We start from the raw sequence: 57,671 nt of genomic DNA, 5'->3' as shown, positions 1-57,671 counted from the left end.
AATATCATTATGTTGAATCAATTTGTTGTGAATATTTATGCATCCTTCTGGTGGTTTTGCTAAATATCCTTTATCATGATTTCCTGGCACATAGTATAAAGGCTTATTTAGCATAGTTACAACAAAAGATAAATAACTAGCCTTCAAATCCCCACAAGAGATTATAAAATCTATATCCTTAAAATTATCTTTGTCAAAATAATCCCATAAAAATTTAGATTCTTCATCACCTAACAACAATATCTTCATAATACACCACCTTAATTTGTAGAACCAAATCCACCTATTCTTTTGTTATTAACCGCACTATCTTCATCTGCTAATAAATATTTGTGAAATATACCTTGCGCAATAGCCGACCCTTTTTCCAGATTAAATTCTTTTTCCCCTTCATTTTTAATTGCAATAAATATATGTCCCTCGTTGCTTTCATTATTGTAATAATCCGAATCTACTACTCCTACTTGATTCTTTAATCTAATATTATACTTAAATCCATGACCACTTCTTATTATTATTGCAAGCCACTCATCATTAAGCATATAAGATTTTATACCAGTAGGGATTATTTTTTCTTCTCCAGGTTTAAGATTAATTGAACATAAAGTGAAAATATCATACCCTGCAGAATTCGAAGTTGCTCTTTTAGGCAAAACAATACTATTATAAGTTTCATCAATATCTTTTAAGTTAATTGAACTAAAATCTTTTTTAAACTGCTTTAAAGTTACTACCTCAAAGCCTCTACTTTTTTTCATATAAACATCCTTTCAGTAACCATTCTTCTAGTTAATTCATATTTTATCATAATAAAAAGAATTTTGATATATTTCATGTATTTAAGATTCAACTATTTTTAAAATAAAAATAGTATTTTTGTTGAAATTAATTTTTACCATGCTATACTTAATAATATATTTTCAAAATTTTTATAGGAGGAACTTCCATGGGAAATCCTGAAACTGAAACTTACTATTTGAAAATTCAAAGAAAAGCAAAAAATATAGTTGCTGAAAGACTTGCTAATGATAAAATTGCATATTTGCAATCCTTAGACGAAATTTTGAATAGACAAAATATTGAAACAGAAATTTATCAAGGAATATTCGAAATACCTTTAGATAAAATTAAAGGTACTTATACAATATCACGTTCAAAAGCTTTTACTAATGATTTTTTACCTTTATTAGATATAGATTCTGAGTTTGGCCAAAAGTGGACTAGTTTATATGAAAGTCATTTAAATGAAGGAATTAGAGAACCTATTAAGGTTTATGAGTATTTGAATTGGTATTATGTTATAGAAGGTAATAAAAGAGTAAGTGTATTAAAATCTATAGATGCTTACTCAATCCACGCTTCCGTTACTAGATTAGTTCCGAAATTCGATATTAATGACCCTTTAATCGTTAACTACTACCACTATTTAAATTTTACAAAGATAACTGATTTAAGGTTTATTTGGTTCACAAAAGACACCGGATATAATGAACTTTTTTCTCTTTTAGAATCTTATACTCCAAAGCTGAATATTTATCCTAATAAATATAAACATTTTGAATTCTACGTTTATAATCCCTTTAAAGAAGCGTATAAAAAATACGGAGGAGATAATCTTTCAATAACTACTAGTGATGCTATACTAATTTATTTGAAATTATATGGAATTCCTCAAGAATTTGTTCTTGAAAACAGCAGTAGTTTTATGGAAGGTTTTATATCTGAATTGAATTCACTATACTATAGTGAAAATAAAGTTGTTTATTCTGAGCCTATTACCGAACCTAAGAAAAGTGTTTTTAGCAGCTTAACAAATTTTATGTCTTCTAAAAAGAAACATAAAATAGGCTTTTTGTATAAAGATAGAATTGATAATTCTGGTTGGACTTATGCTCATGATGCGGCAAGAAGATATGTATCAGAAGTTTATAAAGATAGAATAGAAACTACCTATGTTGAGAATGTTCCTTTGTCACCTTTAGCTTTTAATGATATAGAAAAGTTAGTTAATGAGAACTATGATATAATAATAACCACCCATCCTGGGTTTAAAAATGCCACTCTTAAAGCTGCACTTGAATTTCCTAGTGTAAAATTTTTAAATTGCTCTGATTCTCCTTCTTTTAAACATGTGATTATGTACTATGCTCGAATTTATGAAGCAAAGTTTTTGCTAGGTTTATTAGCCGGAATACTTTCAGAATCTAAAATTATAGGTTTTGTAGCAGATTATCCTATAAGAGAAATTATAACTGAGATAAATGCTTTTACTTTAGGTGTTCAATTATTAAACCCAACTGCAAAAGTAATTGTTAAATGGACCTTACAAGATAAAACCCTAGAAAAGAAAGAAGAACTTCGAGAACAATTAAAAGAAGAAGGTGCCGATTTAGTTTTTTATAACACTCTTCCTGTTTCCAATGCTGAAAATATGCAATTTGGACTATGCTCAATTAATCATTCCAAAAAAAGAAAAGAAAGTCATGCATTTTCACATTATGCTAATATGATTCTTAATTGGGAAATTTTTTATGATAAATTCTTAAAAGTATTACTAAGTTCTTCTTCAAATAGCATATTTGATACTTTTTCAAAGGATACAAGCATTGTTAACTATTGGTTAGGCATAGATTCTGGTATAGTTGATTTAGTTTATTCCTCAAAATATGTACCCGAAAGAACTAAAGTATTCTTAGAATTTTTCAGAAAAACACTAATCAAAAAAGATTTCCATGCATTTACAGGTCCTATATACAATCAAGCTGGAGAATTAAAAATTGCACCAGATGATACTCCAACATATGAACAATTTCAAGAAATGAATTGGTTTGTAAAAGGAATTGATGGAACTATACCTGATCTAAAAGAAGATAACTTAAGTCAGCTAGATCTTTAAATCACTTAAATAAATTATAAAAATACATTCAAAAAGATAGGATTATGCGCATAATCCTATCTTTTTATATTTAAAGAAATTTCTTCATCATAATGTATTATCTTCTCGATGTAAAATCCATTTTTATCAACTTTTTTCTTTATTGTGTTTCCACCTATTCTTCTATGTTTAACTATAATATCATTTTCTTCTTCATAAACCAAAAAATCATCGCATCTACCCTTAAAAAAAGTTTCACACATCAATTGCCCTTCTTGTGGTAAAACATATAAGTTGGCATCTTTTATTTCAAAGGTTTCTCCCAAATAAGAACCTAATAGAATTTTCTCATTTTCTTTTCCTTCTAGAAGCAAATAAATTTCAGTTAAAATTGTTTCACCATTATTTTTTACATTTACTTTATAATTTTTAAATTCCCATGAAATAAAAATATTTTCTTTTGTTGTAGATGATTTGCTAGCGTTATTCTCTACTAATTCATCTTTACTCTTGCCATAATATTCATGCATGTTATATAACATAAATTTTTCTGAACTTATTGTATATATAATTAAAAATATAGTAATTAATATTAATTTTCTTTTTATAAATATCACCCTCCCATCCATAGTTTATATATATTATTTATATTTAATTGATATTTTTCTTATGTCAAAAAAATATATCTTATTGGCAATCTTAATTTTCGCTTTACACCTTTGAAATTTATTATTTTGTTAAATTAAATTATTTCTTTAATAAAATAATAAATCACAATCTTTTTTTTGAAAATCACTTCCTATTTAAAGAACAATATATTTAATTTATTGCAATATTTTTGTATTTTCATTGGTGTATACACACTTTAGGTTTATATTGCTCACAATTTTTAATTAATTGAAATATATTGTTTTTGCATTTCACGACAATTGCTAAAGTAATACTTTATATATTAATAATTGTCAAATTATCAATATTGCTCATTTTAATTTAATGATTTTGTAATTTGTTCTTGCTAAATATGCAAGAATATATTATAATCTTTCATAACAAGCAAAAAGAATTTGTAAATTATTTTGGGGAGGTATATTATTATGTTAAGCAAAAAATTGTTAGCAAGTGTACTTAGCATTACATTATTAGGGGCTATATTCACAGGTTGTGGAGCAAAAACTACAACTGAAGAATCAAACGAAATTAAAATTGGAGCAATTTTACCTTTGACAGGAGATATTGCCACTTTCGGACAATCTGCTAAAAATGCTCTTGAAATTTTAGCTGAAGAGTATAACAAAGAAGGTATTTTAGATGGAAAGAAAATAACTTTTGTTTATGAAGACGATGAAAACAAACCTGCAAACTCAGCAACAGTTGCACAAAAATTAATCAACAATGACAAAGTTGTTGCCTTAGTTGGTTCAATTGCTAGTAGCTGTAGTTTATCAGTAGGACCAATTGCTGCAGATGCAAAAATTCCAATGATAACACCAACATCTACTAATCCTAAGGTTACAACTGAAGGTGGAGAATATGTATTCAGAGCATGTTTCATAGATCCATTCCAAGGAACAGTTCTTGCAAAATTCTCTTCTGAAGATTTAGGTGCTAAAAAAGCAGCAGTACTTTATGATGTAGCTAACGATTACTCTGTAGGACTTGCTGAATACTTTAAAAAGAGCTTTGAAGAAGCTGGCGGAGAAGTTGTTGCTTTTGAAACTTACAATACTGGTGATGCTGACTTCAATGCACAATTAACAAATATTAAAGCAACTAGTCCTGATGTTTTATTATTACCAGATTATTACAACACTGTTGGTTTAATAGCTAAACAAGCTAGATCTTTAGGTATTGATGCTGCATTATTAGGTGGAGATGGTTGGGATTCTCCAGATTTATTTGCAGTAGGTGGAGATGCAATCAATAATGGTTACTTCTCAAATCACTATTCACCTGATGATGATTCAAAAGAAGTTGTAGATTTCATAGCTGCTTATAACGCTGCTTATAATGAAACTCCTGATGCTCTTGCTGCTCTTTCATACGATGCAGGTAAAATTTTAATAGAAGCAATTATTTCTGCTGGTAGCACAGATGCAGATGCAATAAAGGATGCCTTAGCTGCTACAGATGGTACTTTTGTATCTGGTTCAATAACTTATGATGCTGACAGAAATCCTATAAAAGGTGCTGTTATCATAAAAACAGAAGACGGAAAACAAGTATTCGAGAAAAAAGTTAATCCTTAATTAATAAGTATTACTCACATTACCAAAGCATTATGATATTTAGTTAGATAAGATGCTTTAAGCATAAAACCTTAAAGCATCTCATTATTATTTTTATAAGTATAGGAGGTCAACGCATGGGTTTCTTACAGCAAATAATTAACGGTTTGGCTTTAGGTAGTGTTTATGCCTTAATTGCAATTGGTTATACAATGGTTTATGGAATTATTAAACTTATAAACTTTGCACATGGTGATATTTACATGGCCGGAGCTTACTTTGGATTTTTATGTATTACTAAATTAAATGTATCCTTTTTTCCAGCTTTATTAATTGCAATGTTAGGTAGTGCTTTGTTAGGGGTAATTATTGAGAAAGTTGCTTATAAACCCTTGAGAAATTCACCTAGAATTACTCTTTTAATAACAGCAATTGGAATGTCTCTTTTATTAGAAAATGGCTTCAGACTTATTTTTGGACCTAATCCAAAAGCTTTTCCTGAAGTTTTCAAAAATCAAATATATTATATAGGAAATATTCAAGTTCAAAGCATTCAAATACTTATGTTAGTAGTAACTATTATTCTTGCAATAATTTTAGAATATATTGTTTTAAAAACAAAAGTAGGAAAAGCTATGAGAGCTTGCTCTTTTGATAAAGATGCCGCTATGCTTATGGGTATTAATGTTAATAACATTATTTCTGTAACTTTTGCTATTGGTTCAGCTTTAGCTGGGGCAGCTGGTATACTTGTTGGGGTTGCTTACCCTAGAATTGAGCCATATATGGGTATTATGCCTGGTCTAAAAGCCTTTGTAGCCGCTGTTTTAGGTGGAATTGGAATTATTCCTGGTGCTATGATTGGTGGTCTTGTAATGGGCTTTACTGAGACTTTAACAAAAGCTTATATATCTACAAGACTATCTGATGCTATTTCTTTCGGTTTATTAATAGTTATTCTACTATTTAAACCTGATGGATTATTGGGCAAAAAAACTAGCGAGAAAGTATAGGTGATGATGATATGAATAGAATAATAAATAAAAAAAATATAACTAAGTGTTTATCATTAATCATTGTTTATGTAATTCTTTTTATATTAATTAATAGTGGAGCATTAAATCCTTATTATGCTCAAATTCTTATATTGTTTGGTATAAATATTATTTTAGCAGTTAGTTTAAACATGGTTATTGGATTTACTGGTCAATTAGCTTTAGGACATGCAGGCTTTATGTCTATTGGTGCTTATACAGCTGCTATATTAACAATGAAGGTTGGTTTACCTTTCCCAGTTGTTCTTATTGTAGGTGGTCTTGCCGCTGCATTGTTTGGTTATTTAATTGGAACTCCTATTTTAAGACTTAAAGGTGACTACTTAGCTATTACAACCTTAGGTTTTGGAGAAATAATTAGAGTCATAATAGTTAACTTAGACTACGTTGGTGGACCTAGAGGCCTTCCTGGTATTCCTAAGAAAACAACTTTCACTTGGGTATTTATAATAACAGTTTTATCAGTTGTTATAATGTCTAATATAATTAAATCCGCTCAAGGTAGAGCAATGGTTTCTATTAGAGAAGATGAAATTGCCGCTGAAGCTATGGGAATAAATACAACAAAGTATAAATTAAAATCTTTTGTTATAGCCGCTTTCTTTGCAGGTATTGCTGGTGGTTTATATGCTCACTACTTCATGTATTTAGATCCAAAATCTTTTAACTTCTTAAAATCTATTGAAATACTTACTTTTGTTGTTCTTGGTGGTATGGGTAGTATTTCAGGTAGTATAATAGGTTCTGGAACTCTTACTGCTTTACCTGAAGTTCTAAGATCTATGGGTGATTTCAGAATGATAATTTACCCTGCTTGTTTGATACTTCTAATGCTATTCAGACCTCAAGGTTTGCTAGGAACTAAAGAAATATCCTTAGATATGATTAAAGGTATTTTTAAAAGAAAAAAAACAAAGACAAAATAGAAAATTTATAAATAAGAAGAGGTGTGATGAATGGCGTTACTAAAGGCAAATAAACTTACTATGCAGTTCGGTGGTTTGACAGCTGTATCAGACTTTTCTATCGAAATAGGCGATAATGACCTTTTTGGATTAATTGGTCCTAATGGTGCCGGAAAAACAACTGTTTTTAATATGTTAACAGGGGTTTATGCTCCAACTAAAGGCGAAATCACATTTGATAATAAGAATATTACAGGTTTAAAACCTTATGAAATAACTCATGGAGGAGTAGCAAGAACTTTTCAAAATGTTAGACTTTTTAAAGAATTAAGTGTTATTGATAATGTTAAAATCTCATTCAATCATGAAAAAAGTGCTACTTTAGTTGAGTCAATAATAAGATTACCAAAGTTTTTTTCTTCTGAAGACGAAATCGAAAAAGAAGCTTATGAATTATTAAAAGTATTTAACCTGCATGAAAAAGCTAATGAACTTGCAAAAAATCTTCCTTATGGAGAACAAAGAAGATTAGAAATAGCTAGAGCTTTAGGAGCAAAACCTAAACTTTTATTACTTGATGAACCTGCTGCAGGTATGAATCCTCAGGAAACAACTGAGTTAATGGAGCTTATAACATGGGTTAGAAATCACTTTAAAATAGCTATTCTTTTAATAGAACATGATATGAAATTGGTTATGGGAATTTGCGAAAATATTGTAGTTCTAAACTATGGAGAAATATTAGCGGTTGGAACTCCTGATCAGGTTAAAAATAATCCTGAAGTTATTAAAGCTTATTTAGGCGAGGAGGCATAATATGCTAAAAATAGAGAACTTAAATGTATACTACGGTGCAATACATGCACTTAAAGGACTAGATATAAATGTAAATGAAGGTGAAATTGTTACCTTAATTGGAGCTAATGGTGCTGGTAAAACTTCTACATTGAGAGCTGTTTCTGGACTAATACCAATAAAATCTGGAACAGTAACTTATGACGGAAAACCAATAACTAATATGGCTGCTAATGAGATAGTTAAACTAGGTATGTCTCACGTTCCTGAAGGAAGAAGAGTATTCGCTAATTTAACAGTTATGGAAAATCTAGAATTAGGAGCATATCTAAGAAAAGATAAAAATGGAATTAAAAAAGATTTCGAAATGGTTTTTGAAAAATTCCCAAGATTAAAAGAAAGAGTTGCTCAAAGAGCTGGTACTTTAAGCGGTGGAGAACAACAAATGCTTGCAATGGGTAGAGCTTTAATGATAAGACCAAAATTAATTCTTATGGACGAACCTTCTATGGGTCTAGCTCCACTTATAGTTAAAGATATTTTTTCAATTATTAAGGAAGTAAATGACTCTGGTTTTTTTTATTCTAACTCATCTTACTTTTTTTATTTTACTTTCATTTTTTATAATATCCATTAATTCTAAAGGATCATCAATTATGAAATCCGGAGAATTCTTACTAAACTCTTCCATAGGAAAAAGTGTCCATGATACTAAAATAGTTTTAATACCTGCATTTATCCCACATCCAATATCATGAGGACTATCTCCTACAATAATTAATTCCTCTTTGGAAAATCCCTTTTCTTTCATAACCTTAAATACACACTCTGGGTGTGGTTTTTTCATTTCCACATCTTCAACACTAACTATATAATCAATATAAGAAGTCAAATTAAACTTATCTAATCCAAATTCTATACCTCTTCTTCCTTTATTAGAAGTTATGGCTATCACATACCCTTGATCTTTCAAATTTCTTAGCAAAATCTCAATATTATCATAAATATATGTGTTTGCATCTTCATTTATTCTATAACTTATCCTATAATACTCAGTCATTTCTTCACACTTTTCTTCCGAAAAAAATCTCATTTGATCTATAATAGGCTTTCCTAAAATAGGTATTAAATCTTTTAACTGTACTTCTTTATTCGTATACTTTTGAATAGAGTCTTTTAAACAATTCACCACTACTTTATTACTGTCTATTAGTGTACCATCAAAATCAAACAAAACACATTTAATCATAAAACCATCCCTTTGTATTTAAAATAACACTTTCAATAAATATAAGTCTCACTATCCCCGAATTGTAGAAACCTTTCATTTATTGCTGTAATTATATCATGAATTTCCCCTTCAATCCACCTTTTAAAACTTAAGACAGTTTAAACTGATTCCTTCTCACAAGCAAAAAATCGTAAGTCAGATACCTTACGATTTTTTAAAATCTTTTATTTCATTATAAAAATTTATACTAACATTCACTTCAAGTTCAAGTTCTGTAATCTTCATTATATCCTCAACCTGCTCATGAGGATACTTTCTATTAAATACTTCTCTCACATCAAATATATCTATGTTTTCATCCTTATAAACTTGAAAAAATCCTACACAAGCTTTTCTTATATTTTCTTCTGTATTTTCCTTTATTTTATTCAAATTAGCATCATTAATTTCAAGCTCCCCTTGTATTTCTCCTAAGGCCGTTTCTACATTAATAATTTTTTTGAAAATTATTTTTTCTTCCTTATATTCAATTTTTGTTTTGGTTTTACTGTTTAGAATTTCTAAAGTAACGTATTTTCCTTCTGCTTGTGGATTTAATGGTTCTAGGGTTCCGCTTTTAACATTATTCATCAAAAAACTATAAGCTTGCCCCTCCTGTCTTTCAATGGACCCAATCATTTTATCTTTATGAATAATAGCTCCTCCTACAATATTAATCTTCTCAGCGCCAATATCACCTTTCTTTAAATTAATAATTGGTATTACACTTGTTTTATCCCCAATAAGCCTTTCTTTCATGTACTCATTAAGAGATAATTTAACGGCTCTAGATGAGCTCCCCACCTTCTCTATCATTTGTATAATAAAGATTCCCATATATTTATTTTCTTCATATTCTGTTTCCATAAGTTTTACAGGATCTTCGTTAGTTGTACATACGTACGCTCTAATCAATAGTTCTTGGTCTCTATCAAGAAAATCCACAAAATTATCTAATCCATATTCAGCTGCCCTTTGTGTAAACATTATCACTCTGTTTTGAGTCCAATTTATTCTAAGGCTTGATGATAAAGTAGCAGTTCTTACTGCTTCAAATATAGTTTTCCCTGCACCTTTAAATATTAGCCTTGTTCCACTTTGTGAATTAGATGAGTCCCCTCCCATAGGCTTGAAACATTCTATATAAATTAAAATCTCATTGTTATCATCTATATCAACTATTAAAGCTGTAACATAAATAGCTTCATCAATATCATGATAGCTATAACAAGCTGTTAATAAAAATATATTTATTAATATCACTATTAAAATATATCTTTTTCTATTCATGCTCTTCATCCCCATCAAATATACTATTAGAAATATCTTTTAGATTTTTTCTTGTGAACAAATCTTTTATATTAAAACTACTTAAAGTTCCTACTGGAAAAAGATAAGGGTATCCACAGCTTTTTAGTGAAGCTAAATGTATGATATAAATATATAAACCAAAATAAAATCCTGGCAACCCCATCAAAGAAGAAAAAGCGACTAATATAATACCCCATATAGTAACTGGTATATATAAATCAGGTATTAAGAAGGTTGATATAGAAGATATTGACACTACTACAATAGTACTTTGTGACGCAATCCCAGCCCCTACAGCCGCATCCCCTAATATCAATGCCCCCACAATGCTTAAAGCCTGCCCTGTAGGCTGTGGTAGCCTCACACCTGCTTCTCTTAGCAATTGAAAAAAACCTAGCATCAGTATAACTTCTACAAAAGTTGGAAAAGGTACGCCTACTCTTGAAGAACTCAATCTAAAAACAAATTTAGTAGGTATCAAAGCAAAGTGATAAGTAGTCATTGCCACATATAATCCCGGTAGAAAAGTTGCAAAAAACATAGCTACAAATCTTTGAATTCTTGTTATGTTTGCCGTAATTTTATTAGAGTAATAATCATCTGAGACTTGGAAATTTTCTATAAAAAAGAATGGTGCGTATAAAACTCTCGTAGACCCATCTACTATTACAGCAACTCTTCCCTCTAAAACTTTACCAGCTATAACATCAGGTTTTTCACTTGAACCCAAAACATCAAAAGCTGTTCTACCTGAAAGAAATTCTTCCTCAATATAATTGATATCTAATATATACTTAATATCCAATTGTTCTATTTTTTTTCTTATTAAATCCACTAGTTTTTCAGGTGAAGTATTTTTTAAATAACATATAGTAACGCTTGTTCTTGAATCCTTTCCAACTATATAATTTTCAAACTTCAAATTTTCATTACGAATTCTTCTTCGAATTAAAGAAACTGCATCAATAAGAACCTCATTGAAACCTTCTTGAGAGCCTTTCAAACTGGCTTCTGTTACTGGCAAAGCAATACTTCTTTTTGAAAATCCCTTGGCATCTACAAATATACTTTCTGTACAATTTTCAATAGTTACAAGAACGTCCCCTGATAAAACATGGGAAATTGCATCTTTATTATCTATTATTGGTCCTGCTGTACATGCACTTAAAATTCTTTCTATTAAATCCTTTGTATCTTTTACATCCACACTTTTAATAATTGGTTGAATAATAAACTCACTAATAAATCTAGAGTCGCTTAAATCATCTATATAAATCAAATTTAATTTTTGATTTTCTATAATCAATTCTCTAAATTTTACATCAAAACTACCTTCTAAGGTTTTTTTGATGGATTCAAATAAATAGTCACTCATACACATCACCTAAACTTATTATTTCTCACTAATAAGGATATTATTCTATAAATAACACATACTACTTATTATAATAATTTCTAAATGAGGTGATTTATTGAAAAAAATAAATTCTGCACATTTTATATTTTTAATTTTTGGTGCTTCTATTGTTTCTTTAAAAACATATCCCAATCTTATAGTTGAATTTGCTGGAAGAGATGCTTGGATTTCTGTATCCTTTGCATCTGTATTATTTGTAGTTTATTTTCTTTATCTAATAAATATTTGTTTAAAATCAAATCAATTTAACTTGGTTCAAATATATACAAAAGCATTAGGCAAAATTTTAGGAACATTTATGATCATATTGCTTGGACTTAGTTTAGTATTTGCTTTAGTTGAATGTGGTTCTGTAGAAGGAAGTTCCGTTAAAAATCATTTGCTTATAAATACTCCTATTTGGTATAGCTTATTTTTCTTCTTTCTTGCTGCTTTTTATAGTTTAAAATTCAATTTGAATACTATAGTTATAGCTTGTATAGTTGGTTTATCCTTTACTTTTATAGCCGGTATCAACTTAGCTTTTTTAACTGTAAAGTATAAAGATTTAAAATATATGTTTCCAATGATGGCTAATGGTTTTGATAAAAATTTCCTAATGTCAATTGTTAAAGCACTAGCTCTCTACAGTACTATCTTCATAGCTTTCCCCTATGTAGATGAGGTAACAGATACAAAAAAACTAAAAAAGAACTCTTTTATTGCTATGCTTATTGTAGCTCAAATGGAGATTGTTGCCATGCATGGGTTAATCACTACTTTTGGTCCTGAGAGATCTTTGACTATTTTATATCCCAAAGTTATTCAAACTCAATTAGTTAGTTTATTTCATTTTTTAGAAAGCGGAGAATTTTTTGTTCTTCTACAGATTGTAGGTGGATGGTATATAAAATATATTGTAACTTCTTTTTCTATTATTTGTTTATTAAAAAATTACAATATAGATAAAAAAGTTCTTTATTTTGCTACCCCTATTATTTATTTTATTACTTATTACATAAGTCATGATAATAACCTGCTTTTTAATTTTATTGGCAATATTATAGTCTGGGTATACTTAATTAATTTTTGTTTAATTCCCTTAATTATTTTTACAATTTACTTTTTAAAATTTAAATATGATAAATTAACTTGAAAAAAATACCTTGGTTAATACGTATTTTTTTCAAGTTTTAACATCATTTAATCATTTCTCTTTATAATAATAATTAGTAACAATTGGTGTGGATTTTTGCTTTTCTTCCTCAGGTAACTGATTATAATTTGGTAAAATAGAATCTAATATTTTATCCAAAATTTTCTTCTTTTTTTTACTCATCTAAAAAAACCTCCTTTTTTTATTAGTATAATTATTATTGGAATTTTGTATTCAAAATATTTTTGTATGTTAATTTACTCATTCAATTGAATATTTCCCTGTATTTTGTCAATAATCTAAATAATAAACATGTAACTTTATATGTTACTAGAACTATAATAAAAAGGATGTGTTATATTTGATTTCATTAAAAATTACTGCAGCACTTTTAATATTACTGCTTATTATTAAATTAACAGATAAATCTCTTTCCTACTTTTGGCATAGTATAGATGAAAACTATGTTATATCAAGGTTAAAGCTTAATGCTGTATCTATTGATTTTCTATCTAGCATTTCAGAAAAATATTTCCACAATTATGTTATATCTTTTATAAAAGAAAAATTTAAAAATAATGAAGTTACCGATTTTTCCCAAAGCAAAGATAGCTCAGTCACTCATGTTCTAAATAGTAAAAGTGGAAATTATACTTACCTAGGAATTAAAAAAATAGTTCTTGAAAACCATGAACTTTCTACTTTTAATGATTCCAATAGTATAAATGAAGATTATATATATAAATTTATAGGTACTATGGCTCATGACAATGTAAAAAGAGGTATTATTATAACTAATGGAAACCTTAATCCCCACGCTAAAAAAATATTAAAATCATTAAGCCCCAAAATGAGAATAGTTTCGATAAACGGGTTGTCATTAACAAAATTGATTTGGAAAGAAGGTTGTAAGTAATGAATTTTTTTGATATATTCCTAGAAAGTTTATTTAAATTTATAAATTATATTCTATTTTTTATATTAGCTATTCTTTGTGTTAAATTAATATTAAAAATATATAAATTAATAAATTATTATCTTCAAAAGAAAAAACAAATATATACTTTTCAAGAATTCAATATGAATCTAAATTTAATCAATGAACTTTCTATTGAAGAATTCAAACTTTGGTGCATATTAACTTTAAATAAAAAAGGTTATTTAAACTTTACCAACGAGGATTCAAGTCCTTACTTAACCTGTAAAAAAAGTAACGATAATTTTTTAGTTCATTGTTCCAATGATAAAAATAAAGTAATTACTGAACACACATTACAATCAATTCTTGGCTTTATGATTAGTAAGAATATTTATAATTGCATTTTAGTATGTAATTCCACAGTTTCTGAATCCGCTATAAATTTTATAAAAACCCTACCTGATGCATATAAATTAGAAACCTTTAATTGCAAAGATTTGATGCCTAAACATTCACCCACAACTATGATTTTACAAAATTCCTAAGAAAATATACAGGTTTCTCTTGTATTTATTATAATTTAAACTTATAATAGTATAGTTGTATAAAATAAATATAACCAAATATGAAACATAGGATGGTAATTTAATGAATTTTAACGAACTAAATATTTCAGAAGAAATACTTTTAGCTATTGGGGAAATGGGGTTTACAGAAGCGACTCCTATTCAAGCGCAAACAATCCCGCTAATATTAGAAGGCAAGGATATTATTGGGCAATCACACACAGGTACTGGAAAAACTGCTGCATTTGCAATTCCTATTCTTGAACAAATTGATGTAAATAACAAGAATATACAGGCATTAATTTTATGCCCTACAAGAGAATTGGCAGTTCAAGTATCAAATGAATTCGATAAACTAGGAAAGCATATGAAAAATTTACGTTGCTTACCAGTTTACGGCGGGGAATCTATAAGAAATCAAATACTTTCCCTAAAAAAAGGGGTTCAAATAGTAATAGGTACACCCGGAAGAGTTATAGACCATATTAACAGAGGTACTATGATATTAAAAGACCTTAAGTACATGGTTCTTGATGAAGCAGACGAAATGTTAAACATGGGATTCAGAGAAGATATTGAATCCATATTAGAAAAAGCAAAAGGTGATAGACAAACTACATTGTTTTCTGCCACTATGCCAAAAAGTATTTTAGATATTACTCACAAATATCAGACTTCTCCTACTCTTGTTAAAGTTACTAAAAAAGAAGTAACTAACTCTGATATTGAACAATGCTATTTTGAAGTTAGAGAAAAATATAAGCTTGAAGCTTTAAACAGACTTATTCAAGTTTACAATCCTTCAAGAGCTTTAATTTTCTGTAATACAAAACTTAGAGTAGATAAAGCAGCACAATATTTGAAGGAAAAAGGATTTGTTTGTGATAAAATCCACGGTGACATTGTACAATCTTCAAGAATGGCTGTTTTAGAAAAATTCAATTCCGGAAAAATTAATATTTTAGTTGCAACTGACGTTGCTGCTCGTGGACTTGACATTAGTGAAGTTGATGTAGTATTTAATCATGACGTTCCTGAAAATGAAGAATACTACGTACACAGAGTTGGAAGAACCGGAAGAGCTGGAAAATCTGGAAAATCTTTCACTTTGGTATCAGAAATTGAAGGCAGACGTATAAGCAATATTATGGCTTATATCAATAAAAAAATCGAGAAAAGAGCTATACCTTCACTTGAGAAAGCTAATTTAATAAAGATAGACTCATATGTTAATGATTTAAAATTAATTTTAGAAAATGAAAATGTATCATTAACTAACCCTATCATAGATAAACTTCTTGAAGAAGGTTACTCTATACATCATGTAGCTGCAGCTTTAATTCACCCTACTCTTGATTTTGAAAATGAAGATGATATTGATTTTTCTTATCTAAAGAGAAATAATAGGGACAGAAATAGCAGAGACAGAAATGATAGAAGTGATAGATCTAGTAGAAGTCCTAGAAGAGATTCTGGAAATAGAGCTCCTGCTGGTGATGTAACTAGGTTCCACATAAATATTGGTAAAGACCAAGATGTAAGACCTGGAGATATTGTAGGCGCTATTGCTGGTGAATGTAATATTCCTGGAAGTGCTATAGGAAATATAGATTTGTATGACAAATTCTCTTTTGTTGAAGTTCCAACAAAATATGAAAATAAAATTTTACAAGTTATGAATAAAGAAACAATAAAAGGTAAAAAAGTTTTCTTCGAAAAAGCTAAAGCACGAAGAGAAAGATAATTTTACTCATAAAAAACCTTATTGATCTTAAAGATTAATAAGGTTTTTTATTTGTTTTTAATTATTTTATCCATAAATCAAACAAAATACCTACAAAAAGTGATTTCAATCACATTTTTATAAAACATAACGCTCTATAATAGCAATATAGTAACAAATAATTATTGTTAAAAAAGGTAACCATAAAATAAGAACTTATTAAATTTATTATAGGAGTGATAAAATTGAAAAAACAATGGAATGATTTTAAAGAAGGTAATTGGCAAGAATCAATAAACGTGAGAGATTTTATTCAAAAAAACTATACACCTTATACAGGAAATGAAGATTTCTTAGTTTCAACTTCAGAAAAAACAAAAAAAATATGGTCTCACATGGAAGAACTTTTGGTTGAAGAATTAAAAAAAGGTGTTTTATCAGTAGAAACAGAAACATTCGCAGGCATAAATAACTTCAAACCAGGATATATAGATAAAGATAATGAAGTTATTGTTGGACTTCAAACAGATGCTCCTTTGAAAAGAATAATTAATCCTTATGGTGGATATAGAATGGTGCAAGCTTCTTTAAAAGCTTACGATTGCGGAATAAATAAAGATATCGACAAATACTTTCAAATGTATAGAAAAACTCATAATCAAGGTGTTTTTGATGCTTATACCGAAGAAACACAAAAAGCAAGAACTGTTGGTTTATTAACTGGACTACCTGATGCTTATGGAAGAGGTAGAATAATCGGTGATTATAGAAGAATTGCTCTTTATGGTATTGATTTGTTAATTGAAGACAAAAAAAATGATCTTAAGAATGTTCTAAAAGGACATGCTTGTGAAGATTTAATTCGTTCAAGAGAAGAAGTTTCAGAACAAATAAGAGCTTTAAATGATATCAAAGCAATGGCTGCTTCTTATGGTATTGATATATCTGTTCCTGCTAAAAATGCTCAAGAAGCCGTTCAATTCTTGTATCTAGGTTATTTAGCTGGAATCAAAGAAAACAATGGCGCTGCAATGTCACTTGGTAGAAACACCACTTTCTTAGATATTTATATTGAAAGAGATTTAAAAAATAATGTTATAAATGAAATAGAAGCTCAAGAATTAATAGACCAATTAGTAATAAAATTGAGAATAGCTAGACACTTAAGAACACCAGAATACAATGAATTATTTGCTGGAGACCCTACTTGGGTAACTGAAGCTATAGGCGGAATGGGAATAAACGGCAAAACTCTTGTTACTAAAACTGCATTTAGATTCCTTCATACTTTAACCAATTTAGATCCAGCACCAGAACCAAATATGACTGTTTTATGGTCTGAAAATCTACCAGAAGCTTTCAAAAAATACTGTGCTGCTATGTCTATAAAAACAGATGCTATTCAATATGAAAATGATGATTTAATGAGACCTGTTTATGGAGATGATTATGCTATCGCTTGTTGCGTATCTGCAATGCAAGTTGGAAAGCAAATGCAATTCTTTGGTGCTAGAGTTAACCTGGCAAAATCTCTTCTATATGCTTTAAATATGGGTATAGATGAAAAGAAAAAAGATAGAGCTGGAAATTTAATTCAAGTTGTCCCAAATATACCTGTTATGAATGATGAAATTTTAGATTATAATAAAGTTAAAGAAAGTTTTGATAAAGTTGTTGAATATGTTGCTGGCCTTTATGTAAATACTATGAATACAATACACTATATGCATGATAAATATGCTTATGAAGCTGGACAAATGGCTTTACATGACACTGATGTTAAAAGAATAATGGCCTTTGGAGTAGCTGGATTGTCTTCAGTTGCAGATTCATTAAGTGCTATAAAATATGCTAAAGTAAAACCAATAAGAAATGAAGAAGGTATAACTGTAGATTTTGAAATCGATGGTGACTTCCCTAAATACGGAAATGACGATGATAGAGTAGATAATATTGCTGTAGAATTAGTTAAGCAATTTACCAATGAATTGAAAAAACACCCTACTTATAGAAATGCTGAGCATACATTATCTGTATTAACAATTACTTCAAATGTAGTTTATGGTAAAAAGACTGGTTCAACTCCTGATGGAAGAAAAGTTGGCGAACCTTTAGCTCCTGGAGCAAATCCAATGCACGGAAGAGATGAAAATGGAGCTCTTGCTTCACTTAACTCTGTAGCAAAAATTCCATATAGAGGTGTTTGCCAAGATGGTATCTCAAATACTTTTTCAATAACACCAACTGCACTTGGTAAAGAATTAAATAATAGAATTGATAATTTAGTATCCATATTTGATGGTTATTTTGGTCAAGGAGCTTTCCATTTAAATGTTAATGTTCTTAATCGTGAAATGTTGATGGATGCTATGGAAAATCCTGAAAAGTACCCTACCCTAACAATCAGAGTTTCTGGATATGCTGTAAACTTTGTTAGATTAAATCGTGAACAACAATTAGATGTTATCAACAGAACATTCCATAAATCAATTTAAACTTCAATGAAATCAGAGGGTGATATTATGATAAAAGGAAGAATTCATTCTATAGAAAGCATGGGCCTAGTTGATGGCCCTGGCATTAGAACTGTTATCTTCTTTCAAGGGTGTAATTTAAGATGTGCTTACTGCCATAATCCCGATACTTGGGCCATGCATGGTGGAAAAGAGTATTCTCCTGAAGAATTAGTTAATAAAATAATTAGATTTAAACCCTATTTTAACAAATCTGGTGGAGGGGTAACTTTTTCTGGCGGAGATCCTTTAATGCAACCTGATTTTTTAATAGAATGTTTGAAACTATGTAAAGCTAATGGTATTCATACAACAATAGATACTTCTGGCTTTGGATTCGGAAAATATAAAGATATTTTAAACTACACTGATTTAGTTATATTGGACATTAAGCATGTTGATGATAATGGATATATTTCTTTAACTGGAAAAAACAGAGACGAATTGATGAAATTTATTGAAGCTTTAAATAATTCTTCAACTCCTGTTTGGATTAGACATGTTGTTGTTCCTAACATAACCGATTCTGAAGAAAAAATACTTCAAATAGCTACATTTGTTAATGAGAATATAAAGAATGTTGAAAAAATAGAATTACTACCTTATCACACACTTGGTGTTCACAAATATGAAATGCTTAATATTCCATATGCTTTAGCTGATGTTAGTTCAATGGATAAAGATAGAACCGAAGAACTCCAAAACATTTTAATTAATGCAACTATTTACAAATATATTTAATATTGACTAAATTAAGGCTTTTAAAAATCATAAAAAAAGTATATAATTAATTCAATAGCAAACCACAAAGTTCGAAATAATACTATTTGTGGTTTGCTTTCTTTCTATTCTTGCAAAAGTAGGTGATTTATATAAAAAAGTGTAAACATACAAATGTTTTATGCAAAAATCAAAACACAGATTTTTGCATGCGTCAAATACCCTTGCTTTCTAATTTGACACCTGAACAATTAGCAAAAATATCTGAAGGCACCATAAAAACTCATTTCAAAAAAGGTGATAAATTATTTTCTCAAGGAGACAAAGCTAGAAAACTTTATATTGTATGTTGTGGAAAAGTTAAAGTTTTTAGATATACCGCTGATGGCAAAGAACAAATTTTATATATACTCTCCCCAACAGATTTTAGCTTTATTGGTGCTTTTAACTTATTAAAAGAAGATAGATTTGATTTTAGTGCCGAAGCATTAGAAGATAGTATTATTTGTTCCCTAGATAAAAAAGATTTTGATAATATTCTAGTAGATAACCCTAGGATAATGCTTCAAATACTTGAAGAAGCATACGACAGAATTGTAAAAGTGGAGAGTTTAGTAGATAGATTGAGTACAAATGACGTTTCAGCTAAAGTTGCTGGATTATTAATAAGTTTAATTACGGATTTTGGTATAGATACTGAAGAAGGCATAATTATAAACACCTCCCTCAATAGAGAAGAGATGGGTAGTTATGCTGGTATAACAAGAGAAACCATAACTCGTAGACTTAAGTCTTTAAGCGATGAAGGCATTATAGAAATGAGAGGAAATAAACAAATTCTTATAAAAGACATGGACAAACTTAAAAGTTTAGTTTAACAAAAGCAACTAACCTCATCGTTAGTTGCTTTTTATTCCTAATAATTTTTACCAGCTGCCTTTACAAATTGAGCATCATAAGCATGGCAAGGAGTCACACCAAAAACCATACCACAGATTGGGCATGAATCTTCATATTTAATCATAGTAAACTCATTTCCACATTCTTCACAATTAATTTGAAGAGAATTTGGCATATTTTGAACAGCATAACCCATCATTCTTATTTTATCTACCACTTGTTTTCCATTTTCAAAACTACCTGAACATCCTTCATGCGAATTTAACATATTCTTGCCTCCATTAATATAATAAATAACTGTTATATTTTAAAATAACAACTCTTTTAAGTCGGTAACATAAGTTACCACATATAAATATTTGCTTTTTACATATCTTTTGGGTAAAGTGTGTGTTTTATTGATTCTATTTCTGTTTTTCCTTCATCAGTCAAATCATATACTCCCCTTTTTACTCTAAAGAACCATTTATAATAATTATCTTGTAGAATATTAGAGGTTTTTTCTTTATTTGCTCCTAATTCTTTTAATTCCCTAATACTCAAAGGTCCTTTTTCATATAATAAAACTCCTATATAAGCTGCTTTTTCTTTATATGCAGTAAGTATTTTTTTTCTTACAGACCCTCCAATATTATAATCCCCGCTTCGCTCGTTAAATTCTTTAAATACTTCTTTTCTTTTTTTATAAGAAACCCTTCCCCCCTTCTCTTTAAACTTAAAACTAGGCATCAACACTTCCTGAACCAGTGATTCTTTTCCATTAATACTGACTAAAAATAAACCTATTCCAAGTCGTCTCAATAAATTAATAATATCATTCGTTCTTTTTCTTTTTACTGTTCTTTCTTTTCTAGGTACAGCTATATAAACCAAGTCACATATTTTCTGTCTTTCTGCTGCTTGTATTATTACATCTAAATTTAATACTTTCTTTAGTTCAACTATAATCATAGTATCATCTTTCAATGCAGTAATATCACAATTTTTGATTTCTGCTTTAACTTCAAAATCTTTATTAATTAAATACTTTTTTACAGGACCGTAAAGCTGCTCTTCATATAATATTTCTTTCACTGAAACCGCTCCTTTTTTCTTAATAAATCATTACTCATCGATTTATTAATTCTTTTAAATACAAAACACCATCCAATAATATAGATGATGTTTATACATATTATAATTTATTTAATGGATTAATAGGTTCGCCATTTTTTCTAATTTCAAAATGAAGATGTGGTCCAGTTGAATTTCCTGTATTCCCTGACAAAGATATTGTTTGACCTTTATACACCCTTTCCCCAGCTTTAACTTTTAAAATACTATTATGTCCATAGTAAGTTGAATATCCGTTTTCGTGGTCTATTATAACCAGGTATCCATATCCACCTTTCCAACCCGCAAAAGTAATCTTTCCTCCATCTGAAGCTTTTATAGGTGTTCCTGTGCTTACACCGAAATCAATACCATTATGATTTCTGCCCCACCTATATCCAAATTTAGATGTTATACTTCCACCTGAAGGCCACCCAAAAGATCCTGTAGCCATAGTTTTAGGTCTTTCTTTTGTACCTTTAACAACAACTTGAGAAACCGGTTCAGTTATAATACTTTCCTCTAAAATAGTTCTTTCTGCTTCTATTCCATTGATTTTAACAATTTCTGCTTTTATTTGATTACTACCGTTTTGTCCTTTTACTGTTACTTTATACTCTCCCTCATACATGTTGTTTGACTCTTCATATTCAACAATAAAAGGCTTTTCTTCAACATATTGATTTTCTTCAACTGTTTTCACACTTATCAAAGGTTTAGGAACTGTTAAGCTAATCTTTTGCCCTATTTTAATTTTATCAATATTTATTTCTGGATTTGCTTTTTCAATATCAGCAACTTTTAACTTATATTCCTCCGCAATACAAGAAATAACATCCCCTTCTTCAATTTCATATTTTTTTATTTCATTTGTTCCTGTTGATATTAAGCTAAAAGCATCCTCAACACTAGTTATCAAATTGGGACTTACATATTCTTGAATGACCTCTACTGTTTCTAAAAATCCTATTTCCTTAAATTGGGGTTCTAATTCTTTATCTATGTATTGAAATTTTAGATTTTCCAAAATTTTATTTGCACATTCCTCATCATCTACAATAGCTATTTTTTCTGAATTACACTTAATAATATAAGCTTCAACTTTAACCTCTATTTCTTTTTCTAATTCTAATTTAAGCTCATCAACTGAAACAATGTTTTTTCCCGTTGCAAATACCTTTTGGAATGATATGTTTTGAGGGATGTTCACTTCTTTTTTAAACTCTTCTTCACATTTTTTTGCTAACTCACTGGTTAATTGAATAACTTGTTCTTTATTTTTTACTATCCCAATTGTTTTTCCATCTATACTAACCAAATAAGCTACACTATTTACATAAATAAGCAGGGAAAGTATAATAAGCAAAATAACACTAGCTATTATATAAATTATTTTTTTATTATTTATTACAAATTTATTCAAAATTAATCCTCCTATATGAATTCTCATCAAAAATTTCACTATTTCTATTTAGAACAATTTCCATTATATCATTTTTCATATTTTTGTAAAAGAATTTATAATAAATTGACAAAAAACCTTCTACAGTATAGAATTATTAAGGATTCTTTTAAAAAAAGATTAACTTAAGGAGACAATAATGAAAGCAAATTTCGAAAATTTAGGAATAAATCCTGCAATTATTGAAGGATTAAATAAAGAGGCTATTACAATCCCTACCGCTATACAAGCTTTAACAATACCGTTGGCACTAGAAAACAAAGATATTATTGCAGAATCAGAGACTGGTAGTGGAAAGACTTTGGCTTACCTCTTACCCTTATTTCAGAAAATAGATATATCAAAAAATGAAACAAGTGTTATTATTTTAGCCCCAACTCACGAATTAGTTGTTCAAATTGATAAGGAAATTAAACTTCTCGCAAATAATTCTGGCATTAACATTACATCTACCACTATTATCGGTGATGTAAATATTAAGCGTCAAGTAGAAAAATTAAAGAAAAAACCTAATATAATTGTAGGTTCATCAGGTAGAATATTAGAATTAATAAAGATGAAGAAAATAAAATCTCATACAGTAAAAACTATTGTAGTTGATGAAGGCGATAGACTTTTGGATAAAAATAATATTTCTTCCATACAAAATGTCATTAAAACTACTTTAAGAGAAAGACAACTTTTAGTTTTTTCTGCAACTATTAAGCCTGAAACAATTAATGAAGCAAAAAAATTGATGAAAGAACCTGAGCTTATTAAGGTTACAAAAGATTCTACGAATTCTGAAAATATATCTCATAGCTGCATAGTTGCTGAGCAAAGAGATAAAATAATTTTCTTAAGAAAATTGATAGCTGCTTTAAACCCTAAAAAAGCAATAGTATTCCAAAATAAAAATGATGAAATTCAAATTACTGTTGATAAATTAAATCATCATAGTATAAAAGCCTGTGGTATATATGGAAACGCCTCAAAGGAAGAACGAAAAAAAGCAATCGATGGTTTTAAAAATGGTACCTATCCAATTCTTATTGCATCAGATATTGCTGCTAGGGGATTAGACATAAAAGATGTTACTCATATTTTTAATTTAGATTTACCTGAGGACTCTAAAGATTATCTACATAGAGTAGGAAGAACCGGTCGAGCTGGAAAAAGCGGTACTGCTGTTACTATAGTTACAGAGAATGAAGTTACACGAATTACTAGGTATGAAAAAGAATTAAAGATTAAAATCCAACATAAAATTATTCAAAATGGCAAATTATTAAATTCTAAATAGCTAAAAATATAGCCATTGAAAAGGAAGCACATCTCCCTTTTCAATGGCTATAAGTTTCACAATGGTATTCCTATATAATAATTTTCTAAACTCTTTTATATATCCAATTTAATATATATTCATATACCTCTTCTTTATTAGTTTCATTTAAAATTTCATGTCTAGCTTCTGGGAATAATTTCAACTCCACTTGAAGTCCCTCACAATAATATTTTTCATATACTTTCCTTACTCCCTTACCATCATTTCCAACTGGATCTTTTTCACCAGATATAAACAATATAGGTAATTCGTTTCTTGTTTTCTTAATATTTTTTTTATTGGAAATCATCTCAATTCCATTTAAAATATCTACATAAGTCCATGCTGAACAAATAAATCCACAATTCTCATCCTTTAAATACATATCAACTTGATTTTCATCTCTTGATAACCAGTCCATATTAGTTCTAACTGGTTTAAATTTATTATTGTATGAACCAAAACTCAAATCATCAAGCAATTTGCTTTTGTACTTCTTACCTTTAATACCAGCTATAGATTTAGCTATAACTTTTCCTACAACACCAAGAGCACCTTGCGAATCACCTGTTCCACTTATTATTGCTCCTACAACCTCCTTATCATAAATTTGAATATACTTTCTAGTAACAAAAGACCCCATACTATGTCCAAGGATAAATATTTTTTTATTCTTTTCATTTTTCTTTATAAATTCTGTTACCATGTGAGTTTCCTCAACAAGTTTCATGAATCCATCATTAGTGTGTAAAAAACCTTGCTCTTCATCTTCTGAAACACTTAATCCATGCCCCCTATGATCATGAGCATAAACTATAAAACCTTCTTGTGTTAAGAATTCAGCAAACTCTCTGTATCTCATACAATGCTCTGCCATACCGTGTACAATCTGGACTACTCCTTTTATTACATTACACTCTGGTTTCCATGAAACTACACAAATAGAATGATTTTCAATGCCTTTGATACGATATTTTTCTTCTCTCATATACACACCCCTTTATTAATATTGGCTTATTCGACCTTTTGTAGCAAGTTCTACAGCTCTATATGCTCCATTATAAATACCTAGTTTATTTGCCTTTATTATATTGTTGTTAAACATAGTAAGAATTTCATCTTCAAATATCATTAAATCAAGCATTTGCAAAGTATTTTCCACAGTATCACACTCTATAGTCCCATCTCCCACTTCTGCTGCACGAATAGCTCCGTAAGCCTCATGGCCCCCTACTCTTTTCATCATAAGTTTAGGTACTGGATAAAAAGCTAACTCGCTAGGTTTTGTAATTAAAATGTCTGATGACCTCATCAACAAATTTGTACCATAAACTGCTGCAAAAATATCTTTATCATAAAAAACATGAATTCCTTCAATTTCTTCATTTAAAGCTTGTTCTGCAAACTCATAAGTTTCTTTCCAATTATTAAAATGTTCATTAGCTAATTGTGATAATTCAGGCAAATCAGCTTTTAGCTCATTCCAAACATTTTCATGATCTCCTACATTTAGATATAATACTACTTTATTTTCTTTTACCAAAGGTATTAACTTTTTAATAATTCCTACAAAGAACTTTTTTTGTGCCCCTGCTCCACCAACGGTTATCAATACTCTCTTGGCTGTTTTATTCTTTATACGCTTTAATCTTGCACCACAATCCAAGTCAATATTAGACACTAATTCATGATCTATATAATGTCCTACTTCATAAATATCTTCTTTAGGCATAGCTTTTAAAACTTTATTACCCTCCATACCTCTCAATGTTTTATACCCTAAAAAAGATGATGGTGTTTGAACTGTATGAATAGCTCCCTCAGACAAGTGAAGTGCCATAGGCCAGTTATCAGGAATAACGTTAACCACTTTTTTCATACCCGCATGAATTGCAGCTTGAGATGGCCATACATGGGTTGCAATAAAAGGAATATCTTTTGAAATTTCTCTATATACTGGAGTCATAAGCTCAGATACTTTCTGATCCATTGCATTATAAGTCAACTTTCTAAATCCCTCAGAATTTAAAGGTTCCCAATAAAGCTTATTAAATAAAGGATATTTTTGAGACCATCTTGACCCCATAGAATACAACGAATTCAAACTGTCTATAACTTTCCCCCCTGTAGTTTCTTTGTAAGAATTCAAATCAAACCAATAAGGAATATAGCCCATTGCGTTTGCCGCTGAGGCTATGGCCATAGATATTCTATAGTGCCCAAAGCCCATTCTTATATTTCCTACAATAACTGCTTTCTCTTTATGGATTTTCTCTCCATCTTCACTTATTACAATGTTTTTTATATTTAAAAAAGGACCTATTACTTTATTATCTTCAGCTGATAATCTATAGTTAATTTTTGAATCATCACCGAATTTTTTCATATGTTTCTTTTTTGTTTTTTCAGCTTTTCTTATAGTTTTTTCACTTATCTGATTTCCAAATATTTCTCTTGATTTTTCCATTTTTTTCACCTCATAAATTTATATATAATTAAAGTAGTAAGAAATCTAACTAATTTAATTATATACCTATCATTTCTTTCAGTCAATACCTCTATGTAATCATTTTCTTTAACTTTTGTTTCTTAAATTTCTTGTTGCATTAGTCAAAAGTATGTGCTATTATATTTCATGTAAGTTAATTAAAAATCAAATATATCTTTCACATGTTACTGGTTGAATAATGCAGGCATGAGTGAACATAACTTGATGATATCATCAAGCTAAGTTGCTCATGCCTTTTTTGTCGTCATTATTACTTAAACATTTTTAATTATTCAATTAATTACCAATGAAAAGATATAATTTCAAGGAGGATTTATTTATGTTTAAAAAAGCTTTTGGTGTATTACAACAAATTGGTAAAGCATTAATGCTACCTGTTGCTCTTTTACCTGCTGCTGGTCTTTTACTAGCTTTCGGTAATATGTTTCAAAACCCACAATTTTTATTATCAGTTCCAGCTTTAAATGCCGCTTGGTTTCAAAAATTAGCTTTAGTTATGGAACAATCTGGTGGTATGATTTTCGGTAATTTAGCTTTGTTATTTGCTGTTGGTGTTGCTGTTGGCCTATCAGATGGTGATGGTGTTGCTGGTCTTGCTGCTATAGTTGGATTCTTAATAATGAATAAAACTATGGGTATCTTAGCAAATGTTACTGTAGAAAATTTATCCGATCCATCTTATACAAGCGTACTTGGTATCCCAACTCTTCAAACTGGAGTTTTTGGTGGTATCATCTGCGGTGTTTTAGCAGCTTATGCTTATAAAAAATACTTTAACATTGAATTACCTTCATACTTAGGATTCTTTGCTGGTAAAAGATTTGTTCCAATAGTTACCGCTGTATTCGCTTTAGTTTTAGGTGTGGTTTTACTGTTTGTATGGCCTCCTATTCAAAACGGCTTGACATTATTCTCACGAAATATGATCGATACAAATTTAACTTTTTCTGCATTTGTTTTTGGAGTTATTGAACGTTCATTAATCCCATTTGGTTTGCACCATATTTTCTATAATCCTTTTTGGTATCAATTTGGAGAATATATTAACTTAGCTGGTGATATTGTAAATGGTGACCAATCTATATTCATGGCTCAATTAAAAGATGGAGTTCCTTTTACAGCTGGTACTTTCATGACTGGAAAATTTCCATTTATGATGTTTGGTTTACCTGCTGCTGCATTAGCAATCTATCACGAAGCAAAACCTGAAAAAAGAGCTTTAGTAGGCGGAATTATGGCTTCTGCAGCTTTAACTTCCTTCTTAACTGGTATAACAGAACCTATTGAGTTTTCTTTCTTATTTGTAGCTCCTGCTTTATTCGGAATACATTGTATTTTTGCTGGTTTATCTTTTATGACAATGCATATTTTAAACGTTAAAATTGGTATGACATTCTCAGGTGGTATCATTGACTACTTATTATTCGGAGTTATGCAAGGTAGAACCGCTTGGTGGTTAGTTATCCCTGTTGGTTTATGTTTCTCTGCACTATATTATTTTGGATTTAGATTTGCTATCAGAAAATGGAATTTAAAAACTCCTGGACGTGAAGATGAAATTGAAAATTCTACTTCAATCAATGTTAAAGGATCAGCTTTAGCTATAGAAGTTTTAAAAGCTCTTGGTGGGAATACTAATATAGATAAATTAGATGCTTGTATTACAAGGTTAAGAGTTATTGTAAAAGATGTATCAAAAGTTGACAAGCAGCAACTTAAAAATCTTGGTGCTGCGGGTGTTTTAGAAGTTGGTAATAATGTTCAAGCAATATTTGGACCAAAATCAGATCAATTAAAAAACGCTATCAAAGATGTGATGTCTGGGAAAACACCAGTAGATATGGATTTAACACCAGTTTCAAATGTAGCTACTGAGTCTACTACTGGAACTTTACTAACTTCTTTCGTTTCTCCATTAGATGGCAAAATAGTAGGACTTGAAGAAGTTCCAGATGATTTATTTTCTCAAAAATTAATGGGTAACGGTTTTGCTATATTACCTTCAAGTGGAGAAATCGTATCCCCAGTAGATGGTGTTGTCACTACAATACTTCCATCGAAACATGCAGTAGGATTAACATCTACAGATGGAACTGAAATATTAGTACACTTCGGTGTAGATACCGTAAAATTAAATGGTGAAGGTTTTGAAGCTTTAGTTAAACAAGACGATAAAGTTAAAGTTGGACAAACATTATTAAAAGTTGACGTTAAGAAAGTAGAAAAAGAAGTTCCTTCTATCATTACACCAATAATTTTCACAAATTTATCTGCTGAAGTAGAGATTACTTTTGAAAATGGTGCCATAGTTAAAAAAGGACAAAAGAACATAATCTCTTTGAAATAATTAAATGCAAAAGAATAAAAAACCAAAGGTGTTAAACCCTTGGTTTTTATTCTTTTATAATAATAGCGGCTATATCACCTTTATTCTTATCTCCATATTTAACATATATTTTTTCATTTTCTTTCAAGTTAGTTATTATTATAGGTGTTTTTATATCACCTTTTTCCATTATTAAATCTTTATCATAGGTCAATAACAAATCTCCTTCTTCAACTTTATCACCCTTAGACACGTTAGTTTCAAAGCCCTGTCCATTTAGTTTTACAGAATCAATTCCAACATGAATCATTATCTCATATCCTTTATCCTCTTTAATAACTATGGCATGTTTTGTGGGAAAAAGAATTATTACTTCTCCTGATACTGGTGAAAAAACTTTATTATCCATGGGTACTATAGCAAACCCTTCTCCCATTATTTTTTCAGAAAATATACCATCATTAACTTTTTCTAAACTTATAATTTTTCCTTTTATAGGGTTTAATATTGTGAGTTGTAAATCTTCATCAATAATATTTTTCTCTGAAAGATTGTCTTTATATACCTCTATACAATGATTTTCTTTATTAGCTATATCAGTGACAACTTGTGCTTTTAATATATTTGAAATGCTATCCTTTAAACTTTCAGCTTCTATTCCAAATATGATTTGGAAAGAACTTGCCGCTTCAAATATACCTGCCGCCCCCAGATTTTTAATCATATCTCTATCTACAAGACTAGGTTCTTTTACGGTAAGTCTAAGACGTGTTACACACGCATCCACGTTTTCTACATTTTTTATTCCTCCTAATGCTTCAACAATCCCCTCCGCTTTAGAAGTATTAATTGATTTTTTTAATAGACTTATTTTATTCTCTTCTAAAAAATTTCTTTCACTCTCTCTTCCTGGGGTTTGTATATCTTTGTATTTAATAAAAAAATAAAATACAAGAAAATACATTACAAAAAATACCGGACCAATTATTAGCAGAAATAATGGTTTGTTTGCATAATTATACCCTAATAAATAATCAATAAAAGAAGCTGAAAAAGTATACCCTAGCCTTAAATCAAAATAACTTGTTATAATACCAGAAATAAAAGCTGCAAAAACATGAAAAAGAAACAAAAATGGTGCTACAAAAATAAAAGAAAATTCAATAGGTTCTGTAATACCTGTAAAAAATGATACAAGCGCTGCTGAACCCATAATTCCTAATATTTTTTTCCTATTTTCTTTCCTTGATGCTAAAATCATTGCTAATGCCGCTGCCGGTAGCCCAAACATCAATATAGGGTACTCTGCTGCCATAAACACTCCTGCAGTGGGGTCTCCATGAAAAAATCTAGGTAAATCCCCATAATATTTTTCCCCATTTGATACAAACTCTCCAAATTGAAATAAAAAAGTAGGATAATATAAATGATGTAACCCTGCTGGGATTAATAATCTTTTACCTGCTGCATAAAATGCTGGTCCAAAAATAGATACACTAGCTTTTAGTGCAAATCTATTTATAATTATTTGAATAGGTACCCATATTTTAATACTTAAAATTGCAAATACAAAAGAAACAAAAGCTGTGATAATAGGTATAAATCTTTTCCCACTAAAAAAACCAAGTATTTTTGGAAGCTCAATTTTATGGAATTTTTTATATAAAACTGCTGTTAAAAGTCCTATAGAAATTCCACCCAATACCCCCATATTAATATTAGTACCAATATTAATTGATTGTTTCTCAAGTATTCCCGTAAGAATCAACTGCCCAATAACGGCGGATAAAGCCGCTACTCCTTCTCCACCTGAAAATCCAATGGCAACCCCCACAGCAAATATCATAGGTAAATTAGAGAAAATAGCATTCCCTGCTGTGGCAAGAAACTCAAATTCCATCCCAAACTTTCCTAATAAATCCGGTTGACCAAGTCTTAATAATATACCTGCCGCTGGCAATACCGACACTGGAAGCATCAATGATGTACCTATCTTTTGAAGTATAGAAAAAGTTTTTTTATTATTCACTTAATTCCCCTCAATATCCTTTAATCTTTTTAAATGAAGTGCAATATACCCAACCTCATCCTCTGGCACTTGAAGTTGAAATAACTTATTAAACATCATTGCAACTTTCAAAGCTATATTAAATTCTTCATAAAGTTCTTTCTTTATACTTTCTAATAATAAATTATTAATAGGTGTATTATTCTTAACCCTCTCATACATAAAATTAATGTGAGAAACTGTTCTAATGTATTCAAAAGAGTTTTTATTTAATTGCTTATTTAATAACTTAGAAATCAACTCCATAATTTTAGAAATATTTTTTAAATAGCTAGATGAGTTATTAAGACCTTCTTCTTTAACAGCAGCCCTAACATGCAGAGAAATAAATCCAATTTCATCTTCTGGAAAAGAAACATTAAATCTACTATTTATCATCTCCAAAGCTTTGCTTGCTAAATCAAATTCTTTAGGAAAAAGGATTTTCAATTCCATAAGAAATGGGTTTTCTATTTTAACCCCACTATTATAACGTTTTAAAGCAAAATTAATATGATCCGGTAGCGAAATATGTATTGAATTGTTCAATTTCTCATCTATTTCTTTTTCCCACAATGATATGATTTCTTCTGATATACCAACAACACTACTATCTATACTACTAAGTACTTTTTGATAGTTGTTTGCTAAGTCTTGTTTTTCTTTTATATATATGGATAAAACTTCCTCCTTTAATACCATATCACCTTTTTTATGTTGAAATCCAATTCCGTTGCCCACAAGTATAAGTTCTTCTCTTTTATTATCAATAGCAACCACAACATTATTATTAAGTATTTTTTTTATTGTATACATTTGCTCACCTCTAAAAACCCTTTCATCGTAAATTATATCATTTTTCCCCGAAAAAACACATAAAAATAATGACTTTTGAACCAGTAAAATATTGATTTTTGTTTTCAATTCCACGTTATTTGTATTATAATTATAAAGAATTTAATTTTAATAAAGGAGAATTTAAATGATTAAATTACTTTGGTATACTTATTTTGCTTTTTTTGTTTTATTTCATACTTGCATCGCTAAGATTAAATCCTTTTTTATTTCTAAAAAATCTATAGAAGCAGCTGATGATTATCTATTTCAAAAGGCCCAACACATGTGTAACTTTCTTTTGAAAAAATCAAAAACCACTACACACGTATCCGGATTAGAAAATATTCCTGAAGGCCCTGTGGTATTCGTATCAAATCATCAAGCAATGTTTGATGGATTCTTAATTATAGGTAATGTAGGAAAACACACCGGCTTTATTGCTAAAAAGGAAATATTGAAAATTCCAGTTCTTCCATTTTGGTTTAAAGCAATCAAAACTGTATTTATTGATAGAAGTAATATTCGTGAAGGTATGAAAGCTATAAATGAAGGTGTAGAAAGATTAAAATCTGGTTATTCTATGCTTATTTTTCCTGAAGGGACAAGGAGTTTAAAATCAGAAATGATTGATTTTAAAAAAGGTAGTATAAAATTGGCTTTGAAAGCTAATGTTCCTATAGTTCCTATTACTGTAGATGGTACCTATCGAGTACTAGAAGTAGGAAAACAGGTAACTGGCCATTCTATTGCTATGATAGTTCATAAACCTATATATATAGATCAATTATCTATAGAAGAAAAAAAGAATTTAACTGAAACTCTTCACCATACAATTGAAACTAGCTTAACCAAGTTAGTAAAAGATAAAATTACACATTAATACTACTAATACACATATTAAATTTTTTAAAATAATATAGTTTAAAGGAGCTCCTTATGAATGTAACTATCAATCCAGGAATTTGTGGTTTTATAACAAATGTATATACTTCTAGTGATGATATGCAAAATGTAACTTTAAAAATCGAAACGGAATGTCCTTCTTTAAAACCTATAGAAAGTGAACTTAAAATTATTGATGGATTTTCAGAATGCTTTGGAACTCTCGGCGATACTGATGTTTATAAAATTTGCAGAAATCATTGTCATCATGCAGCATGTCCAATACCTGCTGGAATTATAAAATCTATAGAAGTAGCTTGTGGATTAGCTCTTCCTTCAGATTGTTCTATAAAATTCGTTTCAAATGAATAAATAACATAAAAGAGTGAGGGGTTAATTAAATACCCTCACTCTTTTCTTATAAAGCTTTTTCTACTTTTTCAAATTCATCAATAATTTCCTTAGAAGGTTCTTTATCTATCAAGCTGAAGATTATTATACATACCATTGAAACTATAAAAGCTGGAACAATTTCATATACATCAAAAATTCCACCTGATAATTGTTTCCATACTATTACAACAATTCCTCCACTTATTAATCCTGCTAAAGCACCATTTCTTGTTGTTCTTTTCCAAAATAATGAAGCTATAACAGTTGGTCCAAAAGTTGCTCCAAATCCAGCCCAAGCATAAGCAACCAGCGATAAAATAGAACTATTTTCATCTCTAGCCAAGAAGAAAGCAATTAAAGCCACTAAAGCTACTGCTATCCTGCTTACCCAAACTAGCTCTTTTTCACTAGCATTTTTTCTAAACATTACTTTATAAAAATCCTCTGTTAAAGAAGAAGCTGTTACTAAAAGTTGAGAATCTGCGGTACTCATTACAGCCGCCAAAACTGCTGCTAATAAAAACCCAGCTACAGCTGGATGAAACATATCATTCACCATAAGCATAAATATTTTTTCTGAATTTGTACCATCAAGAGCTGTTGGTAAATAAACTCTCCCAACTAGTCCAATTACTATAGCCGCCACTAAAGAAACAACAACCCAAACCATAGCTATCTTTCTATCTTTATCTATTTCTTTACCATTACTTATACCCATAAAACGAGCAAGTATATGAGGTTGTCCAAAATATCCCAATCCCCAAGCAAGAAGAGAAATTACTGATATTAAAGAAATAGTTCCTCCATCAAAAGTTTTTAAAGCATTTAAAAAGTTTAAATCAATAGAAGATAAAGCAGCTGTTGTTTCCCCAATTCCGCCCATTTTAAAAATACCAATAACCGGAACTATTAATACTGCTATAAACATCATCATGCCCTGAAAAAAATCAGTCCAACAAACTGCCATAAAACCACCTAGAAAAGTATAAGATACTATTACTAAAGCTCCAATAATAAGAGCTGTAGAATAAGCAATCCCAAAAACTGTACTAAAAAGTTTAGCACCCGAAACAAATCCCGAAGCAGTGTAAAATAAAAAGAATACAAGTATAAATAAAGCCGAGATGATTCTAAGCATATTAGATTTATCTCTAAATCTATTAGCAAAATAATTTGGTAGAGTTAATGAATCTCCTGCAACTTCAGTATACACTCTTAATCTTTTAGCAATCAATTTCCAATTAAAATAAGTTCCCACAGCTAAACCTATCGCAATCCAAATTGATTCCATTCCAGATAGATATGCATATCCTGGCAACCCCATCAATAACCACCCACTCATATCAGAAGCTTGTGCACTTAACGAGCCTACCCAACCATTTAATCCCCTGCCCCCAAGCACGTAATCAGATAGATTCTTTGTCTTAAAATAAAAAATCAATCCAATGGCCATCATCACTAATAAATAAAGTACAAACATAAAAACTATTGTTCCATTAAATTCAACCACAAATAAGTCCCCCTTGTATAAATTTTCATATAAAAGTATAAATCAATAATATTATTATAAAGCAAACTTTCTTATAATGAAAGTTATATTTTAAAAACTGTCATTATTTTTTTATCACTTTATTGTTTTTTATTATACCAATGCTATATACCAATTGATTTGAGATTTTAAATATTTATTATTTTAACTTAGAAAATCCAAATTGAATTATATGATTATTATAATTTCAATTTGGATTTTATCATTCATTTTTTCTTATACATTTATTCATTTTATATAAAACATTTTTTTCATTAGGGTAGTGATATTTACAAGAAATAAAATTACTTTCCTATTACCAATAAATATTTTCTTTAACAATAGCTTTATTAGGCAGGTCAACTCCTCTTAAAGACCATTTTTTGAACTCCTGATATCCTGTTCTATCAACGATATACCCAATATGCTCTTTAGCTATGCTTCTATCGATATACTCATTGATATAATCATAAGTATTGGTGATAATTTTGATTATACTATCTTCATCTACCCATGTAATAAAATCTTGAGCAAGTCTAGGGTTCACTTTTCCTGTTCTTCCCATAATAGCTAATTTATAATATTTTTCACTGCTTCTTGTCCATGCATTAGTTGGACACTTAACAACACACTCTCCACACCCAATACATTTTTCTTCATTTCTAACTACCTTATAGTTGTCCATCTTTAAAGCTCCAACAGAGTGTCTTTTACAGTATTTCACACAAGCTTCACAACCAATACATCTATATACCTCATATTGAGGTTCAGTCATGCCTATTATACCAAAATCATGCATTCTTGCTTTAATACAATCATTAGGACATCCCGTTAAAGCTACTTTTACATGAAAATCATTTGGGAAGATTGCATCCTCAATTCTTTTAGCAAAGCTGGTTGTATCATAATTAGCACTTCTACAAACTCTATTTCCAATACAAGCTGCCACATTTCTAGTTCCTGCTGCAGAGTAACCAGTGTTAGGATTTACTTGATTTATTTCTAATCCTTCAATCATAGGCTGAATAATTTCATTTATCTCATCCACTTTATCCATGGGAATATTCATTATTTCAAATCCCTGACGAGTAGTTATGTGAACATCCCCATCACCATATTCTTCAGCAATTCTTTTTATTACATCAAAATATTTTGCTTCCATATGTCCACCTGGCACTCTGACTCTTAAAGCAGTAATCCCTCTATTTTTTGTTACCCTGTATGCGTTCTTGGTAAGTTTTTTTGTATTAATATCCATGAAATAAATCCTCCTTAATCTATCAAAGTCTTAGCTTTGACATAATTAAATACTGGCCCATCAAGACAAATATAAGTATCATCAATTTTACAATGCCCACACTTACCTGTTCCACAGCACATTTTTCTTTCGTAGGAAACCCAAATATTTTCTTCTTTTATCCCTTTTTTCAAAAATTCAGCTACAGTAAATTTCATCATCATAGGCGGGCCAACAACAATCACCTTGGTTTCTTCAATTATTTCAATATTTAAATCCATTATATACTTTGTGATCAAACCAACATTACCTTTATACTCTTCTTCTGCTTTATCAACTGTTAAGATAATTTCCGATGTTTTGCTCCACTCTTCAAGATTTTCTTTGAATAATATATCTTCTGGAGATTTGAATCCTGATAATAATTTAAAATTCTTTACTTTATCAGTATTTTTTGCAAAATAATCTACCACAGCTTTTACCGGTGCGAGTCCACTTCCACCCGCTGCCACTATCAATTCGCTATTTAAATAATCTGTTATTTCAAATCCATTTCCATAAGGTCCTCTTATAAACAAGAAATCTCCTGGGAAAAAAGTATGAATTATATCAGTAACTTTCCCAACTCTTCTTATGGTAAAATCAATATATCCTTCTCCAATTTCACAAACTGATATAGGAGATTCTCCAAACTTAGGAATTGAAACCTCAAAAAATTGACCTGGTTTAACATCATTATTATTATACTCCATTCTAAAAGTATAATCTGTTTCTGTATGTTTCTTGATACTTAAAATCTTTGATTTAAAAGGCATATACATATTTTCCATTATTTCACCTCATTCATAGCGTCATTAAGTTTGTTTACACAGTTTGAGAAAGAAATGTATTCCGGGCAGATATCATCACATCTTCCACATCCTACACACATATGATATCCAAATCGCTTTTTAAAATCATGTACTTTATGCATAACTTTGAATCTCATTCTCTCACCTTTTTTAGTTCTAAATCCATGACCACCAGCCATATCAGAAAATTTATCTACATGACATGAAGCCCAAACTCTTCTTCTCTCACCATTTTTGGGATTATCCTTGTAGAAAATATCCTGCATAGTAAAACAAGTACAAGTAGGACAAACAAAGTTACATCTACCACAGGCAATACATCTATTATTATATTCTTCCCACATTTCACTTCCAAATATGGAGTTATCAATATTTTCTGGTATATTAACTTTAATTTTATTTTCATTTACAAAGGTTGGCTCAACATTTAGATCCTCGCCTTTAAAATATTCATTCAACTCTTCATCTTTTATATTTAAGTAAACTGTATTATTTTTTAATTCAATGGACATTTCATATTCTTCCGTTGAATTTGTTCCCATATCTACACAAAAGCAATTCTCAAAACTCTCCTGACATCCAATAACAGCAAACTTCACCTTTTGTCTCAAAATTTTATAATAAGAATCTTCTCTTCCATTACTTAAATAGATTTCATCTAATCTTTTTATCCCATGTATATCGCAGCTTCTAAGTAATATAATGGCATCTTTTTCATCAACCCTAGGTTGAATATAACTTTCTTCAGTAAAATAAAATAATGTTTGCGTAATAGGAAAAATGATTTCCCTTGCAGAATAGTTTGATTTTTTCTTAAACTCCACTTCTGATAAAGAATTTATTTCTTTATATTTTATAGAATCCGAGTCAGAAAAACTACCTTTTCCTATAAGTGTTACAGGTGCATAAATTTTATATTTTTTCTTTAACTCTTCAAATTGTATATTAAAATCTTGTAAATCTATTTTTATACCCATAAGGTACCACCCTTTCTTTATTAATTAAATATTATTAAAAATAATAAATGAATAGATAATTACTTTTCTTTAGAAATATACCAATATGATACCCCTATACATATAGCTCCACCAATCATATTACCTATTGTTACAGGAATTAAATTATTGGCTAAGCCCATTAAAGATACAGTTTCAGAATGAGGCAAAAATAACCCAACCCCTAATATAGTCATGTTTGCAATGCTATGCTCAAATCCTGCAGTTATAAATGCAAACAAACACCAAAAAATCATGATTAATTTTCCGCTTTCACTTTTTAATTTAAATCCACACCAAATTGCTAAACAAACTAAAATATTACATAAAACACCTTTTAATAATAAATCCATAAATGGAGCATTCATTTTCGCTGCTGAAACTTTAACAAAAAAGTCAGCTACAGATGCATTTGATACTGCTCCTGAGAAAACAACCACTATTGCCAAAAGAATTGAACCAATAAAATTACCAATATAACTAAATATCCAAACATTAATGGTTTCTTTCCATGTTACTTTTTTTTCTAAAGATCCTATGGTCATTATCAAATTGTTTCCTGTAAAAAGTTCTGAACCTGCCATTACAACTAAACTCAACGCGATTCCAAAACTTGCTCCCATAAGGATTTTTGTAAAAGGAGACTCTGCTGCTGACAATGTTCCTCCTACATTAAAAATAAGAATAATTCCAAGTCCTACATATAATCCTGCCAAAATTGATGCCACAAGATATTTTCCTTTACTTTTTTTAAGCAATGTTGATTTTGCAACGGCCGAAGCTGACACATTGTTAATAGTTTCACTAAACATAGTAAATTCCCCCTAAATTTTATATATATATTATTTGCTATATATAAATAATAAACCAAAAAAAAATAGAAGTATGTGATATTAATCACGACTTCTATAAAATTCTGCTAATTTTTCTGGGTCTACTACTATTTTTTTATTATTAAAACTAATCATACCTTCATTTTTCAGTAGATTTATTGCTCTTGAGATAGTTTCTCTAGGACTTCCTAGCATATCAGCTAAATAAGTAATTGTTATATTTAAATCAATCATGGTTCCATTTTCAGTTTTTACACCATAATCTCTAGATAGTTTCCATAATTTAGCCGCAACTTTTTTATCCATTCTTTTAGGAACTGTATTTTTAAGTTGCCTGTATAGCCTTCTTATTTTTTTGCTCATCATATTTAATATAATTTGGGTCAACAAAAAATCTTTTTCCATAAGTTCTAACAATTTATCTTTATCAATACCTAAAAGATTACTATTTTCAAAAGCCTCACAATTAATAGATGCAAATTTAGCATCGAATAATACTTCATTTATTATTTGTCCTTCATCTAAAATATAAACAACTTTCTTTTGACCTGCAGATGAAGACTTAAACATAGTCATTTTTCCCTTTAACACAAAATAAATTTTATTCAGTTCATCTCTTTCCGAAAAAAGTTTTTCCCCTTTTTTAATTTTAATAAGGTTAGAATGACTTTTAATAGCTTCAACAGTTTTTTCATTAGCATTTTCTAAAAAGCACAAATCAGTAGTATGGATTTTATCCATTATTTTTACCTCCTATTTCAAAAGAAAAATAAAGGGTTTGTATTAATATAAACTAATTATACTGTTAAAACTGCATAAAAGCCATTCATTTTACTTATAATTTAACCTATCAAATTTTTAAATGGTATCACTTACTATAAAAGTATTTTAAAGTGATTGAAGTGCTTGTTCTAAATCATTTATTATGTCCTTTTTATTTTCAAGGCCAATAGACACTCTTATCATTTCAGGCTTAACTCCTGCTGATAATTGTTGCTGTTCATTTAATTGAGCATGCGTAGTTGAAGCTGGGTGAATTATTAAAGACTTAGAATCACCTACATTTGCTAAATGTGAAAATAAGTTTAATGAAGAAATCAGTTTTTTAGCACTTTCATATCCACCTTTAACTCCAAAAGTAAATATAGATCCTGCTCCACTTGGTAAATACTCTTTAGCACGTTCATTATATTTATTTTCTTCTAAGGATGGATGATTTACCCACTCAATATTTGGATGATTCAATAAAAAGTTTGCTACTGCTAAAGCATTTTCTACATGTCTTTCCACTCTTAAAGATAAAGTTTCCAGTCCAAGAATTAACTGAAATGCATTAAACGGAGAAATGCATGCTCCAATATCCCTCAATAAAACTACCCTTAATCTTCCAATATAAGCAGCCTCTTTTAATGCCTCATGATATGAAATCCCATTATAAGTTGGATCTGGATTTACTAACTTAGGAAATTTACCATTATTCCAATTAAATTTACCTGAATCAATTACAACGCCACCAATAGAAGTTCCATTCCCACCTATGAACTTTGTAGCTGAATATACTACAATATCCGCTCCAAAATGGAAGGGTTTGCATAAGAAAGCTGTTGCGAAGGTATTATCAACTATAAGCGGAATTCCATTTTCATGAGCAATTTCTGAAATAGCTTTTATATCGCAGATATTTATGCCTGGATTTCCTATCGTTTCAATATATACTGCTTTTGTTTTATCAGTAATTGCACTCTTTAATTCTTCTAAATCATCAGGATTTACAAAATTAACTTTTATACCAAAGTCCTTTAAAGTTGAGGAAAACAAAGTGTACGTTCCTCCATATAAAGTTGATGCAGCTACAATTTCGTCTCCTGATGCTGCAATATTTAATATAGAATAAGTAATAGCAGCCATTCCTGAAGCAGTTGCTACTGCACCTACTCCACCTTCTAACAATGTCATTCTTTTTTCGAAAACATCAGTAGTAGGATTAGTAATTCTCGTATAAATATTTCCCCCTTTTTTTAGTGCAAATAAATCTGCTGCCTCTTCTGCATCTTCAAAAACATAAGATGTTGTTTGGTACAATGGTACAGCCCTTGATTTAGTGTTGCTATCAATTTCATAGCCCCCATGAAGTTGAAGTGTTTCAAATTGTAATCTTTTTGACATTTTAAAGCCCCCTTTTTTATATTAAAAAAGCCTTCTTACAGAATTTAATGTAAGAAAGCAAATTTATCTCTACATAATCCTCATCTTCCAGGCTATTAACCTGCTGGATTTAGCACCTTGAACTATTGTTCAGGTTGCCGGACTTCAAAGTGCCAGTCACTCAGTCTCTCTTGATAAGATTTTTTTATATTGATATGAAGTTTATCAGAATTATATAATGCTGTCAATATCTTTTTGAATTTGTTTTTATCAACGTTGTATCTAATACAAAAATAACATATAATAAAATAATACATATATACTCTAGTATACCGAAAGGATAAAAATGAACCTTAACTTCAGAACAAAAAAATTTTTCATGTTATTTATTTCTTTATCAATACTTTCACTTTTATATTTTATTTTAAAAGATAGTATTGATAATGTTGACACTTTACTAACAACCGGATCTGTTACTGACGTATCTTCTTTAATTAAATCTTGGGGTATTGCAGCACCTTTATTAAGTATTTTGCTTATGATTTTTCAATCACTAGCCTTCCCTATTCCTGCATTCCTAATAACAGGGGCTAACGGAGCTATATTTGGTTTTTTTGGAGGTCTAGTTGTTTCATGGATAGGCGCAATGCTTGGGGCTATTACTTCCTATTATTTAGCTCGTTTTCTAGGTGAATCTTTTGTAAGAAAGCTTGGACATAATAAGGGCCTTTGGGAAAATATTGAGAATATTAGTAGCACACAAGGTTTTAAATTTATATTAATTGGCCGATTACTGCCTTTTATTTCATTTGATATCGTAAGCTATGCTGCGGGACTAAGTAGCATGAAAGTTTTTCCTTTTGCAATAGCTACAGGGATAGGCATGTTGCCTGGCACTATTGTTTATGTATTAATGGGTACTGGATTTACTAGATTTGATTTTGTTTCATCTAAAGGGAAAATAATTTTAATTTTAATTGCAGTAATTGCATTAATAATATTCTTTGTTCTCAAGAAAATAAAAAAAAGAAAGGAGAACAAATTTTCACATGAACACTAATGATGTATTACAAGTAGCCGCCTACGCTGGTAGAATCATTTTAGAAAATGGTGGCGAAACTTATAGAGTAGAAGAAACAATAAAAAGAATCTGTTCATCTTTAGGAGTAAAACATACCGATAGTTTTGTAACCCCAACTGGTATAATGATATCTGTTTCAGATGAAACAAACACAATTTCATGCATAAAAAGAATATATATTAGAACTGTAAATTTAGAAAAAGTATCAATGGTGAACGATTTATCTAGAAAAGTAAGCTCTGAAAGTTTAACTCTTGAGGAAGTAAAAGAATCCCTATATTATATAGACACTTTTACTTCTTATAATAATAGCACAATTCTAATCTTTTCTGGGTTAGCTGCAGCTTTTTTTGCCTTGCTTTTTGGAGGAACTTTAAATGATTTCATTGTTTCTCTTATAACTGGAATCATAGTAAAATTCGTAACTATATATCTAAACAAAATAAAAACCAATGATTTTTTTGTAAATGCTATTGGTGGCGCAATTTCAGCACTTATAGCTGCCTTTAGTATCAGCATAAATTTTGGAAATAACATAGATACTATAATAATTGGTTCAATAATGATACTGGTTCCCGGAATTTCTATCACAAACGCCATTAGAGATACAATCGCTGGTGATTTAGTTTCTGGAATCGCTCGTGCTGTTGAGTCTATATTTATAGCTGTAGCAATAGCCATCGGAACTGGTACTATACTAAAGCTTTGGTCTTTAGCTTTTGGAGGTTTATTTTAATGACTACTTTATCTTTCTATAAAATTATTTCAAATTTCATCTTTGCTTTTGTTTCAACCTTAAGCTTTGGGATACTTTTCAATGTGAAAGGTAATAAAGTAATTGCCGCTTCTATAGGTGGTGGTTTAGGTTGGATAGTTTATATACTTCTGTATGATATGAATATTTCAAAAATAGTATCTATTTTTATTGCAACTATTGTTATTTCTGTTTATTCTGAAATTATAGCACGAGTAATGAAACAACCAGTGACTATGTTTGCCATATCAGCAATAATTCCTTTAGTTCCTGGGTCTGGAATGTATTACACTATGTATGAAGTTATTCAAGGCAATAATGAAAAAGCTTCTTTATTAGGAATGGAAACTTTTGTAATAGCTTGTTCTATTGCTTCGGGAATTACTTTAGTATCGTCAATAACAAAATTAATAAACCCAAAATTGGGTAGAAAAAAAAGAATATAATAATTATATTTTAGAGAGGTGTCCCTTATGAATACTAATAATCATTATTTGAATTTTATTCCAGAAACAATGCCTTCACAAGAAAAAAAAGAAAAGGACCTTTTTTTTGTGTTTTATAACAACAAAATACTTGTATTTTATAAAAAAACCGTAGTAACCATACCAAGTTTTTCTGAATTTGCAAAATTGTCTTTAAATAATTATGAGGAGTATTATCTTGGTAAATTTAAAGATACTCCTTGTTACGCTATTAAATTAAATGAAGACCCAATTCTTTGTGATGAACTAAAATTTGAAGATCTACGTTCTATAGGTTTATCAATCGGGGAAGATTTTTTTACTATAGCTGGCAAAGCATATCAAATACTCAATTGGCAAGAAACTCATAATTTTTGTGGTCGTTGTGGGAGTAGATTAGAAAATAGCCAACATGAACGTTCTAAAATTTGTAATACATGTGGTTTAATATCATATCCAAAAATTTCTCCCGCAATAATTGTTGCTGTGACTAAAGGAGACAAGCTATTGCTAGCTCATAACAATAATTTCCCTGAAAATCTTTATAGTGTCATTGCCGGATTTGTAGAACCTGGTGAGACAGTGGAGCAATGTATTAAAAGAGAAGTTTATGAAGAAACCAATATAAAAATTAAAGATATAAAATATTTTTCCAGTCAACCTTGGTCTTTCCCTGATTCTCTTATGTTAGGTTTCACTGCATCCTACGATTCTGGGGATATAAAAGTAGATGAAGTAGAAATAAATAATGCAGCTTGGTTTACAGTGGATTCTTTGCCTTTAATTCCTTCAAAAATTAGTATCGCAAGAAAACTAATAGATAACTTTATTGAATCACAATGCCATTAAGTATTCACTTAATGAATCTAATAAATACGGTATGTTAATATAGAAATTACAATAGTATAAAAGAGGTTAATTTAAAATTAGTACATGTACATAAGCTTGAAATCCCAAGCTTATGTACACATACTAATTTATTTTACAGTATATTTATTTTTCATTTAAAATTGTATATTCTTAAGCCCATTTATTTCTTCAATATTCTTCAGATCTACCCTAACCTTTGGTCCAATTAAGCCTATCAAAGAATAAACCTTTGTAAGAGGATCATATTTGAAATCTTTTACCAATTGAAAATTTTCGATTTCTTCTGTGTTTTTAACATGGATTCTAGGTCCTGTACAAACGTGATTAAATCCACTTCCAATAGATATATGTTTATCATCTAAGTAACATACATCCATCTTCTCTTCTATATATTTTTTTACACTATCTTCTAATGCTTGAATATCTATTAATGGTTTTTCATTAAATTCTAATACAAATCCATGTTGAACATCGCTATGTTCCTCACATCTAGGTATGCCAAACTCTTTTTCTAGTACCATAGAAGTTAAATCCTCAGCTGTATGAGCCATTTTTCTATACTTCAATGATTTAACAACTATATCCGAAATGTCTTTTGGTTGAGGTCCAAAAATAGAAGGTCTTGTAACTATCACCTCTTCTCCAATACCAATTAAAATTTCTGCATTCATTTCTAAAAAAGGATATATAAGTTCAAAGTGCTCTATAATCACCCTTTTTTCTTCTTTTATTGCTTGTTTCACAGCATCAGCTAATACATGCATTTGTGTGAAAGCTGATTCAAATCTAACATCAATATGATAAGTGTGAGGACTAAAAAATTTATTTTGATTATCTTGGTCTAATAAAGGTAACGGTCTTACATTTACACCTTCATCATCACTTGTAAGTTCAAGTCCTGGAAACATGCCTTTTATTAGCAAAGATTTTCCTGCACCTGCATCCCCAACAAATCCAACAAGTTTATCAAGTGGACTTAAATACCTTTGAGCAATTTGATGCCCAAGTAATAAAAGTCTTTTCTTTCCTCTAGGTGCAAAGTACATAGAATACATTAAAGATTCATGTAATAAAGATATAGCCATATTTCTCCTCCATTTTCTTATAAATCAAACTCCAAACCTAAAAGCGGTGCATGCTGCTGAGCTCCATATACATCTGTTTCTCCTAATTTTCCTGAACTAAAAGGTCTTTTGATAGTTGATTTAATAGCTTTTGCTGGTTTGAACTCAATTACATTTATTACATCTTCAACATTGATTTTATATAAACCCGCTATTAATTCTTTATTTATTACACCAGCTTTACAAATCATATTAAACATTTCCCATTCTTTAAATATTATATCAAATGTCAGTTCATATGGACCTGCATTTTTACTTCTAATGACTTCAGCAATATCTATAAGTTTTATTTTCATAGTTTCCTCCTTTAAACTTCTATTGTTTCAATAGGAAATAATTCACAAGGGTTATCTACTTCAACTAGATGATACAAGCTAAACTCATAGACTTCTCCTGCTTTGAAATCAGATGGAGAATAAGGAAAAGCTAAATTACCAGCAGTAGATATTCTTCCCTTATATCCAAAATGTAGCATTGTAGAGCGCGCAAATGAACATATTGTATTAGCTATTTCTTGTTGATTGGCAACTGATTCAATTATTATACCTATTTCATGACCAGCAATATGTTTACAAGGTTCAAGTGTTCCCATTATAGCATCCTTTCCATATATCTTAAAATCTAAAAAATATTCGAACCCATGACTTTTAAAATTATCTTCAACTCTTTCTTTTACTTCTTCTATTATACTATCTATTTCTGAAATCATGATAGGATCCCTGGTTCCTGCAATAGAAATTGTTCTATATCCTATTTTTTTTGCTCCTTCAAGTTTTATTGTGTATTTTTCAGAAGGAATAAATTTTGACCCTGTAACTTTAACTATATTATCATCAATTTGTTCAAATTTTGTATTAAAAAGATCAATAACTCCTCCCGGACCTGGCAAAATATATGGATTAGTTTTTTCATATAATGTATGAGCCGCTACTGACATTGTTGTACATCTTCTTATTTTATTTAAAGGTTCTAGCTTAAAGTAATCTTCCCCCAAATAGCCAAACATACAATCACTTCCACTTCCTGGTGTTGCTGCTATACTTGCACACTCTAAAATTTTACCCATATGAAGAGCCAATCCAGGGTCATAGCCATTTTTTATTGGTAGAGCTGCAAAAACCGTAGGATCATAAGCTCTTCCTGCAAGAATAACCTGTGCTTTGTTTTCTAAAGCTTTTATAAATGGTTCAATACCCATTTGACCTACTATTCTATTAGTATCATTCAATTCCTTTATTGTTAATTCTGGTGCTGGATGTAAAGGAGTTATTTTATTTTCATTAAATTTCTTAATAATTAATTTCTTATCTATCTCAGCATGTATTATAGCCATTCTAAAATTCAAGGAATTTTCTTTTGCTATCTCTTCTACAATTTCCCTAGTCCATTTTAAATGTGGTTCTCCCCCACTTCCTCCTGATGTACCCACAACAACCGGAACCCCATTTTCTATACCCGCATTTATCATTATTGTCAAATCCCTTTTTACTGCATTTCTATCTGTAAATGAGATTCCTGAACCTAAATAATAAGGACCTGGATCTGTAGATCCAGCATCTACTGCAATTAAATCTGGCTTTCTTTTCATTCCTTCTAGAAAAGATTCCATAGGAAATCCATATCCTAAAATAGCTGTTGGAGATAATACTTTAAATTCCTTCATGCCTATTCCTCCTTTTTGTTAATGCTAATATCCTATTCATTTCATTAAAAACTATCATGTAACCCTCATCAACACCCATACCAGGTTTTGCTAATATTTGATCAGGTTCAACAGCCATAGCAATATGAACGCAAACTTGAGCAGACCTATCTGTCTCATTACAAGTCCCACCTTGATATGCACCAACATTCTTATATTTACAATACATAACAGCCTCAATAATATTATTTATACCACCCAAATCTGGTGTTTTTATTTGAATCATATGTCCTGCTTTGTTATCTGCAAAATATTTAATATCGTCTAAATTATTACACCATTCATCAGCTACAATTTCTATATTAATGTTCTCCTCATCAATTCTTTTAGTAATTTCTTTTAACGCTAACATCTGTGCTTCTCTTTCTTCCATATCCATTGGACCCTCTATTCTCAACGTCAAAGGGAAAGCAGCTTTCTCTAATTTTCTAAAATATTCAATAATTCTATCATAATCATTATCAAAAGCAGCACCAATGGTTCCGTAGACATCTATATGAAGAACAGGATAATAATCTTCCTCATTTCTAACTTGGAAAATTCTATTTCTTAACCAAGCAACATATTCAAGAAGTAACTCTCCATTTTCACCCAACTTTTGTTTTACATTGTTTATTAAAGCATGAGGAAGTACATCAGCACCTTTAATAATCATTTTATCAACATTCTTATATCTATCATCTCCAGATTGCATAAATATAGGAATTGCTTTTTCCGAAATTTTTGTTTTATACTCTTCTGCAATTATTTCAGCCATTAATTTTTTATTACTTTTTGCAACTGCATCTAATATTGCCTGGGTAATACCATACCTTAAAGCGGTATGTAACTTTTTCCCTGTTTCCGGGTTAATGAAATCATCAACCTCTTCTGCTAAACTTTTAAAAGAATCCGCTTCTTTTCCTATCAAAATAGGATAAATAAATTTCTCAATGACAGGAATATAATCCTTAGCTAAAAATAAAGGATCTCTTCCTCCTGTACCAGAATATTGAACTGCAGCACAATCTCCATAAGCAATCTGTCCATCCTCCAAAATAATCATAACTGATATTGACTCTCCAGCTTGTCTAATGGAAGTAAATCCTTTTGTAACTGGCTCACCTTTATAAGTATTTCCGTCATTCACAGCTGTAGTTTTTATAGCTCTTTGATCATCAAAGAAAAATCCTGTCTTTCCATTGGAACAAACTATATCTATAATTTTCATCACTATGCCTCCTTATCTTGGTCTTCCTACCAATTTTCCTTTTCCTATTGCATAAATATCATCTATTACCATTTGAAAACTAATATCCCTACGTTCAAAAGTTGCTCTTTCTCTTATTTTTCTTTTATGGAATTCTTTAATTTCATTTGTAAAAGGAATATTTGCACATTCTAAAAATCTAACTGCTCCATTATTATCTCTAGCTGGAAGTGCTTTTCCTGCATTAAATTTACTAGGTGCAAAGGGTACATCCACAACACCTGCCGCAAATCCTCTAACTATCCCTTTTGCTATATCATTATCACCTAATTCAAATAATTTGTTTATAATACATCTTGTTTCTGCCTTTATTATATTTATTTCCTCTTCTAATTCTCTTGTAAGAGGCATTCTTTGATCTCTTAACATTGTAACTACTTGTTTAGTAGTTTTTAATCCACTTGAATTAGCCTCTTTTGTTGGTATACCCATAGCTTCATGAGGAGTCTTAACTATCACCTTTGTAGCCCCTGCTAAAGCTGCAACTGATGCCCCCCATGATATTACTCCAAATGCTTTAGCTTCATCTTGTGGAAATCCACCCATCCATTGATGCAAAACAGTAGTTACAATAACATCTTCATATCCTAATTTTATCAAATACTCTTCAGTTAATTCTTGCAAACTTTGTATAGCAGCCACATCTTGAATCAAGTTTCCACATTGACCATAACCCACAGTTATGTTTTTAACCCCTTGTTCAGCTGCCAATATACTTTCCACCACCGCAACAGAATGAGAAATACATGGTGGAACTAAGGTTCCTGTCAAAGGACCAAAAGGCTCTCTATTAATACTTACCCCCGCCTCTTCATATAATCCTATTAATCTATCTGTATATTGCCAATCATAAATTGTTTTTTCAAGATTATTATTTTTAGAGTATGGAATATTATAAGAAATTCCTCCCCCTTCGTAAGAAGTAAATCCACCTGCAATTGATATCTCTGTTAATAATCTTGCATCAGGTGTCCCATGCCTTACCTGTACCGGAGAGTTAACTGACTCATTTACTTTTCTGCACAACTCCACTCCATGATTTACAGCCGGAAATCCATTTAATAATGATCTACCTTGTTTTCTACTTTCTAAAATACCTTCCTCTGCTTCTTGATATCTATTATGTCTAGTATAACTATCTATGGTAGTAGGTAATAAATCAGCTTCTCCTTCATCCTCTAAATACTTTAATAATTCTATATGTTCGTCAACTAAAGCAACCCCTGCCCTAGGTTGAATTAATGTTAAGCCTTTTTCTTTTGCTTTAACTAATTTATGACTAAACTTTTTTTCTTTTGGTATATTTTTGTGATACTCAACACTTTCCTCAAAATTTACTTTTTCTCCCGTAACCCACTGATTTAAAACTTCTTTTCTTATTTGTTCAAATTCACTAAAACTTAATTTTTTATTTTTAATCTCCATTTTATATACACTCCTACAATAAATTTGTTATTTCTTTTTTCATTATTTTTAAAGCAATCAATGGATATTTTTCTGCTAACAAACCCATAGCTGCTAGAATATACTTATCATCTAATAAGAATTTGGGTTCTATAGGTTTTAGAATAGTAGGCATATCTTTTTCAAAAGCTACTTCTTTTAATATATTTAAAGGGTCCAAACTATTAATGATAGGTCCTCCAGTTCCAATTACATATTCTATATTGGTTAAATCTTTACCCTCTTGAACATATGCTGCACCAAATGGTGTATATTGAGTTTCTAATCTTCCTACATGCCTATTTATAGCTTCTTTTACAGCTAATTTTGATAATGCTGTTTCTAATTTACTTAACGAATCTCCAGGTATAGAAAATTTTTCTGGATACTTTTCTAGCTCCTTCACTAATTCTTCAATCTTTTCAATAGATAAACATGTTAATTTAACAATATCTTCTATACCTATTGAATCAATCAATGCTCTAGCACTATATCTTAATCCCAAATCACCTTCAACTGTTCTTTTGTCAAAAGGTTCTTTTAATCCTTTAAGACAAACTCCAGTTCTTGATGGTTCCCCTTCTGCTAAAGAATGCACATCTGTTGTAGCTCCTCCAATATCTATAATGATTAATTCCCCTAAACCTTCCTCAGTTTCAAAGCCATTAGCTAATAATGTAGCTGCACTTAAAACTGCTGATGGTGTTGGCATCAAAATTCCTTCTACAACAGTTTTAATTTTTGTAAACCCCTTTGCTTCAATAATTCTTTTTAAAAATAATTCTCTAATGGCATTTCTTGCTGACTCAATATTCAAAAAATTTAATTTAGGCATAACATTTTCTACAATAGTTGCTTCTTTACCATTAGCTTCTAATATTGTTTCAACTTCATTAGCTGCTGTCTTATTTCCTGCAACTATAACCGGAAAATTATACTTAGCCTGTGAAATCATTTTTGCATTATGAATAATTGTGTTAGTATTTCCTCCATCTGTTCCTCCAGTTAATAAAACAATATCCGGTTTAATTTCTTCAATTTCTTGTAATTCAAGTTTATTTAATTCATAAGAAAAAACCTTTATTACTTTTGCTCCCGCACTAAGTGCAGCTCTTTTTGCAGCTTCAGCAGTTAGATCTGGCACCAACCCCACAGCAACCATTTTTAAACCTCCTGCCGCACTACTACATGCAAATTTTTCAATATAATCTATTTTCCCAATTTTTAATTCTAAAATTTTCAATGCATTGCTAAGACCCTCTGCAATATCGGTGTTAATCGTTGTAAATGACTTTGAAGTCCCTAGTATATCTGACGTTTCAATATCCACCGCAGTAATTTTTGTATAAGTACTACCAAAGTCAATTAATAAAATCGGTTTCATTTTCTAATCAACTCCTAAATCCTTTTTAAGATCCGCAATAGTAACTTCTGGAAGTGTTCCTGGTGCATATATTCTATCAAAACCCATTTTTTTATATTTTTCTATAACTTCATTAAAATCAGTCTTCCCTACTACCAAATTTCCTCCTGCATATAAGAGGATATTCTCTATACCTGATTCTACACATTTTTCTCTTAAACCTCTACAATCCAGTTCTCCATGTCCATATAAAGATGATACTATAATAGCATCTGCATCAGTTTCTATTGCTGCTTCAATATACTCTTCTTGTGAAACCATAACCCCTAAATTAGTTACCTCAAAACCAGCTTCAGTAAAAGCATGATTTAAAATCTGATTTCCAACTGCATGAACATCTGCACCAATTACTCCAATAACAATTTTCTTGCCTTTATTTTTCATCTTTAACTCCTCCTATTTTACAAACTATTTTATTAAAATTATCTTCTTAATTCTATATTATGTTTTGTATAGTATACGGTTACAATTGGACTATGCCATAAGTATAGTATCCTATTTTATTATTGTCAATATCACTTCTTTATTGATTATTTCTATAATTAACGCTTTTATTTCTTTAGTTTTTCATCTATGAATTCCTTTATTAATATTCTTGCAAAACAAAGAAAAAGCACTCTTTATTATTTGCTTTTTCCTTTTTATTATGAAAATTTCAAATGCCCATAAACCAAAAAAAATAATTGGACTAGTCCAATTATTTTTTTTATTTAGTCAATCTATTATAATTCATAATCTTTTATTATTCATCATTTCTCTAATACTTTCCTCTATATAAATCAAAGTTCCTCTTTCAATTTGATATTCGAAATTTATTATAATTCCACCTTTTTTTTCATACTGTTCTATAAGCGATTTATACTCTTCTTTGATTTTTAAATCTGAAGGCATAATAATAATATCTTTATTTTTTATAAATTTTTCTAAAGAAAATTCTTTATTTTGTATTTCATATATATGAAATACTTGTTCCATTCCTATATTTAAATCTTTTAATGTTTTCTTTATAATACCATAAAATCTTTTAGAAAAACAAACAACTCCTATTTTTGAATTTTTTGATATCTTAGCTATATTTATTATAGTTTTCTGACTAGGGGATACCGCAGCCTTTATTATTTTAGTAGAAAAATTAGGTATAAGATTTGCCACCTCTTTATAATGATTTAGCGTTGTAATTATAATATCGTATTCCTTTAATAACTGCTCTGGTTCCATAGACCTTTTTAAATCATTTAAAAGAAACCTTGTTATTACCACATTCTTTATGTAGGATAACTGTACTTTAAATATATCAAGAGCTTCAGGATTACAATCAATAGTAGCAATAGAAATATTTTTTATATTCTTTTCTCTTTCAAGTATCATTATGTCCAAAAAAATCTTTATTTCATAATTAGTAAATTCAAGTTCTTCTAATTGGTTCATAGCTTCATTAATTATACTAATAGCTTTTTCTTTTCTATTCATATTCTCCATATGATCTTTATATGTAATAAAACTTCCTCTGCCTTGAATAACCTCTATTAGTTTAAGCTTTTCTAACTCTTGATATGCTTTTGTAATTGTGCCTCTAGAAACATTCAATTCATTAGCCAGTTCTCGTTCAGGTGGTAATTTATCTCCTATTTTCAATATTTCCTTATTTATCATTGATATTATTTGCTCTATAATCTGCTTATATATGGGATTTCCATTTTGTCTTTGAATTTTCAATTTTAACAATATTTTAATCACCAACTTTAAATTTATTAAGTAAATTATATTAATTTTACATATACTTGTCAAATAACTTTTAACCTTAATTAATTTTACAATCCTACTTCACTCTTATATGTAAAAAAGCTCTCGCTAACGCGAAAGCTTTTTTATGTAACTTTATACCAATTTTTATCTTTCTCCTTTAACATAAGGAGTTCCATCAGCCTTTGGAGCTGTAGTCTTACCAACGAATCCAGCCAGTGCAAGCATTGTTAAAACATATGGTAATGCTTGGTATACTTGAGTAGGTAATCCCAACCCAAAACCTTGAGCAAATAATTCTAATGCTTGCGCAAATCCAAAGAATATACAAGCATATAAAGCTCCTTTAGGTTTCCAATTACCAAAAATCATTGCAGCTAAGGCTATAAATCCTCTTCCCGCAACCATTCCATCTCTAAATAATCTTATAGACCCTAGAGATAAATAGGTTCCTCCTAGACCTGCCAAAGCTCCAGATAAAATTACACAAAAATATCTAATTGCATAAACATTTATACCAACAGTATCTGCTGCACTAGGGTGTTCTCCTACAGAACGGATTCTAAGTCCTAGTGAAGTTTTATATAGAACAAAGTTTCCTACAAAAACTAATACTATAGCTAAAATTACAAACCAATCTAACTCTGCCAAAAATCCTCCAACTAAAGGAATTTTAGATATAGCCACAGATGGATAAGGAATTCCTGTAACAACTTGTGTTTGCCCATTAGTTTTATAAAGTTCATATATCAAGAAACTTGCAAGTCCAGCTGCAAATAAGTTTATAGCAACCCCCGAAACAACTTGATCTGCTCTTAAGCTTACACTTAAAACTGCATGTATTACTGCCACTAATGCCCCTGCAATAATCCCTGCTAAAATACCTATCCAAGGGTTTCCCGTTGATATAGTTGCTACTATTGAGAAGAATGCCCCTGCAGTCATCATACCGTCAAGACCTATATTTACAACTCCTGCACGTTCTGAGAATACCCCTCCTAATGCTGCAAATATAAGGGGCGTTGCCATCCTTAATGTGGCTGCAAGCAATGCTACTATAACAGGTAAATTTCCACTATTACTCATTTTTCATAGCCCCCTTTTTTCTCTTTTGTTTTAGCCATTTAAATAAATAGTCAGCCGCAACAAATATAATAATTATTGCTTGAATCAAAGAAACAATTTCTTTTGGAATATCTGCAACTTGTAATGTTAATGCTGAACTATTTAAAGCACCTAACAATAAAGCTGAAAAAATAACCCCAATAGGATGACTTTTAGCTAATAGCGCAACAGTTATCCCATTAAATCCATAATTGGTGAAACTAGCTAATTGATATCCTTGATGCTGAACTCCTGCTAAGTGTGTTGCCCCACCTAATCCTGCCAACATACCTGATATAACCATTGCCAATACAATATTTCTTTTTACATTTATTCCACCATATTCTGCTGCATCAGGGCTTAAACCCACAGCTCTAATTTCATAACCTTGAACGGTCTTCCAAAAGAAAAAATAAACTAATATTGCACACATAATAGCAATGAAAACACTTATGTTTATTCTATATTTATCACCCATGAATCTCCATAATTGAGCCGATTCTTGAATTTTATTTGTTGTAGCAGACCCTGGCTTATTCAAAGGACCCAAAACAAAATAATCTGAAATAGCAACTGCTATAAAGTTCATCATTATGGTATTAACAACCTCATTTGTACCTCTTTTAGCTTTTAATAATCCCGGTATTCCTGCCCATAAACCACCTATTATAATACCTGATAATAGTATAAGTATAATGTGAACAATTGGTGTAATTCCAGGAATCAATCCTATCATTGCAGCAAATAATATACCCATTATAAACTGACCCTCAACACCAATATTAAATAATCCGGTTTTAAATGCTACCGCATTAGCAAGCCCTGTAAATATAAGTGGTGTGGCATTTACTATAGTGGTATAAAGTTTTGTTTTACTACCAAAACTACCCTTCCAAATTGCAGAAAACAATTCTGCAGCCGATGTTAGAAATCCCTCACCCTTTACTACCATAACAATAAATACTGCTAATATCATAGCTAATACTATAGATATTAGCGGGACTAACAAAGCATTTTTAAGAGATGTTATAACAGCTCTTGTTTTATTTTGCTTATTATTTTCACTCATTATTACCCTCCTAACCTCTATTTGTCTAGAGTTCCACCAGCCATTAATATTCCTAATTTTTGTTCAGTAGCATCCTCACTATTCAAAATGCCCACTATTTTACCATCATACATAACCGCAATTCTATCAGATAAAGAAATAATTTCATCTAACTCTAAGGATACTAGTAAAACAGCTCTCCCACTATCTCTTTCTTGCACTAACCTTCTATGAATATATTCAATAGCCCCTACATCTAATCCTCTGGTTGGCTGAGCTACTATAATCATATCAGGATCTTTACTAATTTCTCTAGCTACTACTAATTTCTGTTGATTACCCCCAGACAATGATGCAGCATAAACATTTTCATTTGGAGTTCTAACATCAAATTCCTTAATAAGTTTTTTTGCATATTCTTTCACTTTTACGAAATCTAAAACTATACCTTTAGAAAATGGTTTATTAAAATGATTTCCCAAAACAGCATTTTCAGCTAAAGAATATTTAAGTACTAATCCTCTTTTGTGTCTATCTTCTGGTACATGACCAATACCTTCTGCAGACACTTGTCTAGGTGTAAGCCCTGTTATATCTTTTCCTTTAAAAATAACTTTTCCACTTTTTGATTTTCTAAGTCCAGTTATAACCTCAATAAGCTCCGATTGTCCATTCCCATCTACTCCGGCTATTCCAAGAATTTCACCTTTATGTAATTCTAATTCTACTCCATTCAAAACAGGTAATTCTCTTCCATCCAAAGCCTTCAAGTCATCAATCTTTAAAATAACATCACCAATCTCTGTTTCCTTTTTATCAACCTTTAAATTTACTTTTCTTCCTACCATTAATTCTGCAAGTTCATCTATATTAGTTTTTGAAGTCTCAACAATATCTATTACTCTTCCTCTTCTTACTATGGTAACCCTATTACTCATACTCATAACTTCTTTTAGCTTATGGGTAATCAATATAACGGATTTTCCTTCTTTAGTTAAGTTATGAAGAATATTACCTAGTTCTTCAATTTCTTGAGGCGTTAAAACTGCTGTAGGTTCGTCAAGTATAAGTATATCTGCACCTCTATAAAGCGCCTTTAAAATCTCTACTTTTTGTTGTTGTCCTACAGTAATATTTTCAATTACATCATTAGGATTTATGTTAAAACCATATTTTTTAGCTAAGTTTTCTACATCTTCTTTAGCCTTTTTCATATTGATTTGAAGTCCTTTTTTAGGCTCACTTCCTAAAATAATACTTTCTGCAACAGTGAAATTGTGTACTAACATAAAATGTTGGTGAACCATACCAATTCCAGCTGCTATAGCATCTGAAGGTCCTTTAAATTTCACTTTTTCACCTTTTACAATAAGATCCCCTTTTTCCGCTTGATACAAACCATATAATACGTTCATTAATGTAGTTTTGCCTGCTCCATTTTCTCCAAGAAGTACATGGATTTCTCCTTTTCTTAAATCAAAATTAACATCAGCATTTGCTATTACTCCAGGAAACATTTTGGTGATATTTATCATTTCAACTACTTTTTCCACTTTTTCAACTCCTTTATATTTTTTTTATGCCTTGGCAAGTTACTATTCCTTTTATTAATTTATTTTTCTCAACCTTTTCATTAACTATTGTATATGCCTCTAAAATCATTTTATCTGCTTCCACTTTTTTTGAATTGTCATTAGCATATATCGTTGCAATAGCTTCTCCCTTTAAAACAAAATCTCCAATTTTCTTGTGAATAACTATCCCTACAGATAAATCAATAAGGCTTTCCTTAGTTTCACGACCAGCTCCTAACACTAAAGCTGCTCTCCCAATGTCATCTGCTTTTATTTCTTTTACATATCCTGATTCTGAAATTTTAACTTCTTCAACAATAGCTGGTAATGGCATTAAATCTGGATTAGTTACAAACTCAGGGTTTCCACCTTGTGCTTCTACTAACTCTTTCAATTTTTCTATACCTTTTCCTGAACTAATTATCTCAGTTAATATTTCTCTAGCTTCTTCTGCATTTTTAGCTTTATTACCTAATACAAGCATATGCGCTCCAAGTGTTAAACATAATTCGGTTAAATCTTCGGGACCCTTGCCATTCAAAGTATCAATAGCTTCTTTAACCTCTAAAGCATTTCCCACTGCAAACCCTAATGGCTGATCCATCTCAGTTATAACTGCAATTGTATTTCTACCTACATGAGTTCCTATATCAACCATAGCTTTAGCTAACTCAAATGAACTGTCTTCATCTTTCATAAACGCACCACTACCTGTTTTAACATCTAAAACAATTGCATCTGCACCTGAAGCTATTTTTTTGCTCATTATACTACTTGCAATTAATGATAAATTATCTACTGTTGCAGTAACATCACGTAGCGAATATAATTTTTTATCAGCTGGCGCCAAGTTTGCTGTTTGCCCACCAATAGCAATCTTATATTTATTAACATCCTCAATAAATTTAGCTATGGGCATTTCCACAGAAAAACCATCAAAAGATTCCAGTTTATCTATAGTTCCCCCAGTGTGTCCAAGTCCTCTACCAGACATCTTTGCAACAGGAACTCCTGCAGCTGCAACAATTGGTCCAAGTACTAGGGTTGTAGTATCTCCAACTCCACCAGTACTGTGTTTATCAACCTTTATTCCTTCAATAGCCGATAAATCTACAATTTCACCACTATTAACCATAGCCATAGTTAAATCTGCTGTTTCACGTTCATTCATTTTTCTAAAATATATAGCCATAAGAAAAGCTGAAACTTGATAATCAGGTATTTCACCTTTTGTGTAACCTGAAATGAAAAATTTAATTTCTTCAGAAGATAATTCTTCTCCATTCCTCTTTTTCATAATTATATCGTACATTCTCATACAAT

At 30.1% G+C, this 57,671-nt stretch carries 54 protein-coding genes and 1 riboswitch (1 of these 55 running past the window's edge); of the genes, 21 read left to right on the top strand and 33 right to left on the bottom strand.

Features of this window, described 5'->3' with window-relative positions; all coding sequences use genetic code 11:
- Positions 1-249, bottom strand: the 5' end (the start) of a protein-coding gene (locus tag BUB83_RS01000) for a metallophosphoesterase family protein (protein ID WP_073336073.1). 339 nt of this gene lie to the left of the window's left edge; the window shows 249 of its 588 coding nt (coding positions 1-249); its start codon is at positions 247-249; its stop codon lies beyond the left edge, outside the window.
- An 11-nt stretch (positions 250-260) separates the two neighbouring features.
- Positions 261-758 carry a dCTP deaminase/dUTPase family protein gene (locus BUB83_RS00995; RefSeq protein ID WP_073336071.1) on the bottom strand — a complete coding sequence of 166 codons (498 nt, stop codon included), beginning with the start codon at positions 756-758 and terminating at the stop codon, positions 261-263.
- A gap of 188 nt (positions 759-946) precedes the next feature.
- Here BUB83_RS00995 and BUB83_RS00990 point away from each other — a divergent pair, with 188 nt between their 5' ends.
- Positions 947-2,896 (top strand): BMP family ABC transporter substrate-binding protein, encoded by a 1,950-nt coding sequence (locus BUB83_RS00990; protein WP_073336069.1) that lies wholly within the window; start codon positions 947-949, stop codon positions 2,894-2,896.
- A 56-nt stretch (positions 2,897-2,952) separates the two neighbouring features.
- Here the strand turns inward: BUB83_RS00990 and BUB83_RS00985 are convergent, their stop codons facing one another.
- Positions 2,953-3,492 carry a hypothetical protein gene (locus BUB83_RS00985; protein WP_073336067.1) on the bottom strand — a complete coding sequence of 180 codons (540 nt, stop codon included), beginning with the start codon at positions 3,490-3,492 and terminating at the stop codon, positions 2,953-2,955.
- 477 nt (positions 3,493-3,969) lie between these two features.
- On the opposite strand from BUB83_RS00985, the gene BUB83_RS00980 reads away from it, so the two are divergent.
- The 5 genes from BUB83_RS00980 to BUB83_RS00960 all read left to right on the top strand — a co-directional run bounded on the left by BUB83_RS00980 (position 3,970) and on the right by BUB83_RS00960 (position 8,492).
- Positions 3,970-5,121 carry an ABC transporter substrate-binding protein gene (locus BUB83_RS00980; RefSeq protein WP_073336065.1) on the top strand — a complete coding sequence of 384 codons (1,152 nt, stop codon included), beginning with the start codon at positions 3,970-3,972 and terminating at the stop codon, positions 5,119-5,121.
- A 116-nt stretch (positions 5,122-5,237) separates the two neighbouring features.
- Positions 5,238-6,113, top strand: a complete 876-nt coding sequence (locus BUB83_RS00975) for a branched-chain amino acid ABC transporter permease (protein ID WP_073336063.1) — start codon at positions 5,238-5,240, stop codon at positions 6,111-6,113.
- 11 nt (positions 6,114-6,124) lie between these two features.
- Positions 6,125-7,081, top strand: coding sequence for a branched-chain amino acid ABC transporter permease (locus tag BUB83_RS00970; protein WP_073336061.1), 957 nt, complete (start codon positions 6,125-6,127; stop codon positions 7,079-7,081).
- A 30-nt stretch (positions 7,082-7,111) separates the two neighbouring features.
- A complete protein-coding gene (locus tag BUB83_RS00965; protein WP_073336059.1) occupies positions 7,112-7,876 on the top strand; it encodes an ABC transporter ATP-binding protein in 765 nt (254 codons plus the stop codon).
- A gap of 1 nt (position 7,877) precedes the next feature.
- A complete protein-coding gene (locus BUB83_RS00960) occupies positions 7,878-8,492 on the top strand; it encodes an ABC transporter ATP-binding protein (RefSeq protein ID WP_084133341.1) in 615 nt (204 codons plus the stop codon).
- Here BUB83_RS00960 and BUB83_RS00955 read toward each other — a convergent pair.
- From BUB83_RS00955 to BUB83_RS00945, 3 genes are all read right to left on the bottom strand, one after another.
- Positions 8,445-9,104, bottom strand: a complete 660-nt coding sequence (locus BUB83_RS00955) for an HAD family hydrolase (protein WP_073336057.1) — start codon at positions 9,102-9,104, stop codon at positions 8,445-8,447. The two genes, BUB83_RS00960 and BUB83_RS00955, sit on opposite strands and share 48 nt — an antisense overlap.
- 186 nt (positions 9,105-9,290) lie before the next feature.
- Positions 9,291-10,415 (bottom strand): Ger(x)C family spore germination protein, encoded by a 1,125-nt coding sequence (locus BUB83_RS00950; RefSeq protein ID WP_073336055.1) that lies wholly within the window; start codon positions 10,413-10,415, stop codon positions 9,291-9,293.
- Positions 10,408-11,811, bottom strand: a complete 1,404-nt coding sequence (locus BUB83_RS00945; RefSeq protein WP_073336053.1) for a spore germination protein — start codon at positions 11,809-11,811, stop codon at positions 10,408-10,410. Before BUB83_RS00945 ends, BUB83_RS00950 begins: the two co-directional genes overlap by 8 nt.
- A gap of 97 nt (positions 11,812-11,908) precedes the next feature.
- Here BUB83_RS00945 and BUB83_RS00940 point away from each other — a divergent pair, with 97 nt between their 5' ends.
- The gene (locus tag BUB83_RS00940) at positions 11,909-12,988 is read left to right on the top strand and encodes a GerAB/ArcD/ProY family transporter (protein WP_073336051.1); all 1,080 of its coding nucleotides are present in this window, start codon (positions 11,909-11,911) and stop codon (positions 12,986-12,988) included.
- Between the two features lie 51 nt (positions 12,989-13,039).
- Here BUB83_RS00940 and BUB83_RS22630 read toward each other — a convergent pair whose 3' ends face one another.
- Positions 13,040-13,171: a hypothetical protein gene (locus BUB83_RS22630; RefSeq protein ID WP_278336903.1), complete on the bottom strand. Its 132-nt coding sequence runs from the start codon at positions 13,169-13,171 to the stop codon at positions 13,040-13,042.
- A gap of 178 nt (positions 13,172-13,349) precedes the next feature.
- Between BUB83_RS22630 and BUB83_RS00935 the strand changes: the two genes are divergently transcribed.
- From BUB83_RS00935 to BUB83_RS00910, 6 genes are all read left to right on the top strand, one after another.
- Positions 13,350-13,904: a restriction endonuclease gene (locus tag BUB83_RS00935; protein WP_073336049.1), complete on the top strand. Its 555-nt coding sequence runs from the start codon at positions 13,350-13,352 to the stop codon at positions 13,902-13,904.
- The gene (locus tag BUB83_RS00930) at positions 13,904-14,452 is read left to right on the top strand and encodes a restriction endonuclease (RefSeq protein ID WP_073336047.1); all 549 of its coding nucleotides are present in this window, start codon (positions 13,904-13,906) and stop codon (positions 14,450-14,452) included. Before BUB83_RS00935 ends, BUB83_RS00930 begins: the two co-directional genes overlap by 1 nt.
- 103 nt (positions 14,453-14,555) lie before the next feature.
- Positions 14,556-16,217 (top strand): DEAD/DEAH box helicase, encoded by a 1,662-nt coding sequence (locus tag BUB83_RS00925; protein WP_073336045.1) that lies wholly within the window; start codon positions 14,556-14,558, stop codon positions 16,215-16,217.
- Between the two features lie 224 nt (positions 16,218-16,441).
- Positions 16,442-18,691, top strand: coding sequence for a formate C-acetyltransferase (gene pflB / locus BUB83_RS00920; RefSeq protein WP_073336043.1), 2,250 nt, complete (start codon positions 16,442-16,444; stop codon positions 18,689-18,691).
- Between the two features lie 27 nt (positions 18,692-18,718).
- A complete protein-coding gene (pflA, locus tag BUB83_RS00915; protein ID WP_073336041.1) occupies positions 18,719-19,450 on the top strand; it encodes a pyruvate formate-lyase-activating protein in 732 nt (243 codons plus the stop codon).
- Between the two features lie 188 nt (positions 19,451-19,638).
- Positions 19,639-20,307 carry a Crp/Fnr family transcriptional regulator gene (locus BUB83_RS00910; protein WP_073336507.1) on the top strand — a complete coding sequence of 223 codons (669 nt, stop codon included), beginning with the start codon at positions 19,639-19,641 and terminating at the stop codon, positions 20,305-20,307.
- A gap of 38 nt (positions 20,308-20,345) precedes the next feature.
- On the opposite strand, the gene BUB83_RS00905 is transcribed toward BUB83_RS00910, so the two are convergent.
- From BUB83_RS00905 to BUB83_RS00895, 3 genes are all read right to left on the bottom strand, one after another.
- Positions 20,346-20,597: a hypothetical protein gene (locus BUB83_RS00905; protein ID WP_073336039.1), complete on the bottom strand. Its 252-nt coding sequence runs from the start codon at positions 20,595-20,597 to the stop codon at positions 20,346-20,348.
- Positions 20,598-20,695: 98 nt separating this feature from the next.
- Entirely contained in the window at positions 20,696-21,403 is a 708-nt protein-coding gene (locus BUB83_RS00900) for a DUF2161 family putative PD-(D/E)XK-type phosphodiesterase (protein ID WP_242950611.1), read from the bottom strand.
- A 100-nt stretch (positions 21,404-21,503) separates the two neighbouring features.
- Positions 21,504-22,844, bottom strand: coding sequence for a peptidoglycan DD-metalloendopeptidase family protein (locus BUB83_RS00895; RefSeq protein WP_073336035.1), 1,341 nt, complete (start codon positions 22,842-22,844; stop codon positions 21,504-21,506).
- 178 nt (positions 22,845-23,022) lie between these two features.
- On the opposite strand from BUB83_RS00895, the gene BUB83_RS00890 reads away from it, so the two are divergent.
- Positions 23,023-24,165 carry a DEAD/DEAH box helicase gene (locus tag BUB83_RS00890; RefSeq protein WP_073336033.1) on the top strand — a complete coding sequence of 381 codons (1,143 nt, stop codon included), beginning with the start codon at positions 23,023-23,025 and terminating at the stop codon, positions 24,163-24,165.
- An 85-nt stretch (positions 24,166-24,250) separates the two neighbouring features.
- Here BUB83_RS00890 and BUB83_RS00885 read toward each other — a convergent pair whose 3' ends face one another.
- Together BUB83_RS00885 and BUB83_RS00880 are read right to left on the bottom strand one after the other, a co-directional pair.
- The gene (locus BUB83_RS00885) at positions 24,251-25,174 is read right to left on the bottom strand and encodes an alpha/beta fold hydrolase (RefSeq protein WP_073336031.1); all 924 of its coding nucleotides are present in this window, start codon (positions 25,172-25,174) and stop codon (positions 24,251-24,253) included.
- 15 nt (positions 25,175-25,189) lie between these two features.
- Positions 25,190-26,653, bottom strand: coding sequence for a DUF6937 domain-containing protein (locus BUB83_RS00880; RefSeq protein ID WP_073336029.1), 1,464 nt, complete (start codon positions 26,651-26,653; stop codon positions 25,190-25,192).
- A 361-nt stretch (positions 26,654-27,014) separates the two neighbouring features.
- Between BUB83_RS00880 and ptsG the strand changes: the two genes are divergently transcribed.
- On the top strand, positions 27,015-29,042 hold the full coding sequence (gene ptsG, locus BUB83_RS00875) for a glucose-specific PTS transporter subunit IIBC (RefSeq protein WP_073336027.1): 2,028 nt from the start codon (positions 27,015-27,017) through the stop codon (positions 29,040-29,042).
- A 46-nt stretch (positions 29,043-29,088) separates the two neighbouring features.
- On the opposite strand, the gene BUB83_RS00870 is transcribed toward ptsG, so the two are convergent.
- Together BUB83_RS00870 and BUB83_RS00865 are read right to left on the bottom strand one after the other, a co-directional pair.
- Positions 29,089-30,999 (bottom strand): glucose PTS transporter subunit IIA, encoded by a 1,911-nt coding sequence (locus BUB83_RS00870; RefSeq protein ID WP_073336505.1) that lies wholly within the window; start codon positions 30,997-30,999, stop codon positions 29,089-29,091.
- A gap of 51 nt (positions 31,000-31,050) precedes the next feature.
- Positions 31,051-31,884 carry a PRD domain-containing protein gene (locus BUB83_RS00865; RefSeq protein ID WP_073336025.1) on the bottom strand — a complete coding sequence of 278 codons (834 nt, stop codon included), beginning with the start codon at positions 31,882-31,884 and terminating at the stop codon, positions 31,051-31,053.
- 166 nt (positions 31,885-32,050) lie between these two features.
- On the opposite strand from BUB83_RS00865, the gene BUB83_RS00860 reads away from it, so the two are divergent.
- Positions 32,051-32,785 carry a lysophospholipid acyltransferase family protein gene (locus BUB83_RS00860; protein WP_073336023.1) on the top strand — a complete coding sequence of 245 codons (735 nt, stop codon included), beginning with the start codon at positions 32,051-32,053 and terminating at the stop codon, positions 32,783-32,785.
- 56 nt (positions 32,786-32,841) lie between these two features.
- Positions 32,842-33,159: a DUF6951 family protein gene (locus BUB83_RS00855; RefSeq protein WP_073336021.1), complete on the top strand. Its 318-nt coding sequence runs from the start codon at positions 32,842-32,844 to the stop codon at positions 33,157-33,159.
- Between the two features lie 46 nt (positions 33,160-33,205).
- Here BUB83_RS00855 and putP read toward each other — a convergent pair whose 3' ends face one another.
- From putP to BUB83_RS00820, 7 genes are all read right to left on the bottom strand, one after another.
- Positions 33,206-34,660 carry a sodium/proline symporter PutP gene (gene putP / locus BUB83_RS00850; protein WP_200801416.1) on the bottom strand — a complete coding sequence of 485 codons (1,455 nt, stop codon included), beginning with the start codon at positions 34,658-34,660 and terminating at the stop codon, positions 33,206-33,208.
- Between the two features lie 364 nt (positions 34,661-35,024).
- Positions 35,025-35,966, bottom strand: a complete 942-nt coding sequence (gene asrC, locus BUB83_RS00845; protein ID WP_073336017.1) for a sulfite reductase subunit C — start codon at positions 35,964-35,966, stop codon at positions 35,025-35,027.
- A gap of 14 nt (positions 35,967-35,980) precedes the next feature.
- Positions 35,981-36,775: an anaerobic sulfite reductase subunit AsrB gene (gene asrB, locus BUB83_RS00840; protein WP_073336015.1), complete on the bottom strand. Its 795-nt coding sequence runs from the start codon at positions 36,773-36,775 to the stop codon at positions 35,981-35,983.
- Complete coding sequence (asrA, locus tag BUB83_RS00835; RefSeq protein ID WP_073336013.1) at positions 36,775-37,773, bottom strand: anaerobic sulfite reductase subunit AsrA; 999 nt, start codon at positions 37,771-37,773, stop codon at positions 36,775-36,777. The genes asrB and asrA overlap by 1 nt, the downstream gene beginning before the upstream one ends.
- A 59-nt stretch (positions 37,774-37,832) precedes the next feature.
- Positions 37,833-38,603, bottom strand: coding sequence for a formate/nitrite transporter family protein (locus BUB83_RS00830; protein WP_073336011.1), 771 nt, complete (start codon positions 38,601-38,603; stop codon positions 37,833-37,835).
- Between the two features lie 81 nt (positions 38,604-38,684).
- Positions 38,685-39,365, bottom strand: coding sequence for a Crp/Fnr family transcriptional regulator (locus tag BUB83_RS00825; RefSeq protein WP_073336009.1), 681 nt, complete (start codon positions 39,363-39,365; stop codon positions 38,685-38,687).
- A 147-nt stretch (positions 39,366-39,512) separates the two neighbouring features.
- On the bottom strand, positions 39,513-40,790 hold the full coding sequence (locus BUB83_RS00820) for an O-acetylhomoserine aminocarboxypropyltransferase/cysteine synthase family protein (RefSeq protein ID WP_073336007.1): 1,278 nt from the start codon (positions 40,788-40,790) through the stop codon (positions 39,513-39,515).
- A gap of 77 nt (positions 40,791-40,867) precedes the next feature.
- Positions 40,868-40,970: riboswitch (SAM riboswitch) on the bottom strand.
- A gap of 145 nt (positions 40,971-41,115) precedes the next feature.
- Between BUB83_RS00820 and BUB83_RS00815 the strand changes: the two genes are divergently transcribed.
- From BUB83_RS00815 to nudC, 4 genes are read left to right on the top strand one after another with little or no spacing between them, the layout of a single operon-like run.
- On the top strand, positions 41,116-41,829 hold the full coding sequence (locus BUB83_RS00815) for a TVP38/TMEM64 family protein (protein ID WP_073336005.1): 714 nt from the start codon (positions 41,116-41,118) through the stop codon (positions 41,827-41,829).
- A complete protein-coding gene (locus BUB83_RS00810; RefSeq protein WP_073336003.1) occupies positions 41,819-42,586 on the top strand; it encodes a threonine/serine exporter family protein in 768 nt (255 codons plus the stop codon). Before BUB83_RS00815 ends, BUB83_RS00810 begins: the two co-directional genes overlap by 11 nt.
- Positions 42,586-43,050: a threonine/serine exporter family protein gene (locus tag BUB83_RS00805; protein ID WP_242950610.1), complete on the top strand. Its 465-nt coding sequence runs from the start codon at positions 42,586-42,588 to the stop codon at positions 43,048-43,050. The genes BUB83_RS00810 and BUB83_RS00805 overlap by 1 nt, the downstream gene beginning before the upstream one ends.
- A 27-nt stretch (positions 43,051-43,077) precedes the next feature.
- Complete coding sequence (nudC, locus tag BUB83_RS00800; RefSeq protein ID WP_073336001.1) at positions 43,078-43,917, top strand: NAD(+) diphosphatase; 840 nt, start codon at positions 43,078-43,080, stop codon at positions 43,915-43,917.
- Between the two features lie 155 nt (positions 43,918-44,072).
- On the opposite strand, the gene BUB83_RS00795 is transcribed toward nudC, so the two are convergent.
- From BUB83_RS00795 to BUB83_RS00740, 12 genes are all read right to left on the bottom strand, one after another.
- On the bottom strand, positions 44,073-45,023 hold the full coding sequence (locus BUB83_RS00795) for a lantibiotic ABC transporter (protein ID WP_073335999.1): 951 nt from the start codon (positions 45,021-45,023) through the stop codon (positions 44,073-44,075).
- A gap of 17 nt (positions 45,024-45,040) precedes the next feature.
- On the bottom strand, positions 45,041-45,358 hold the full coding sequence (locus BUB83_RS00790; protein ID WP_073335997.1) for a DUF4387 domain-containing protein: 318 nt from the start codon (positions 45,356-45,358) through the stop codon (positions 45,041-45,043).
- A gap of 11 nt (positions 45,359-45,369) precedes the next feature.
- Entirely contained in the window at positions 45,370-46,725 is a 1,356-nt protein-coding gene (locus BUB83_RS00785; RefSeq protein WP_073335994.1) for an acyclic terpene utilization AtuA family protein, read from the bottom strand.
- Entirely contained in the window at positions 46,712-47,974 is a 1,263-nt protein-coding gene (locus BUB83_RS00780) for a methylaspartate ammonia-lyase (protein WP_073335992.1), read from the bottom strand. Before BUB83_RS00780 ends, BUB83_RS00785 begins: the two co-directional genes overlap by 14 nt.
- A gap of 12 nt (positions 47,975-47,986) precedes the next feature.
- Entirely contained in the window at positions 47,987-49,438 is a 1,452-nt protein-coding gene (locus BUB83_RS00775; RefSeq protein WP_073335990.1) for a methylaspartate mutase subunit E, read from the bottom strand.
- A 13-nt stretch (positions 49,439-49,451) separates the two neighbouring features.
- Positions 49,452-50,840: a methylaspartate mutase accessory protein GlmL gene (gene glmL, locus BUB83_RS00770; protein ID WP_073335988.1), complete on the bottom strand. Its 1,389-nt coding sequence runs from the start codon at positions 50,838-50,840 to the stop codon at positions 49,452-49,454.
- Between the two features lie 3 nt (positions 50,841-50,843).
- The gene (glmS, locus tag BUB83_RS00765; RefSeq protein WP_073335986.1) at positions 50,844-51,263 is read right to left on the bottom strand and encodes a methylaspartate mutase subunit S; all 420 of its coding nucleotides are present in this window, start codon (positions 51,261-51,263) and stop codon (positions 50,844-50,846) included.
- 345 nt (positions 51,264-51,608) lie between these two features.
- Positions 51,609-52,604 (bottom strand): GntR family transcriptional regulator, encoded by a 996-nt coding sequence (locus tag BUB83_RS00760; protein WP_073335984.1) that lies wholly within the window; start codon positions 52,602-52,604, stop codon positions 51,609-51,611.
- A gap of 165 nt (positions 52,605-52,769) precedes the next feature.
- Positions 52,770-53,708: an ABC transporter permease gene (locus BUB83_RS00755; protein ID WP_073335982.1), complete on the bottom strand. Its 939-nt coding sequence runs from the start codon at positions 53,706-53,708 to the stop codon at positions 52,770-52,772.
- Complete coding sequence (locus BUB83_RS00750) at positions 53,701-54,795, bottom strand: ABC transporter permease (RefSeq protein ID WP_073335979.1); 1,095 nt, start codon at positions 54,793-54,795, stop codon at positions 53,701-53,703. The genes BUB83_RS00755 and BUB83_RS00750 overlap by 8 nt, the downstream gene beginning before the upstream one ends.
- Before the next feature lie 17 nt (positions 54,796-54,812).
- Positions 54,813-56,327: an ABC transporter ATP-binding protein gene (locus tag BUB83_RS00745; protein ID WP_073335977.1), complete on the bottom strand. Its 1,515-nt coding sequence runs from the start codon at positions 56,325-56,327 to the stop codon at positions 54,813-54,815.
- A gap of 13 nt (positions 56,328-56,340) precedes the next feature.
- On the bottom strand, positions 56,341-57,666 hold the full coding sequence (locus tag BUB83_RS00740; protein WP_073335975.1) for a pyrimidine-nucleoside phosphorylase: 1,326 nt from the start codon (positions 57,664-57,666) through the stop codon (positions 56,341-56,343).
- Positions 57,667-57,671 lie beyond the last annotated feature (5 nt).

It is taken from the genome of Clostridium grantii DSM 8605 (genome assembly GCF_900129965.1).
GTDB classification, from domain to species: domain Bacteria; phylum Bacillota; class Clostridia; order Clostridiales; family Clostridiaceae; genus Clostridium_AF; species Clostridium_AF grantii.
The sequence above is the reverse complement of the archived record's forward strand: the minus strand, read 5'-3'. Positions and strand labels throughout refer to the sequence as shown.

Excerpts from the sequence above, each read along its gene's own strand:
- BUB83_RS00995 (WP_073336071.1), bottom strand. The coding sequence starts at position 758 with ATGAAAAAAAGTAGAGGCTTTGAGGTAGTAACTTTAAAGCAGTTTAAA.
- BUB83_RS00990 (WP_073336069.1), top strand. The coding sequence starts at position 947 with ATGGGAAATCCTGAAACTGAAACTTACTATTTGAAAATTCAAAGAAAA.
- BUB83_RS00980 (WP_073336065.1), top strand. The coding sequence starts at position 3,970 with ATGTTAAGCAAAAAATTGTTAGCAAGTGTACTTAGCATTACATTATTA.
- BUB83_RS00975 (WP_073336063.1), top strand. The coding sequence starts at position 5,238 with ATGGGTTTCTTACAGCAAATAATTAACGGTTTGGCTTTAGGTAGTGTT.
- BUB83_RS00970 (WP_073336061.1), top strand. The coding sequence starts at position 6,125 with ATGAATAGAATAATAAATAAAAAAAATATAACTAAGTGTTTATCATTA.
- BUB83_RS00965 (WP_073336059.1), top strand. The coding sequence starts at position 7,112 with ATGGCGTTACTAAAGGCAAATAAACTTACTATGCAGTTCGGTGGTTTG.
- BUB83_RS00960 (WP_084133341.1), top strand. The coding sequence starts at position 7,878 with ATGCTAAAAATAGAGAACTTAAATGTATACTACGGTGCAATACATGCA.
- BUB83_RS00955 (WP_073336057.1), bottom strand. The coding sequence starts at position 9,104 with ATGATTAAATGTGTTTTGTTTGATTTTGATGGTACACTAATAGACAGT.
- BUB83_RS00950 (WP_073336055.1), bottom strand. The coding sequence starts at position 10,415 with ATGAATAGAAAAAGATATATTTTAATAGTGATATTAATAAATATATTT.
- BUB83_RS00945 (WP_073336053.1), bottom strand. The coding sequence starts at position 11,811 with ATGAGTGACTATTTATTTGAATCCATCAAAAAAACCTTAGAAGGTAGT.
- BUB83_RS22630 (WP_278336903.1), bottom strand. The coding sequence starts at position 13,171 with ATGAGTAAAAAAAAGAAGAAAATTTTGGATAAAATATTAGATTCTATT.
- BUB83_RS00930 (WP_073336047.1), top strand. The coding sequence starts at position 13,904 with ATGAATTTTTTTGATATATTCCTAGAAAGTTTATTTAAATTTATAAAT.
- BUB83_RS00925 (WP_073336045.1), top strand. The coding sequence starts at position 14,556 with ATGAATTTTAACGAACTAAATATTTCAGAAGAAATACTTTTAGCTATT.
- pflA (WP_073336041.1), top strand. The coding sequence starts at position 18,719 with ATGATAAAAGGAAGAATTCATTCTATAGAAAGCATGGGCCTAGTTGAT.
- BUB83_RS00910 (WP_073336507.1), top strand. The coding sequence starts at position 19,639 with ATGCGTCAAATACCCTTGCTTTCTAATTTGACACCTGAACAATTAGCA.
- BUB83_RS00905 (WP_073336039.1), bottom strand. The coding sequence starts at position 20,597 with ATGTTAAATTCGCATGAAGGATGTTCAGGTAGTTTTGAAAATGGAAAA.
- BUB83_RS00890 (WP_073336033.1), top strand. The coding sequence starts at position 23,023 with ATGAAAGCAAATTTCGAAAATTTAGGAATAAATCCTGCAATTATTGAA.
- BUB83_RS00885 (WP_073336031.1), bottom strand. The coding sequence starts at position 25,174 with ATGAGAGAAGAAAAATATCGTATCAAAGGCATTGAAAATCATTCTATT.
- BUB83_RS00880 (WP_073336029.1), bottom strand. The coding sequence starts at position 26,653 with ATGGAAAAATCAAGAGAAATATTTGGAAATCAGATAAGTGAAAAAACT.
- ptsG (WP_073336027.1), top strand. The coding sequence starts at position 27,015 with ATGTTTAAAAAAGCTTTTGGTGTATTACAACAAATTGGTAAAGCATTA.
- BUB83_RS00870 (WP_073336505.1), bottom strand. The coding sequence starts at position 30,999 with ATGCTTCCAGTGTCGGTATTGCCAGCGGCAGGTATATTATTAAGACTT.
- BUB83_RS00865 (WP_073336025.1), bottom strand. The coding sequence starts at position 31,884 with ATGTATACAATAAAAAAAATACTTAATAATAATGTTGTGGTTGCTATT.
- BUB83_RS00860 (WP_073336023.1), top strand. The coding sequence starts at position 32,051 with ATGATTAAATTACTTTGGTATACTTATTTTGCTTTTTTTGTTTTATTT.
- BUB83_RS00855 (WP_073336021.1), top strand. The coding sequence starts at position 32,842 with ATGAATGTAACTATCAATCCAGGAATTTGTGGTTTTATAACAAATGTA.
- putP (WP_200801416.1), bottom strand. The coding sequence starts at position 34,660 with ATGTTTGTACTTTATTTATTAGTGATGATGGCCATTGGATTGATTTTT.
- asrC (WP_073336017.1), bottom strand. The coding sequence starts at position 35,966 with ATGGATATTAATACAAAAAAACTTACCAAGAACGCATACAGGGTAACA.
- asrB (WP_073336015.1), bottom strand. The coding sequence starts at position 36,775 with ATGGAAAATATGTATATGCCTTTTAAATCAAAGATTTTAAGTATCAAG.
- asrA (WP_073336013.1), bottom strand. The coding sequence starts at position 37,773 with ATGGGTATAAAAATAGATTTACAAGATTTTAATATACAATTTGAAGAG.
- BUB83_RS00830 (WP_073336011.1), bottom strand. The coding sequence starts at position 38,603 with ATGTTTAGTGAAACTATTAACAATGTGTCAGCTTCGGCCGTTGCAAAA.
- BUB83_RS00825 (WP_073336009.1), bottom strand. The coding sequence starts at position 39,365 with ATGGATAAAATCCATACTACTGATTTGTGCTTTTTAGAAAATGCTAAT.
- BUB83_RS00820 (WP_073336007.1), bottom strand. The coding sequence starts at position 40,790 with ATGTCAAAAAGATTACAATTTGAAACACTTCAACTTCATGGGGGCTAT.
- BUB83_RS00815 (WP_073336005.1), top strand. The coding sequence starts at position 41,116 with ATGAACCTTAACTTCAGAACAAAAAAATTTTTCATGTTATTTATTTCT.
- BUB83_RS00810 (WP_073336003.1), top strand. The coding sequence starts at position 41,819 with ATGAACACTAATGATGTATTACAAGTAGCCGCCTACGCTGGTAGAATC.
- BUB83_RS00805 (WP_242950610.1), top strand. The coding sequence starts at position 42,586 with ATGACTACTTTATCTTTCTATAAAATTATTTCAAATTTCATCTTTGCT.
- nudC (WP_073336001.1), top strand. The coding sequence starts at position 43,078 with ATGAATACTAATAATCATTATTTGAATTTTATTCCAGAAACAATGCCT.
- BUB83_RS00795 (WP_073335999.1), bottom strand. The coding sequence starts at position 45,023 with ATGGCTATATCTTTATTACATGAATCTTTAATGTATTCTATGTACTTT.
- BUB83_RS00790 (WP_073335997.1), bottom strand. The coding sequence starts at position 45,358 with ATGAAAATAAAACTTATAGATATTGCTGAAGTCATTAGAAGTAAAAAT.
- BUB83_RS00785 (WP_073335994.1), bottom strand. The coding sequence starts at position 46,725 with ATGAAGGAATTTAAAGTATTATCTCCAACAGCTATTTTAGGATATGGA.
- BUB83_RS00780 (WP_073335992.1), bottom strand. The coding sequence starts at position 47,974 with ATGAAAATTATAGATATAGTTTGTTCCAATGGAAAGACAGGATTTTTC.
- BUB83_RS00775 (WP_073335990.1), bottom strand. The coding sequence starts at position 49,438 with ATGGAGATTAAAAATAAAAAATTAAGTTTTAGTGAATTTGAACAAATA.
- glmL (WP_073335988.1), bottom strand. The coding sequence starts at position 50,840 with ATGAAACCGATTTTATTAATTGACTTTGGTAGTACTTATACAAAAATT.
- glmS (WP_073335986.1), bottom strand. The coding sequence starts at position 51,263 with ATGAAAAATAAAGGCAAGAAAATTGTTATTGGAGTAATTGGTGCAGAT.
- BUB83_RS00755 (WP_073335982.1), bottom strand. The coding sequence starts at position 53,708 with ATGAGTAATAGTGGAAATTTACCTGTTATAGTAGCATTGCTTGCAGCC.
- BUB83_RS00750 (WP_073335979.1), bottom strand. The coding sequence starts at position 54,795 with ATGAGTGAAAATAATAAGCAAAATAAAACAAGAGCTGTTATAACATCT.
- BUB83_RS00740 (WP_073335975.1), bottom strand. The coding sequence starts at position 57,666 with ATGAGAATGTACGATATAATTATGAAAAAGAGGAATGGAGAAGAATTA.